The following is a 56,367-nucleotide window of genomic DNA, read 5'->3' on the forward strand; positions in this document are numbered from 1 at the left end:
ACGCCGACGTCCGCGCCACCGCCCTGCGTGAGGCGAACGAGGAGGTGGGCCTCGACCCGGCCAGCGTGACGGTGCTGGCCGAGCTGCCGAAACTGTGGATCCCGGTCAGCGACTTCGTGGTGACGCCGGTGCTGGCCTGGTGGCACGACCCGCACCCGGTGCACCCACGGGAGCCGGCCGAGGTGGCACACGTCGCCCGTCTGCCGGTGAGTGAGCTGGTCGATCCGGCCAACCGACTGCGGGTCCGCCACCCGAGCGGCTGGATCGGGCCGGCGTTCTCGGCGCGGGGGATGCTGGTCTGGGGCTTCACCGCGGGGGTGCTCGCCACTCTGCTCGAGATGGGCGGCTGGGCGCGTCCGTGGTCGCCGGGCAGGGTGCTGGAACTTCCGCCGACCGGGGCGACACCGGCCCCGTCCGCCGGCACCGAAGAGGCCGACGAGAACGCCCTGCGCTGACCGCACGGTCACCATCCGCAAGCGATGGTCATCCGCCGGGCACACTGCCCGTACGCTTGACCCGTGTCCGTCGTGGATCTCGTCCTGCTGCTGCTCATGCTCGTGTTCGCGATCAGCGGATACCGCCAGGGTTTCGTCATCGGCGTCACGTCGTTGTCCGGCTTCTTCCTGGGTCTCCTGCTGGGTCTCCAGCTGGGGCCGCTGTTCGCCAGACAGTTCGTGGACGCCGGCACCCGCGTGCTGATTTCGCTCGTGGCCATCTTCGGGCTGGCGGTGGTGGGGCAGGCGCTCGCCGGTTGGCTCGGCTCGCACCTGCGCAAGACGATCACCAGCGACGTGGGCAAACGGGCCGACGACGTCGGCGGGGCGTTGGTCTCGCTGTTCGCGGTCCTGCTACTGGCCTGGCTGGTGGCCGTGCCGCTCGGTTCGTCCTCGGTGCCCTGGCTCGCCGCCTCGGTCCGTAACAGCGCGTTGATCACGGTGGTCAACCAGGTCCTACCGGAGCAGGCCCACCGGTTGTCCACGGCGTTGGAGGACACCGTCGACACCGACGGTTTCCCGGACGTCTTCGGCGACCTGGCGCCCACCCGGGCCCGGCAGGTCGACCCGCCGGACCCGGCGCTGGCCGGATCGCAGGTGGTGGTCAGCGGTCAGCAGTCGGTCGTCAAGGTGCTCGGCTCGGCACCCAGTTGTTCACGCCGGATCGAGGGTTCCGGGTTCGTCTACGCGGACGACCGGGTGATGACCAACGCGCACGTCGTGGCCGGCACCCGCTCGGTCGCTGTGGAGCTGGGCGGCGAGCGGTACGACGGCAAGGTGGTCGTCTACGACCCGAACCGCGACCTGGCGGTGCTGCTGGTACCCGGGCTGCCCGGACCGTCCCTACGGTTCGCCGCCGGCAACGCGGGCAGCGGCGCCGACGCCATCGTGCTCGGCTTCCCGCTCGACGGCCCGTACAACGCGCAGTCGGCGCGGGTCCGGGACGTCGACCGGATCAAGGGCCCGGACATCTACTCCGCCAACGAGGTGACCCGGGAGATCTACACGATCCGGGCGCTGGTCCGCAGCGGCAACTCGGGCGGTCCGCTGCTCTCCGCCAACGGCCTGGTGCTCGGCGTGATCTTCGCGGCGGCGTCCGACGACCCGAACACCGGTTTCGCGGTGACGGCGGCCGAGGCCCGTCCGGTGGCGTTGGCGGGGGCCGAACGCAACCGGCAGGTCGGCACCGGCGAGTGCACCTGAGCCGCCGCGGGTCAGCTCAGGTCTGAGCCGGCAGAGCGCGACTCCCGGCGGTCGGCAACTTCGCCCGACCCCACCGCAGCCCCCGGTCCAGCACCGCACGGGCCATGATCGCGACGCAGGTGCCGCCGTTGACGAAGGACGCCACCACGTCGCTCGGGTGGTGCATCCCCCGGTACATCCGGGTCAGCGCCACGCCCAGCGGCACCATCAGCAGCAGCGTCCACCAGGCGACCTTCGCCCCGGTGCTCCGGGCGCGCAGCGCCATCAGCACGGCGATGCCGACGTAGAGCGCCACCGCCGCCGAGGTGTGCCCGGACGGGAAGCTCGACGTCGGTGGCGAGACGTCCATGTGTTCCACCGCCGGCCGCCGCCGGTCGATCGCGAGAGTGGTCAGCAGGAACACCAGCGCCTGGGCGGTCACCGCCGCGCACAGGAACAGCGGCTCGCGCCAGCGCTTCAGCCAGAGCCGCAGCGCCAACGCCACCAGCACTGTCACCACGACGATCATCTGGGTGCTGGCCAGCGTGCTGAACACCAGCGAGACGTTGTTCCAGTCAGCGGTGCGGTCGGCGGCCAGTTCCCGGTTCACCGTGTCCTCCACGGTGAACGGCCAGATGCGGGCGAACACCCGGGTGACCAGCACCCCGAGCAGCACCATGAGCCCGAGCAGGAGGGACACCGGCAGCAGCACCCGCCGAACGATCTGGAGCACGAGGTCGGACATGGGTGCGCCAGTACCCGGCCGGCCCCGTCGCCAGTCCTCAGGCGGCCCCGGGGTGTCGTTCGACCTCGGGAGCGACGCCGTCGCGGGTCGGTCGGACCGGCCGCAGCCCGGTGTGTGCCCGCCAACTGGTGAACGCGGCGGTGGTGGCCGCGACCACCGCCACACCGAGCAGCCATCCGCCCACCACGTCGCTGGTGAAGTGCACGCCGAGCGACACCCTGCTCAGCCCGGTCACCACGGTGAGCAGCACCGCCGCGACCCAGAGCGCCACCCGCGCCGGCCACCGCCGGGCGTACGGAAGGAGCACCAGCAGCAGCACCCCGGCGGCCAGGGTGGCGTTCAGCGCGTGCCCGGAGGGGAACGAGTAACCGGCGGCCCGGGCCACCGGGTCCAGCAGCTCCGGCCGGTCCCGGCCGACCAGCAGCTTGAGCAGCGGACCGAGCAACCCGCCGACGACCATGGTGGTGGCCGCCCAGAGGGCCAGGCGGCGGGCGCCCCGGCGCAGCAACCAGACCACCAGGAGCAGGACGACGGCGCGCAGCGGCATCGGGGCGAACACCTCGGTCCAGACCCGCATCAGCGCCACCCACGCCGGATGATCCTGGGCGTAGTCGTGCAGCGCGTCGGTGACCGTCGTGTCCAACCGGTGCAGCGGTGCCCAGGCGTCGAGCACCAGCAGTGTGAGCAGCGCGAACGGCACCAGCACCAGGAACGCCGCCGTCGCGGCGAGCGTGAGTCGCAGCCCCAGCGCGTGGTCCGGGTCGAATCGGCGGTGCCGCCACGACGGCCGGCCGGTGGGGGCGAGCATGGGCGGCCGGTGCGTCCTCATGACCTTGTTCTACCCGACCAGGCGGCCGGTCAGGCCTACCGGTTGGCTGCGATCAACGGGTCCGCTGGCGGAGCCGGCGAACCACCAGCGCCGCACCGGCGACCAGCGCGACCAGGAGCACGACGGTGGTCGCCAGTTGCGCCGGCGCGGACGTGTCCGCACCGCCCGCCGCCCGAGCCGTCCACCGGCTCTGCTGACCGGACGCGGCGAGACCCAGGGGATCGCTACCGGCACCGGACACCGGTCCGTCGTCGACCGAGCCCGGCGCTGGACCGAAACCGGTCACGCCCGGCGACGTCTGATCGTCGAGCGGGTTGACGGTCACCGGCGGCACCTGGGCGGTCAACGCGGCCACCGGGTCGACCACCCCGTACCCGAAGCGGTCGTCCCGCCCGGTCGGGCCGAGGTCCCGGGCGGTGGCCAACAACCGGTTGACCACCTCACCCGCCGGCATCTGCGGATAACGGGACCGGACCAGCGCGGCGGTCGCGGCCACCAGCGGCGCGGCGAAGCTGGTGCCCTGCACCCGCCAGTACCCGCTGGGCGGCTTGGCGCCGACCAGCCCGCTGGCGGGGGCGGTGAGCACCGTCGCCCGGCCGGTGATCGACCCGGACCACAGGTTGTCGCTGCTGCGTTCGAGACCGGCCACCGCGATCACACCCGGCTCCCGAGCCGGATACCAGACCTTGGTGCTGGTGGAGGTGGCCAGGTTGCCGGTGCAGGCAACCACGACCACGTCCCGGACGAACGCGTAGTCCAGGGCGGCGGCCAGGGCCGGGCTGTCGCCACTGCCACCCAGCGACAGATTGATCACGCGGGCGCCGTTGTCGACCGCCCAGCGCACGCCCTGGGCGACGATCAGCGCGTCGTCGTAACGGTTCTCCTCGTCCAGCACCCGGACCGGCAGGATCCGGGCGTCCGGTGCCAGGCCGACCACGCCCCGCTTGTCGTCACTGCGCCCGGCGATCAGGCCGGCGACGGTGGTGCCGTGGCCCACCGGGTCCGGGCCCGGGGCGCCGCCGGGGCCGACCAGGTCCTTGCCGGGGAGCACCTGACCGACCAGGTCGGGATGCGTGCCGTCCACTCCGGAGTCGACCACCGCCACGGTCACGCCCCGCCCGGTCGAGCTGCGCCACGCCGTCTCGGCCTGCAACTCGTCGAGCTGCCACTGCTCATCGCGGACCTGGTCGGTGCGGGCGACGGCGTCACCGGGGGCGAACGCCATCGGCGCGCCAGCGAGCTGTCCCCCGTTCGTGGGCGCGGCGACCGGCACGGCCGCCGCGGTGGGTGCCACGACGGCGAGCGCCGCGGCGACGCCGAGCAGCACTCGGCCGGTCGTTCGTCGGGCCGCTGACGGACCGCTGTGCCGCACCCCAGTCACATCCCCAGCCATTCATCCCGACGGAACCATGACGATCGGAGATTACCGGTTTCCCCACCCGTCACGGGAAGAACCGGCGAGTCAGGTCATTGCGGCGGCAGATGCGCCAGCTGAACGAGGCGTACGCCCTCCCGTCGGGTGACCAGTCGGCCACGCCCCGGCGGCAGCGGTCCGGGCCGGACCGGCCCGACGAGCGCGCCCTCCTCGGGGCTGCCCGCCATCACCAGGCCGGCGGTGGACAGCTCCCGCAGGCGCTGCACGATCGGCTCGTACTGGGCGCGGCCCGCCCCACCGGAGCGGCGGACCAGCACCAGGTGCAGCCCGATGTCCCGGGCGTGCGGCAGGTGCTCCTCCAGAGCCCGCAACGGGTTCGCCGGCCCCGCCGCCACCAGGTCGTAGTCGTCCACCAGCACGAACAGCTCCGGCCCGGACCACCAGGACCGGTCCCGCAGCTGCTGCGGGGTGACCTCCGGCCCCGGTGCCCGCCGCTCCAGGTAACCGGCGGCCGACTCGATCAGGTCGGCGGTGTGCGCGGCGGCGGTGCCGTACCCGATCAGGTGTGGTGTCTCGATCGCGCCGAGCAGGCTGCGCCGATAGTCGACGAGGATCACCCGGGCCTGCTCGGGAGTGAACCGGGTGATGATCGACGTGGCCAGCGCGCGCAGGAACGACGACTTGCCGCACTCCGAGTCCCCGAAGACCACGAAGTGCGGCTCGGCGGCGAAGTCGAGCAGCACCGGGCGCAGGTCCGCCTCCGCGATCCCGATCGGCAGCCGCAGCCCGGTCGTCGAGGTGAGGTCCAGATCGGCGTACGGCAGCGCCGGCGGGAGCAGCCGCACCCGGGGCGCCACGGGACCGGCCCACCCCTCGGCGGCCCGCTTGACCAGATCGGCGGTGTCGCCACCGGCGGTACCGAGCTGAGGCAGTGCGGTGAGGAAGTGCAGGCCCTCCGCGGTCACCCCTCGGCCGGGGCGCTCCGGCACGTTCGCGGCGGCACGCCGGGCCACCAGCGAGTCGGCCGGGTCGCCCAGGCGCAGCTCCAGTCGGGAGCCGAACAGGTCCCGGATCGCCGGGCGGAAATCCAGCCAGCGCAGCGCGGTGGCGACCACGTGGACGCCGTACGACAGGCCCCGGGTGGCCAGGTCGGTGACGAGTGGCTCCAGGTCGTCGTACTCGCCGCGGATGGTGCTCCACCCGTCGATCACCAGGAACACGTCACCGTACGGGTCGACGCCCGGCTGGCCGGCCGTCCCCACCGCCGCCCGCCGCTGCCGGTAAGCGGCCATCGACTCCACGCCCAACTCCGCGAAGCGGCGTTCCCGATCGACCAGCAGGGTGGTCATCTCGCCGACGGTGCGTCGTACCGCGGTCGGGTCGGCGCGGCCGGTCACACCGCCCACGTGCGGGAGGTCGCGCAGTGCGGCCAGCCCGCCGCCACCGAAGTCGAGGCAGTAGACCTGCACCTCGGCCGGCGTGTGGGTGAGCGCCAGCGCGCAGATCAGCGTGCGCAGGGCGGTGGACTTGCCGCTCTGCGGCGCACCGACCACCGCGACGTGCCCGGCGGCACCGTCCAGCGCCAGCCAGACCAGGTCCCGGCGCTGTTCCAAGGGTTTGTCCACGACCGCCATCGGCACGCCGAGTGCGCCGTGCAGTTCCGGGTTGCCGACGGTGAGCCCGCGCTTCGGGTGCACCTCGACCGGGCCGAGCAACTCGTCCAGGGCCGGCGGCTGACCGAGCGGCGCGAGCCACACCTGGTGCGCCGGGGGACCCTGCCCGACGAGCCGGTCCACCAGCAGGTCGAGCAGCGTGCTGCCACCCTCCTCCTCCGTCACGACCGGTGCGACCGGGGACGCCGGCTCGGCCACCGGTACGACGTGGGTGGTGAAGGTCAGCAGCCGGGCGCCCCCCTCGGCGGCGACGCCGTCCGGTGCGGCCCGTCGGCGGACGGCACCGGAGACGTACGCGGCCTTGAAGCGGGCCAGCGGGTCGGTGCCGGCGCGCAGGTAGCCGTGGCCCGGAGAGCGGGGCAGTTCGTGGGCGTCCGCGACGCCGAGCACCGTGCGGGACTCCAGCGCCGAGAAGGTGCGCAACCCGATCCGGTACGACAGGTGGGTGTCCAACCCGCGGAGCCGGCCCTCCTCCAACCGTTGGCTGGCGAGCAGCAGGTGCACGCCGAGCGAACGGCCCAGTCGGCCGATCTGCACGAACAGGTCGATGAAGTCGGGCTTGGCGGAGAGCAGTTCGGAGAACTCGTCGCAGATCAGCAGCAGTGACGGCAGCGGCGCGAGCGGGCTGCCGGCCGCCCGGGCCCGCTCGTAGTCGCGCACGCTGGCGAAGTTGCCGGCGCGCCGCAGCAACTCCTGTCGGCGGACCAGCTCCCCGTTGATCGCGTCCACCATGCGGTCGACGAGTGGCAAGGCGTCAGCCAGGTTGGTGATCACGGCTGCGGTGTGCGGCAGCCGGTCGAACGAGGCGAAGGTGGCGCCGCCCTTGAAGTCGACCAGCACGAAGTTGAGCTGCTCGGAGCTGTGCGTGACGGCGAGCCCCAGCACGAGAGTGCGGAGCAGCTCGGACTTGCCGGATCCGGTCGCCCCGATGAGCAGGCCGTGCGGGCCCATGCCGTCCTGGGCGGACTCTTTGAGGTCCAGCTCGATGGCGCCGCCGTCGGCGCCCACCCCGATCGGCACCCGCAACCGGTCTCGTGCCGAACGCGGCAACCAGCCCTGTTCCGCGGTGAAGCTCTCCGGGTCGCCGAGACCGAGCAGCTCGGGCAGACCCAGGTCGGCCTGGAACGGGGCGTCCGGCCCACGGGCCGTGCCGGCGAGGCGCAGCGGCGCCAACCGTCGGGCCACCGCCTCGGCGTCGGCCAGGTCCAACTGGTCGGCGGTGCCCACCTCGGCGTGCCCGTCGGACGACCACGAGTGCAGCCGTCGGCCGTGCAACTCCAACAGCAGCGCGTACCGGTCCAGCAGTCGGGGCGGCGGAGTGTCCAGGTCCAGCACGGTGACCGCGTCGATGCCGCCGTCGCCGGTCAGCTCACTGGCCCCGGTCAGGTCGCCGCCGTCGAGGACCACCACCACGTGCGGGCCGTCGGTGGCCGGGCCGGCCGGGCTGAACCGGGACCGGGTGGCCAGCACGTCGGCCAGCAGCGACTCCAGTTCGGCGGCGGAGCTGGTGACCAACCGTACCGGTCCGAGCGCGTCGGTGCGGGCGGGGTGGTGGGCGTGCGGAAGCCACTTCACCCACTCCCAGCAGGCGCGGCGTTCCGGCCCGGCGCAGACCGCGACGAGCAGCTCGTCGGGGGCGTGGAAGACCGCCAGTTGGGTCAGCACGGCCCGGACCAGCGCCTGCGCCGCCGGGTCCGCGCTGGGGGGCGCGCCGGTGGTCGGGGTGGTCGGGGTGCGGCCGGCGGGTCGCACGTGCACCCGGGCGAAGCTGCGCAGCGACAGCGCCACCGGCAGGTCCGGCACCACCGAGTACGCGTCCAGGAAGCGCCGTAGCGCGCCAGCGGTCATCGGCTCAAGCTCCTCCAACGGTCGGGTGACCGGTGGGACGAGTGGAGTGGCCAGGGTCTGCGGCCCCACGGCGACGCGTACCACAGCGAAATCCCGGTCGGCGGGACGCCGCTCCCAGACCCGGTGGCTGTCCACCGTCGACCAGAGCCGACCCGGGTCCGGGTGCCGGTAGTAGAGCCCGGCCCGTTGCTGGCCGGCGGTCCGCCGGACCCGCCGCCGCAGCGTGGCCAGGTGGCGCAGGTACTCCCTGCGGGCGGCCATCATCTCGGACTTCTTCGGGGTGCCGGAGGCGCTGCCCCAGGACGTCACCAGCATCGCCAACGAGGAGAGCCCGAACATCCCGCCCACCACGTACGAGTAGGCGCCGCCACCCCGGCCGAACATCATCGCCATCGCCACCGTGCCGCCGAGCATGGGCAGCAGCATGAGCATCTGCTGCCACCGTCCACCGGTCACCACGGGGATCTCCGGCGGTGCCTCCACCGACACCTCACCGGCGGGGATCTCCGGCGCTGGTCGGCGTGGTGGGCGCTTGATGACGACGGTGGACACTCGGCCTCCTGACAGCGCTGGGTAACCCGAGCCTGGCTCATGGTAGGTAAAGTCCTGTCGTCCGCGCAGCCTCCGATCCCAGTCGATATGGAGACCAGTCGATGACTACCGGGCTGGCACGCGTCACCATCAGCGCGCCGCAACGACGGGTGGACGTCGCCCTGCCGGAGCAGGTGCCCCTGGCCGAGCTGCTGCCCGACGTGCTCCGACACGCCGGTGTCGGGCTGGCCGACGACGGCGAGCAGCACGGCGGTTGGGTGCTCCGACGCACCGACGGGGCGCTACTGGTGACGGCACAGGCGCTGCTGCCGCAGGGGGTCCGCGACGGTGAGGTGCTGCACCTCGTGCCGGCCCGCGCGCACTGGCCCGAGTTGGAGTACGACGACGTCATCGAGGCGATCGCCGAGGGTGCCCGTCGCCGGGGTGGCGCCTGGTCGCCCACCGCCACCCGGGCGGCCGGTCTGGCCGGTGCCGCCGTACCGCTCGCCGTCGGACTGCTCGCGCTGCTCGCCGGTGGCCCGGCCCACCGGGCCGGTTGGCTGGCGGCCGGCGCGGTGGCCCTGGTGCTCACCGTCGCCGCCACGGTGGCCTCCCGGGCCAACGGCGACGGTGCCGCCGGGGCGACGCTCGGCGGCTACGCGCTGCCCTACGCGTTCACGGCCGGCGCCCTGGCGGTCGGCTCCGGCGACCCGGTCGGACCGTTCGGGCCGGCCCGCTGGGTGGGCGCCCCCGAACTGCTGGCCGGCTCGGTCGCGCTGCTGCTGGTGGCGCTGATCGGTTTCCTCGGGGTGGCCAGCCGGCTGCGGGTCTTCGTGGCCGGTGTCACGGTCGGGCTGATCGGTGCGGGAGCCGCGCTCGGTGCGCTGCTGATGACCACGGCCGGTACGGCGGCGGTGCTGCTCAGCGCACTGGTCTTCGCCGTCGGGGTGATCCCGCTGCTGGCCATCCGGCTGGGCAGGTTGCCGCTGCCGCCGATCACCCTGCCGGCTTCGACGCCCGTGCCGGAGCCGGAGCGGCCCCGGGACCTGCCGGACCGGGGCCGGGTGCACGCCGCGGTGATCCGCACCGAGGAGATGCTCACCGGGATGCTGATCGGCCACGCCCTGCTGGCGGCGGCCACAGCGGTCGTACTCGTGGTTTCCGGTGGCACTGCCGGTCGGGTGCTGGTGGCGGTCACCTCGGCCGTGCTGTTGCTGCGGTCGCGGCTGTTCGTGGCGCTGCGACAGCGGGTGCCGACGGTGCTCGCCGGGCTGGCCGGCTACGCGGTGCTGGGCGCGGCGCTGGTCGGTCGGGCCGACGAGACCGGGCGGTTGGTGCTGGTCCTCGGCGGGGCGGCGCTGGCCGTGGTGGCAGTCGCCAGCGGCACCGGGTACGCCCGCCGGCCGGTCTCGCCGTACGTCGGGAGGGTCGCGGACCTCACCGACACGGCACTGGTGGTGGCGGTGGTGCCGATCGCCTGCGCGGTGCTCGACCTGTACGACCGGGCCCGAGGGCTGCTCGGTTGAGCGACCCTCGGGCCCGGTGCGTCAGGGTGTGTCAGTGGATGGACTCGCCGCGTGCCTCGGCGTCCCTGGCCCGCTGGTAGGAGGCCACGATCTCGGCCTCGGCCTCGGTACGGCCGACCCAGGTCGCGCCCTCCACCGACTTGCCGGGCTCCAGGTCCTTGTACACCTCGAAGAAGTGCTGGATCTCCAGGCGGTCGAACTCGCCCAGGTGGTGGATGTCGCGCAGGTGCTCCTGGCGGGGGTCCTCGTAGGGCACGCAGAGGACCTTGTCGTCCCCGCCCTTCTCGTCGGTCATCCGGAACATGCCGATGGTGCGGCAGCGGATTAGGCAACCCGGGAAGGTCGGCTCGGGGACCAGCACGAGGGCGTCGAGCGGGTCGCCGTCCTCGCCCAGCGTGCCCTCGATGAACCCGTAGTCGGCCGGGTACTGGGTGGAGGTGAAGAGCGTGCGGTCCAACCGGATCCGGCCGGTCTTGTGGTCCACCTCGTACTTGTTCCGGTGACCTTTGGGGATCTCAACCGTCACGTCGAAATCCATCTGCACGCTCCCTCGTCTGCCCACGCTGGCTAACGGAACCACTGGCTGCCCTCCGGACAGGTGAATGCCCACCCGCCGACTCCGGCCGCCGCATAGTCTTCGGACCGAAGTAGTGTCACCCAAGCCGATTTTCGCTGGGGGAGGAGGGGGTCGTGGGGAGGGAAGATTCACACTACCGCCCGGACGGGGGCTCCGCGCACGGTACCGGACGATCCGGCTCGGGCAGTGCCAAGGGACGGGTCCCGGTGCCGGAGGCTCACCTCCCTCGGGCTCCCGAAGCACCGAACACGGCACCGGAGACGGTGCCCGAGCGGCCCCCGCCGCTGCCCTGGCGTCCGCCGGCCGGTCCGGCGTCACCGACCCCGACCCCGAACACCGGTCACTTCCCGGTAGCCGGCGGTGAGCGGCCGGGGAGTGGCCCGCCACGCGGCAGTGCCACGGTCCCGGTCAGCCCGGCGCCGGTCAGCCCGTCGTTCGGTGCCGGCCCCGGTGGGGTCCCCCCGGTGGGCCCGCCGATCTCCGCGTTGCCGGCACCGGCCGGCGCCACACCCACCCCCCAGCCTTCGCCCACCCCCCAGCCCTCGCCCGCGTCGCGCCGCCGACGGTTGCCGCTGGTGCTGGCCGCCGTGCTCGTGCTGGTGCTCGCCAGCGTCGCAGTGGTGATCACCCGTCCCGGCCCGGTCGCCGGGTGGCTGGGCGACGACGCCGCGGCCGGGCCGAACGCGGGCGGCGTGCCCCCGGACCCCGCCCCGTCGGAGGTGCTGGCCGGCCCCGATTCGAACGCCCCGGTGCCCACCCCCGACGGGGTCCGTGCCGTGCTCGACCCCCTGGTCGGCGTCGCCGCCCTGGGTGACCGGGTGAACGTCTCGGTCGCCGACGTGATCACCGGTCAGACGCTGTTCGCCAAGGGGGCGGACGACGGCACCGTCCCCGCCTCGGTGACCAAGCTGGTGACCGCGGTGACGGTGCTGGCGGCCCGGGGGCCCGGCTACCGGATCCCCACTCGTGCGGTGGCCGGCGCGAAGGCCGGCGAGGTGGTGATCGTCGGTGGCGGTGACCCGACCCTGGCGGTCGACAAGAAGGGCTACTACCCGGGAGCGGCACGGCTCGACGATCTGGCCGCCCAGGTGCGTTCGGCGCTCGGCGGGACACCGCCGACGAGCGTCACCGTCGACGGCTCGGTCTACTCCGGGCCGGTCTACGGCCCGGGCTGGGACGACGACATCCCCACCGGTGGGTCGGGCGGCGCGGTGACCGCGTTGATGACCGACGGCGCGCGTACGGACCCGGGCGTCGAACATGGGTCCGCCCAGCGCTTCGCCGAGCCGGACCTGGCCGCCGGCAAGGCGTTCGCCCGTTTGCTCGGAGTGCCGACCGACGCCGTGAAGCGTGGCTCGGCCCCGGCCCAGGCCGCGGCGGGCCCCAGCCCGGCACCGGGCACCGAGTTGGGAGTGGTGCAGTCTCCGCCGCTGATCCGGCTCGTCGACGTGATGATCAGCGAGAGCGACAACCTGGTCGCCGAGGCGCTCGCCCGTCAGGTCGCGTTGGCCCGCAACCAGCCGGCCTCGTTCGACGGGGGCGCCGCCGCCATGGACGCCGAGGTGGCGGAGTTGGGCCTGCCCGCCGACGAGATCAGCGTCTCCGACGGCAGTGGCCTGTCCCGTCGCAACCGGATCAGCCCGTCGCTGCTGACCGATCTGATCCGGTTGGCCGCCAGCCCGGACCACCCGGAGTTGGCAGGCGTCTTCGGTGGTCTGCCGGTGGGCGGTTGGTCCGGGACGCTGAACGAGCGTTACCGCAACACCGCGGGCACCGCCGCCGGCGCGGGCAGCGTCCGGGCCAAGACCGGCACGCTGACCCAGGTGCATTCCATCGCGGGCCTGGTCACCACCGCCGACGGTCGGCTGTTGACCTTCGCGGTGCTCACCGACAAGGTGCCGGGGGGCAGGGAGACCGCCCAGCCGGCGCTGGACCGGATCACCGCCGCGCTGGCCGGCTGCGGCTGCGGCTGACCTGCGCCGCCCCGGCGGGACGGGGTCGCCATCGGTGTCGATCGAGGGCGCGAGCCCGGGCCGGGGTGTCGCGGCGCGGGTACGGTGGGTCCATGGCGCAGTTCGTGGACTGGGATCTGGCCGCCGCCACGGCGGGGGCGTTGAGCAAGTCTGGCCCCCGCGTGTCGTACGCCGAAGCCACCGACGTGGTCGGCGACCTGCGCCGGCTGACCGACGAGGCGGCCGGGCACGTGGCCGACTACACGGGGCTGCGGGCGCAGGTGTCGCATCCGCCGGTCCGGGTGGTCGACCGCCGCGACTGGGCGGCGACCAACATCGCCGGGCTCCGCGAGGTGATCACCCCGCTGGTGAGTCGGCTCTCCGGCGACAAGCAACCGGGCGCGTTGACCGAGGCGATCGGGTCCCGGCTGACCGGGGTGCAGGCCGGCACGGTGCTGGCCTACCTCTCCGGCCGGGTGCTCGGCCAGTACGAGGTCTTCTCGGCCGAACCGGGCCAGTTGCTGCTCGTCGCACCGAACATCGTCGAGGTGGAGCGCAAGCTCGGCGCCGACCCCCGGGACTTCCGCCTCTGGGTGTGTCTGCACGAGGTCACCCACCGCACCCAGTTCACGGCCGTGCCGTGGATGCGGGCCTACTTCCTCAGCGAGGTGCAGGCGTTCGTGGACGCCTCGTCCAGCGGGAGCGAGCACCTGGTCGAGCGGTTGCGGCGCGGGGTGGCCACGTTGTCCGAGGCGGTCCGCGACCCGGAGAGCCGCACCAGCGTGCTGGACATCGTGCAGACCCCGGCGCAGCGGGCCGTACTGGACCGGCTCACCGCGTTGATGACCCTGCTGGAGGGGCACGCCGAGTTCGTGATGGACGGCGTCGGCCCGCAGGTGATCCCGAGCGTCGAGCGGATCCGGGCGTCGTTCAACCGACGCCGGGAGGCGGGCAACCCGCTGGAGAAGGCGATTCGCCGGCTGCTCGGGGTGGACGTCAAGATGCGCCAGTACGCCGAGGGGCGCAAGTTCGTGCACGGCGTGGTGGAGCGCGTCGGCATGGACGGCTTCAATTCGATCTTCAACTCGCCGCTGACCCTGCCCCGACTGTCGGAGCTGGGCGACCCGGACGCCTGGGTCGCGCGGGTGCACGGCCCGGCCGGCACCGTCCCGGCCGCCGGCTGACCACCCGCCGGTGGCCGCGCTCGCCCCGCCGGTGGCCGCGATCCGGGTGGCGGTACGCCGCGCCCTGACCGGTCTGCCGTCCGGCGGTGTGCTGGTCGCCTGCTCCGGTGGGGCCGACTCGTTGGCGCTCGCCGCGGCCACCGTGTTCGTGGCACCTCGGCTGGGCCGCACCGCGACGCTCGTCACCGTCGACCACGGGTTGCAGGACGGCTCCGGGGCCCGCGCGGAGGCGGTGGCCGCCTGGGGTCGGGAGGTCGGGTTCGCGTCGGCGACGGTGGTCCGGGTGCAGGTGGCCGGGCGTCCCGGCGGGCCGGAGGCGGCTGCCCGTGAGGCCCGCTACCAGGCGCTGACCGAAATGGCCCGGCAGCAGAACGCGGTAGCGGTGCTCACCGGGCACACCCGCGACGACCAGGCGGAGACGGTGCTGCTCGCGCTCGCCCGGGGCTCCGGTCCGCGCGGGCTGGCCGGGATGCCCGCCCGGCGGGATCTGGGTGGGGTGCCGCTGCTGCGCCCGCTGCTGGAGGTGGGTCGGGACCAGACCCGGGCCGCCTGCGCCGTGCTCGGGCTGAGTCCGTGGCAGGACCCGCACAACACCGACCCGTCGTACGCCCGGTCGAGAGTGCGGGCCGACCTGCTGCCGGCGCTGGTGCGGGCGCTCGGTCCCGGTGTGGTGGACAACCTCGCGCGTACCGCCCGGCTGGTGGCGGCCGACAACGCCGCGCTCGACGAGTTGGCGGGGACGGCGCTGGCGGCGGCCCGGTGTCCCGACGGAGGGCTGTCCGTTCCGGCGCTGCTGGGCCTGGTGCCCGCCGTACGTGGTCGGCTGCTGCACGCCTGGGCGCGTGAGTTGGGCGCGCCTCCGGGCGCGCTGTCGCACCGGCACGTCGCCGCGCTGGAGGCCCTGGTCACCGATTGGCACGGTCAGGGCCCGGCCGACCTGCCCGGGGGTGTCCGGGTGCTGCGTCGCGACGGCCGACTGACGCCGGGCTGAGCTGTCCGGTCAGCCGCTGTGTGCCCGGTCCCGGAAGGTGGTCCGGTAGCTGTGCGGGGTGGCGCCGACCCGGCGGCTGAAGTGGTGGCGCAGCGCGGCGGCGTCGCCGAAGCCGGACTGGTCGGCGACCGCCTCCACGCTCAACGGGGTCTCCTCCAACAGCCGGCGGGCGAGCAGCACCCGCTGGTTGGTGAGCCAGTCGTGCGGGGTGGTGCCGGTTTCGGCGCGGAACCGGCGGGCGAACGTGCGGGGTGCCATGCCGGCGCGGGCGGCCAGCTCCTCCACGGTGATCGTCCGGTCCAGGTGGCCCATCATCCACTCCAGCACCGGTTCGAGGGTGGGCGCCTCGGGCGCCTTCGGGATGGGCGCCTCGACGTACTGGGACTGGCCGCCGTCGCGGTGCGGCGGGACCACCATCCGCCGGGCCAGCCGGGTCGCGGTGGCCGAGCCGTGTTCCTGGCGGATCAGGTGCAGGCACGCGTCGATGCCGGCCGCGGTGCCGGCGCTGGTGAGGAGCCGGCCGTCCTGGACGTAGAGCGAGTTGCAGCGCACCCGGGCGCGGGGGTGGCGGCGTTGCAGCTCGTCCACGTGCCGCCAGTGGGTGGTGCACTCGCGGTCGTCGAGCAGGCCGGCCGCGCCGAGCAGGAACGCTCCGGAGCAGACGCTGAACAGGTGCGCTCCGCGGGCGTCGGCCCGGCGTAGCGCGTCGAGCACCGGGCCGGGGACGGTGGTGCCCTGGCTGTGCGCGGGGATGGCCACCAGGTCGGCCTCGTCGACCGGGCCGAGGTCCGCGTGCGGGGTCAGGTGGAAGCCGGACGAGGTCCGCACGGGATCGCCGTCGGGGCTGCACACCTGGAAGCGGTAGGCGGGGAAACCGTCGGCCGTCCGGTCGGTGCCGAACACCTCGGCGAGTACGCCGAGCTCGAAGGGAGCGACCTGGTCGAGGGCGAGGACGGCAACTGACCGCAGCATGTGACGAGGGTAACCCGACAGGTGGCAGTAAATCGATGACCGATGGCATTCCTGCCACTGTCCGGTTGCTCCGGCAGGTCGCAGACTGGTCTCAGTCCGGTGCGCACCGGCGGCGAAACCGATAGCAATCATGCGAAAGCGAGCGCCGCCATGGAGTTCCTGCTCTTCCTCCTGTTCCTCGTCCTGCTCGTCGCCGCCTCGGCGGCCGGCCTCACCGTCGACAGCCACGACTCGGCCGACTGGAAGCCCAGCGACGACGGCCGCCGCTGGCGGTCACGTACCAACTGATGTGATTAGCGTTGTTTGCCCAGAAAATCCTCGGCGGGACCGCGCCAAAAGGTGCGGCCCCGCCGACGGAGGCCAGCAGACGTACGGCAGGCTAGGAGTCATGGCTGACGGCTCCTGGTACGACGCCGACATCGACCACGTGATCATCTCTGAGGCGCAGATCCGCGAGAAGACGGCGGAGCTGGCCAAGCAGGTCTCCGCCGACTACGCCCACGTGGGCGACGGGCTGCTGCTGGTGTGCGTCCTCAAGGGTGCGGTGATGTTCATGGCGGACTTCGCCCGGGCGCTGGGCCGCAACGGCCCGCCGGCGGAGCTCGACTTCATGGCCATCTCGTCCTACGGCCAGGGCACCACCTCCTCCGGGGTCGTCCGCATCCTCAAGGACCTGGACCGCGACATCGCCGGTCGGCACGTGGTCGTCGTCGAGGACATCGTCGACTCCGGCCTCACGCTCTCCTGGCTGCTGCGCTACCTCGAGTCGCGGTCGGCGGCGAGCGTCGAGGTGGTCGCGCTCTTCCGCAAGCCGGACGCGGTGAAGGTGCCGGTCCCGGTGAAGTACGTCGGCTTCGACATCCCCACCGAGTTCGTGGTCGGGTACGGCCTCGACTTCGGTGAGCGCTACCGGGAGTTGCCCTACGTCGGGGTGCTCAAGCCCGAGGTCTACGCCCGTTCCTGACGACGGGCCCGACCCCGTCGGGGTGGCTCCTCGGGCGGAATGAGCCCAACTCGCATCGGCATCCATCAAGCCGACGTTCAGCGCGCTCTCAGCTGATGCGGTTACCGTGTAGCACGGTGGCCCGGAGGTTACTCCGCGCTCGACCCTCTCGATCGCGTGACCGGGCGTTCGGGTGGCCGAGCCGGACTCCCCGCCACGCCGGCTCCACCCGGACTCGCCGTACGTTGGCTGCGGGGCTGGTGGGCCTGCCCACGGTGTGTGTCGTCGATGTCGAAGGCGCGCCGGGTGCGGAGGCTCGCAGGCTCGCTGTCGGCGTCCTCGGTCTTTTGATGGTGCACGACTGCGGGGCTCGCAAGCTCACTCCTCGCGCACACCACTGTGATTGTGTACGACTGCGGGGCTCGCAAGCTCACTCCTCGCGTACACGGTGTACCGTCGAATGACCGCGGCGCGGCAGTTTTCGCGTCTCGGGGTCGAGCCGGCCCGCACGGCGGCTCCGGCCGCCGCTCAGCGCGGCGACACCATCAGACGGTCAGGACGTCGATCAGGAGGATGCGGGCGCTCCGGCGCTCGACAACAGTATGGAACGTACGCGTTTCTTCCGCCGACCGGTGGTCTGGATCATCCTGGTCATCCTCGGCGCCGTTGTGCTCAGTCAGCTGTTCACCGCTGGTCCCAGCTACCACCGCGTGGACACTTCCGTTGCGCTCGATCAACTGCACACCGCCAAGATCAATAAGGTTGTCTTCCAGGACAAGGAGCAGACGCTCCAGCTGGATCTGGCCCAGAAGACGAAGTTCGGCAAGACCGAGACCGACCGGATCGAGGCCCAGTTCCCGTACCAGGCTGGTGACCAGATCTGGAACGAGGTGCTGGACGCCAAGGCGAACAACCGGGTCACCGGCCCCGCCGACGCCAAGGTCTCCTCGGACAGCATCTGGGTGAGCCTGCTGGTCAACCTGCTGCCGATCGCGCTGCTCGTCCTCCTGCTGCTGTTCTTCATGTCGCAGATGCAGGGCGGCGGCTCCCGGGTGCTCAACTTCGGCAAGTCCAAGGCCAAGATGATCACCAAGGACACTCCGAAGACGACCTTCGCGGACGTCGCGGGTGCCGAGGAGGCCGTCGAGGAGCTGCACGAGATCAAGGACTTCCTGCAGAACCCGGCGAAGTACCAGGCCCTGGGCGCCAAGATCCCGAAGGGCGTGCTGCTGTTCGGCCCGCCCGGCACCGGCAAGACGCTGCTGGCCCGCGCGGTCGCCGGCGAGGCCGGGGTGCCCTTCTACTCCATCTCCGGCTCCGACTTCGTCGAGATGTTCGTCGGTGTCGGCGCGAGCCGGGTCCGTGACCTGTTCGAGCAGGCCAAGACGAACGCCCCGGCGATCGTCTTCGTCGACGAGATCGACGCCGTCGGCCGGCACCGCGGCGCCGGCATGGGCGGCGGCCACGACGAGCGGGAGCAGACGCTCAACCAGCTGCTCGTCGAGATGGACGGCTTCGACACGAAGGGCGGCGTCATCCTGATCGCCGCCACCAACCGGCCGGACATCCTCGACCCGGCGCTGCTGCGCCCGGGCCGGTTCGACCGGCAGATCCCGGTCGACGCCCCCGACATGGAGGGCCGCAAGGCCATCCTGCGGGTGCACGCCAAGGGCAAGCCGTTCACCCCCGACGTCGACCTCGACTCGGTGGCCCGGCGCACCCCGGGCTTCAGCGGCGCCGACCTGGCCAACGTGATCAACGAGTCGGCCCTGCTCACCGCCCGTAAGGACCAGCGCGCGATCACCAACGACTCGCTCGAGGAGTCGATCGACCGGGTGATCGCCGGTCCGCAGCGACGGACCCGCGTGATGAGCGACCAGGAAAAGAAGATCACCGCGTACCACGAGGGTGGCCACGCGCTGGTCGCCTGGGCGCTGCCGCACGCCGCGCCGGTGCACAAGGTGACGATCCTGTCCCGTGGCCGCTCGCTGGGCCACACCCTGGTGCTCCCGACCGAAGACAAGTACACCCAGACCCGCGCCGAAATGATCGACACCCTGGCGTACGCGCTGGGCGGCCGGGCCGCTGAGGAGCTGGTCTTCCACGAGCCCACCACCGGTGCCGGCAACGACATCGAGAAGGCCACCCAACTGGCCCGCGCGATGATCACCCAGTACGGCATGAGCTCCAAGCTCGGCGCCATCAAGTACGGCACCAGCGGGGACGAGCCGTTCCTCGGCCGCAACATGGGCCACGAGCGGGACTACTCGGACTCGGTGGCCGCCGAGATCGACGGCGAGATGCGGGCACTCGTCGAGCTGGCGCACGACGAGGCCTGGGAGATCCTGGTGGAATACCGGGACGTCCTGGACAACATCGTGCTCGAGCTGATGGAGAAGGAAACCCTCTCCACCGCCGACATGGCGCGCATCTGCTCCCGGGTGGTCAAGCGCCCGCCGCTGGCGCCGTACAACGGCTTCGGCAAGCGTCAGCCCTCCACCGAGCCGCCCGTGCTCACCCCTGCGGAGAAGGACAAGCTCAAGGCGCAGGCCCAGGCCGACGGCGCGCAGGCGTCGGTCGGCGGCGTGGCGCCGTCCAACAACTCGGACGGCACGCACTGAGCAACGACCCGACGGCCAGCTCCCCTCACCGGGAGCTGGCCGTTTCCGCGACCGAACCCGACGGCGACGACGAGCTTGACTACGTCGCCGCGCGGCTGATCAGCGGCAAGCTGACCGGCCGTCCCGTCGAGGACGCTGTCGACCTCGGCCGGATCGAGAAGGCCGTCCGCGAGATCCTGATCGCGGTCGGCGAGGACCCGGACCGCGACGGACTCCAACAGACCCCGGCCCGGGTCGCCCGCGCGTACGCCGAACTCTTCGCCGGCCTGCGGGTCGACCCGGCCCAGGTGCTCAGCACCACCTTCGAGGCCAACCACGAAGAGCTGGTCATCGTCCGGGACATCGACGTGATGAGCCTCTGCGAACACCACCTGCTGCCCTTCCGGGGCAGCGCGCACATCGGCTACATCCCCGGCCCCGACGGGCGGATCACCGGCCTGTCCAAGCTGGCCCGGCTCGTCGAGGTCTTCGCCCGTCGCCCGCAGGTGCAGGAGCGGCTCACCTCGCAGGTCGCCGACCTGCTGATGAGCAAACTCGCACCCCGCGGCGTCGTCGTCGTGCTCGAATGCGAACACATGTGCATGGCGATGCGAGGCATCCAGAAATCCGGTGCCAAGACCATCACGTCGGCCGTACGCGGCATCCTGCAGACGGACTCCAAGTCGCGGGCCGAGGCGATGGCGCTGATCATCCCCCGCTGACAACCCGACGCACCACGGCCGGCCGACCCCCCGGGGGACGGCCGGCCGTTGCATTCCCCAGGGGTGCCCGTCAGCCGGCGAGCAGGGCCAGCAGCAGCCCGGCCGTGGCCAGCACCGCCGGCACCAGGCACACCAACGCGCCGAAACGCGCCGTACGGTCCAACCGCTCGGTGGGATCGACCCGGTACAGCCGCCCGATGCCGATCCAACCCGCGACGAACGCGACCGCCGGCATCGGCAGCCCGCAGATCAACGCCGCCACGGTCGCCGGTCCCACCCCCGTCGCCGCCAGCACCACGACCTGGATCAACGGCACCAGCAGCGCAAACGGCCCGTACACCAGGAGGTTGCGCGCTCGCGCGGGCCAGGACCCCGGCCGGATCCGGCGGCGCGCGGCCAACGCCGCGTCCGCCGCCTCGGCCCACCCCCGCGCGGACCGCAACGCCGCCAGCACGGCCGCCGGACCACCCGCCATCGACCGCGCCGCCTCCGACACCTCCGGCGGCGACGGCACCAGAGAGATCGCCGGTACGCCCAACTCACGCAGCCGTTCCTGTTGGCTCGCCAGCCCGGTACGGACCACCGTCAACTCCTCCCGCGCGGCCTCCGCCGACCGGGCCTGCTCACCGGCAGCCGCAGCAGCGCTACGGCGTACCCCGTCCAACTGGCGGGAGGCCGCAAGATACCCCGCCCAGGCCGTGCTGGGTTCGACCGCCGGCAGCGAGGCGTCCCCGGTCGCCGCAGCGGTCCGCTGTCGACCCGGCCCGGTCACCGTCGCGTTCGAATTCACCTCGGCACCCCCCACCCGCGCCACCCGATCAGCCGGCCGCGTCGGCGAACGGCACCAGGACGGTGCCCCGCTCGTCCGGGCCGTCCCAGAGCACCGCCCGGTCGGGGCGCGCCTGCCACTCGACCGGCCGGCCGAAGACCGCGGTGAGCTGCGCGACCGGCACGTCCAGCACTGCGACCGCGGCCAGCTTGTCGACCTCGCCCGCCGGCTCGAACAACGCCGCGAACGGCGGCACCGCACGCCACCAGCCCAGCAGATGCCTGCCCGCCGGAGGCCCGTCCCGCAGCAGCGACCGCAGCCGGTCCACCGGCAACTCCCGAGGACCCGGCCGGTCCAGCCCGAACACCACAAGGTACGTCGGCAGGTCGTCGGCCCCGTCGTCCGTGAGCAGCGTCGGCAGATCCACCAACTCGGCCGAATGCCGGGCCGCCAACTCGGCCGTCAACGCCTGCGCCAACGCCCGGGAGCCCGGGTCCGGTGCCGCCACCAGGAAACGGGCGCCACCCGGTGCGTGGTGAGCCGCTGTGCTCCGCGCCGCCGTCGCCAACAGCCCGCCCGCCGCGGTGCCCGACCCCAGCACCGCGAGGTTGCGCCCGGCCGCCGGCCCCAACGGCACCGCAACCGTCGAACGGGCCACGTCCACCGCCCGGCCCAACAGGGCGGCCGGCCCGTGCGCCTGCCCCGCCAGGGCCGCCCGATGGCGCGGATCGTTGCCGAGCAGGGGCCGGGCGTAACCAGCGAAGACCACCGGCGGCACCGACCCGGTCGGACGCGCCGCCCACAACTCGTGCCGCAACGCCTCCACGACCTCCGGATGATCCTGTGGATCCGGGTGGCGGATCAACCGCTCGTGACCCCGGATCGCACCCCGCGGACCGCCGAGCCCACCGGCCGTGTTCACCACCGCACTGCCCACCGGCAGACCGGCTGCCGAGTCGTTCGTCGGCTCCAACACCGGACTGCCACCCGGCAGCGCCACCCGAACCGGAAACTGCCCGAGCACCGAATCCCGATGACCGGCGTCGGTGCGCGCACTCAACCCCAACTCACCCGCACCGGCCAACACCAGGTGCACGCCGTACGCCCGACCGGCCCGGGCCAGCCCGTCCAACTGGGCGGCCACCTCGGCGGCCAGCCGATCCCGCCCGGCGAACAGCAGCGGCACATTGTCCACCACGCACACGATCCGCGGCAGCGGCTGATGCTGACGCAACTCCGCGAAGCGTTGCCCCCCGGCCCGGGCACCCGCCTCCGTGCGACGCTGGACCTCGGCCGTCAACTCCTCAAGCAGATCCCTGACGTACTCCCGGTCGGCGGCCATCGCCGCCGCCCGCACCTGCGGAACCCACGACCGGTCCCGCTCGGTCTGCAAAAACTCCACGAAGGACTCGCCGTCGCCGAGATCCGCCAGGTAGAACGCCAGGTCATCCGGGCCGTACCGGGCAGCCAGGCCGAGCAGCGCGGTGGTCAGGAACGCCGCACGGGCCGCCGCGGACCGGCCGCTCACCAGCCAGTGCGGGGTCAACTCGGTGAAACCCAGCGACACCGACCGGCCCCCGGCATCGCCGACCGTCGTGGTCAAACCGTCGGCCGAGTCCGACTCCCACAGCCGCTCACCCGTCGGTGGCAGCAGGGCCCCCAACGCCAACCGGGAACCCGCCTCCACCTGCTCGGCGAGCCGCCGACAGACCGCGTCGACCAACTCGGCCGGTGGGTCCGACTCCACGAAGACCGGAGAGTTCAAACCACCCGGCGGATCCGCGCCCGGCCCGGCGAACGACGCCCCCGGCGGGTCACCGAGCAGCGCGTACGCATTACGCAACGCCAGCGCAGTGCTGAGCGGCAGCGGTGCCCGGGCCGAGTACGGGCCGGCGGGAGGCCAACCCGCAACAACCAGGTGCAGCCCGGCGGCCGGCCCCTGCTCGGCCAACGTCTCGATGCGCGCCAGATCGGTCGGACCGGTCGACTCCGGCAACGCGGCCACCACCAGCAACAGCGTCCGGTCGTGACGACGACGCCCACTCGCCCCCGGCGTGACCCACTGCTCGGCCTCGGTCAGCACCGCACGCAGACCCGCCACATCCACCGCCGGCGGCGGCAGCAGACCGGCATCCGCGAGCGCCCCGAACGGCGTCAACACCGCTCCGGTGGCATCCACCGCGCGAATCAACAGGGCACCCGCCGGCGCCGCACCCAACAACCGCAGGAGTACGGCCCGGAGCCACCCCGCCACCCGCGGCTCACGCGCGTCAACGTCCACGCTGAGATGACCGGTGCCGACAAGTGGCACCAACGCGGGGAAACGAGCGTCGTCCAACGGCGCCGCGGTGCCGACCCGCACGAACGGCGGCGGACCATCACCAGCCGGCGAGTCCACGGAAAGTGAATCCAGCGCCGCGCCCGCCCAACCCGGAGCCAACAACGCCGCAGCCGACCGTAGCCGGTCAGCCACCTCGTACTGACGGCGCTGATCCGCCGGAGCCGGCCGCGTCTCGTCCAGGATCCCGGCAGCCGCGGTCGCGACAGCCGCCGCCCGACGGTGCAGGGCTGCGGCGCGGTTCGTGCGAGCCTTCGGACCGGCCACCGCGTCCACCCCCTCTACCCGAGGTTGGCAACCCCTCCCCAAGCAGAGACGGTATCCCAGCCGCGGGCACACCTCCGGGAGGTGCCTCGGCGCTGCGCCGGTGTTGTCGCGGATCTCACCGGTGGGGAGGGGTCCGTCACGATCCGCTGGATCTGAGGCATTGGCTCCGGAGCGTCCAGCCGATAACTTCAGGAGGTGGAATCAGTGCAGCCCCCCGCCGGTTCCCAGGTCTCCCGCGTACCGGCCCAGCGGACACCGTCCGAGCAGCTGCCGCCCGCCCCGGCAGCGCCGGCACCGCAGCCCCCACGCCGCCGGATGCGGACGGTGCTCACTGTCGCCGCTGGCGTGCTCGCGCTGCTGTGTCTCGGCGGAATCGCCACCGCCTACGTCTGGTACGACCGCGCCTCCACGCCCGACCGCAGCACGCCAGACGTTACGGTGATCAACTACCTTCAGGCGACGCTAGTCTCCCGCGATTCGAACCGAGCGAAGCTGTTCACCTGCGACGGCGCAGTTTCTTCGGTCGATGAATTCGCAGTGGACGTAGCCCGACGAGAGCAGGAATTGGGCGTCTCTTTTTCGATCAACATCGAAGACGTTGCTGTTGTTGAAGCTGCTGCCGCCGAAGCATCTGTGATCGCTGTCATTCGACGGAGCGCCGCGATCGACGGAATACATCAGAGCTTGACCGACACTTGGCGGTTCGATCTGCAAGACAGGGAAGGGTGGCGCGTCTGCGCTGGCTCCAGAGTCAGTTGACCCTCATTCAATCCACAACAAATGAACCGGAACCTCCAGCGTGGTGGGTGACTGGCCGCGCCAGGCCCAGCGGTACCACTCCACCTCGGGTGTGATCCGCACGCAGATGTCCCCTTCGGCGCCCGAGTAGGTCTCGGTGACCGCTCGAAGGTCACGGTGCTCCAGGCCGTTCTCGACGTGCACCACCCGCCGCCCGGTGACCGCGTCGGCTTCGAAGACCGGTGTGGGAGCCCGGTGCGCCGGGCCGTCCAGCGAGACCAACCGGATGCCGGTGTCCCGGGCACCATCCACCACCGGTCGGCTGCCGACGGTCTCCACCCAGACCCGCTCCACCGGCACCAGCGGAGCGAACACCTCGACCTGCTCGGCTTCGGCCCGGTACCACTCGTGCTCGGGGATCACCGGCACGTAGGTCCGGGCGTTCTGCACCACCCGGTCGTCCGCGCGCAGATCGCCACGCCAACCCAGCCCGGGCAACCCGACCAGCACCCGCCGCCCGCGTAGGTCGACCCGCTCCGTCGCGGGGACGATGGCCAGCGGCCGAGGTGGTTGCGGTGCCCAGTCGGGCTGGTCGGCGAACGGGTCGGGCAATGGACCGGTCATCCCCGCGGTGACCTCACTCAGCGGCGCGCAGCGGGGCGCCCCGCTCGCGCATGAACGGGACAGGGTTCACCGCGCCGGAGGCGCTGCGGTTGTTGCGCAGGTGTACCTCGAAATGCAGGTGCGGGCCGGAGGAGTTGCCACTGCTGCCGACCTTGCCGATCACCTGACCGGCCGTGACGATCTGGTCCTTCTTGACGAAGGGCTGGACCACCATGTGGCAGTACCGGGTGATGTAGCCACCGGCGTGCAGCAGGTCGACGAACCAGCCGCAACCCCCCTTGCCGGGGAATCCGTCCACGTTGCAGTCCTGGCGGCCGCGGTGGTCCTCGTCGCAGGTCGAGACCAGCACCCGACCGGTCGCTGCCGCGCGGATCTCGGTGCCCTTGGCCGCGCCGATGTCGACGCCGTTGTGGCTGGGTCGGCTGGCGGTGCGGAAACCGGAGCCCACTCTGCCGGGTATCGGCGCGGTCCAGCCGGAGGCGGCGATCTGGCCGCGCTCCGCCGCGTCGCACACCGCCTTGCCATTGATCTCGACGGTACGGGCCGCACCGCCGGCCAGCGCGTCCACGATCCGGCTGGCCACCTCTTCGTGTTTGGCGTACGCGTCCGGGTACGCGCTGACCTGCACCCGCTGCGCGACAACTGTCAGTGGTCGGCCTTGCCAGCCCTGAACCTTGACGAGCTTCTCGTAGAACTTGCGGGCCGCGTACGCCGGATTCAACCGCTCGGCGACGGAGCCCCACCCCGGACGCTGCTGGAACAGGCCCAGCGAGTCGTGGTCCGCGCCAACGCCCTCGTGGGGCAGGGCCAGGGACTCGGGTACGCCGCTGTTCGCCAGGTTGCGAAGGGCGGATTCCTGCATCGCGGTGGCGAGGGCGATCACCCAGCCGCGCGACGGCACGCCCATGTCCTGACCAACCTTGATGATGATCGCGGCATTGCGGACCTGGCTGTCGCCGTACTCGGCAAACCGCGGCAGCTTGCCCGCGACGTTCACCGCTCGGATCGGTCCGCATTCCATGCCCGCGAGGGCGTCCCCGTTCTCGGCGTCGTCGCCGCCGAGCCCGGTGAGGAAGAACGCCGCGGTGCCGCCCGTGCAGCAGAGCAGGAGCAGCATCCCGGTGAGCACCGCGGCGATCAGGCCGAGCCGGGGCCGGCGGCGGGTGGGGCTATCAACGTCGCTCACGGCCGCTCCCAGTCCAGAACGTCGACCAGCCAACCATTGTCGGAAGTGACCAGCTCCAGCCGGAGCCGGCCGCTATCGAGGGGGAGCAGCAGCTCGACGAACGTCTCGGTCCGCTCCCGCATGGTCGGCGGACCGGTGACCTTCTCGGCCGGCACGCTCTCGGGCTCGGCGCCGGTCAACTTTTCCCTCAGCGCCGGTGTGGAGAGCGGCCGCAGGCCAGCCTGCCAGTCTTCGGTGGTCATCCCGGGGCGACCCAGCCAGGCCGCGGCGAAGCGGTCGGCGGTCTGTTCGGGGGTGCGGGCACCGGGCGACGTCACGGGTGACGGCGGAGCCGCGCTGTTGAGCAGGCCGTCGTCACCGGCTGTCGGGTCCACAGTGATGATCGGTCCATCCGGACGGTTGCTCAACCCATCCGTCGAATCGACCGGGTTGCCGACCAGCCGGGCCGCCCCGAGCACACCGACAACCACCACCCCGATCAACAGGGCAATGCCCAGCCGGGACCGCAGCGCCCGGGTGAAGAGGAACTCCAACGCCCGTCGCATGGCTGTCACCTCGCCTCTGAGCGCACCCGAGGTCCGGTGCGATCCGGCGCTCGTTCGGAGGAGCCCGGGCGGTAGACCACGAACGACGGGTTCTCAGCCGGTACATCGGGTTCGGTCCAGGTCGCCGGCTGTCGGCGTCGGGGCTGCGGGGCCACCGGGCGGCTCCGACCGCGACCCTCCTCGGCGGGCGCCTCATCGGGCCGCTCTCGACCGTCCGGACGCACCGTCTCGGTGCGCCGGCCCTCGGCCGCGGCGGCCGGCACCAGGGCCGGGTCCTCCCGTCGCGCCTCCGGTCGTAGCCGGGTCTGCTCCGCGTCGGGTGACCGTCGACGCCCGCCCACCGGCTCGGCGGTGCCGCCCGGCTCCGCCACGTCCAGCCGCGCTGCGGTCCGCATGTCGCGGAAGAACCGGCGGTGCCAGGAGCCGGCCGAGCTCACCGCTTCGCTGCTGTCCTTGCCGCCGAGTTGGGTGATCCGTCGGTACGGCCGCAGCAGCAGCCATCCGACCACCCCACAGAGCCACACCAGCACCACCTGAAGCCAACCCGGCATTGTGGGGGTGCTCATGATCAGATCGACGGCGAACAGGTAGATCGCAGCCCCGGTGCCGAAGATGGCAATGTTGAACAGCGCGGCGACCACGGCGTTCGCTAGTCGCCGCAGCCCGGCGCTGGCCGGCCGGAGCAGCCCGATGGTGCCCAGGATGGGTGCCGCGATCACCGCCCACCGGAAGATCAGGAAACCTAGCAGGACCAGCAACGACGCGGTGAGGTCGAACATTGCGAAGAGCGCGGCCGCGAGCACAGCAATAAACCCTGCGCCGACCCGGTCCATATCGCGTACGCCCTGAAGGTACTCGTATGCCTCTGGATCCTCGTCCTTGATCTGCTGCGCCACCCGCGCCCACTGCTGCTGCTTGGCTTTGATCGTCGCTTCCCGGGCGGCCGAGCTGGCGCGCATGGACTTGGCCTCACCCCAGGTGAGAGATTTCGCATCGTAAAGTGCGGGGCCGTATTTTAGCGCCGTCTCGCTATCTGCTGAACCTAATACGCCCCGAAGCCAGTTCCGGTAGAGCATTGTCTCGGTAGCGGTGTCGCTGGCTCGGACAGCAGGGGCGCGAAGATCCTTGCAGCGGTCGGGCTCGATGCACCGCCCCGGGTCCGGTTCCTTCGCCTGCGGCCCAACGGCGTCATGCACGACTCCGAGGCTGGTGACAAGTGCACCGTCGGCGATGTTTGCCGACTTGACCGGCCAGGCGGCCAGCGCTGTGACCGCGACCATCACCAGCAAAGCCCAGCCTGCGGTGGTCATCGCGTTGCTCATGTCCGATTGCCGGGAGCGCCAGAGTAGGTAGAGGCCAACCACGCAGAGGGTAATGATTCCGAAGACGCTGAACACCTTCTGGTAGACGGCCTTGGTCGCTTGTTCGACAAGCGGGTCCGCCCATCCCCACATTGAACCGGGATCCCAGGCGCGCTCTCTGAGCGCATTTGACGCGCCGATGATTGCCGTGGCGGCCATGAACTCGCCATTGGCGATCGTCGTGGTGAACTGGTAGTCCGGATGAAGCACGCTCGAGGCGCAGCCACCACCGATGTCATAGGTGTTGTAGCTGTAGCCACCGTAGCCATAGAGGCTGTACCGGCCAGCTACGCCATTCGCGGTCTCCGTTGGCGGCGCGGCGGCGAACCAGCCTGCAAGCCCGGAATCCGGCGCACCCGGGGTTGGTGCGTTCCGGCAAGTGACCTGGTCTTCGCTGACCGCTTGCAGCTTGCCAACGCAGGCGCGGAAGTCGGCTTGCCATTCAGCGGTCGTGCAGAGGTCGGCTCGGGCCTGGGCGGCTGGTGGTGCGGCGGCGGCGGCCTCCGCGCCGATCAGCGGCCAGGTGAGGCTGGCCCCGGCCAGTACGCCGAGGGCGAGCAGGAACGACGTGAGCCTTGCCCAGGCTCCCGGGCCTCGGTCACGGCCCTCCGCCTCGGCTCGACCGAGGACCTTGACCCAGGCCCTAGCCATGTCACGCCTCCAGATCCGGCAGGGGGATGCTCGGCAGCACTCCGGCCGCTGCGGCGATCGCGGCGGGCGTCGTGTCGAGGTGGTCCAGCAGCCCTTCGACGTACGAGACGTCGACTCGGACCTTCTGCACCCGGCCGTCCACGTCACGCATCACGAATTCGCGGAAGCCGAGGCGGGCGGCCGAGTTGGCGTCGGCGGCGGAGAGGGAGGCGAGGGTGGCCTCGTATCCGTCGTTGACTGGCACCCGCAGCAGCCGCAGGGCCTCGGAGGCGATCTCGGCGTCCTCGGCGATGCGGCCGACGAAGACGGTGGAGACGAGGTTCTGCACGTCGAGGCCGAGGATGTCGCGGGGGTTCTGGGAGGCGACCAGCGCGGCCAGGTTCCACTTGCGGGAGTCGCGGGCGAGCCGGACCAGGAAGGAGCGCCCGGAGCGCCAGCCCTCCATGAAGTGCGCCTCGTCCAGGCCGACGAGCTTGCGGGACGACATCGAGCCGCCGTAGCAGCGCCGGACGGCGAGCCGGTGCGCGGTGTGCAGCATCGGCAGGGCCAGGGCTTCCTCGGCTGACCAGTACTCACGTTCGATCTTGAGGTCGGGCAACCGTAGCCCGGCCATGGTGATGACGGTGAGTGCCGCGTCGGCGCCGAGCAGCCCTTCCGGCGGTCGGCCGAAGAAGAGCATGGCCAACGGCATCTCGGCGGTGTCCAGCAGGAGGTTCGCCAGTTCCTTCCCGGCGTCGTCGTCGAGCCGCCCGAGGCAGCTCACCACGTCGTCCAGGGTGGAGGTTTCCTCGGCGGGGACCTGCCGGACGGCGTGCCGGAACAGGGTGGCTGTCGACGCCTCCCTGGCCACCTGCGGTGGGACGAGCATCATGCAGATGTCCTGGACCAGCATCCGCCGTTCGGCCCGGGCGTTGGAGACGGCGATCTCGAACTCCCGGTCACCGGCGGCCCCGGGGCCGAACTCGGAGCGCAGCGGCGTCGGGATGAGTGAGTAGGGCGCCAGGGTGCCGTGCTCCGAACCGGTCAGGTTCAACACCCGGGAGTACGGCCGCAGTTCGGGCATCGCGCAGAGGCGGGCCAGCGGGCCGGACGGGTCGAGCAGGGTCACCTGGACACCTCGGCGGGCGGCCAGGTAGCCCAGCGCGCCGAGCAGTGTCGACTTGCCACCGCCCGGTTCGGCGACGAAGACCGCGAGCCCGGAGCGTTCCCGGACCTCCATGGGGAAGTGCAGGTCGAGGAAGACCGGGCGGCGGCAGGTGCCGGCGGTCCGGCCGATGAGGTCGCCCCGCCGGTCGCCCACGTTCGATGCTGCCTGGGGGAGCGCGGCGGCGAGCAACGGCACCGGCATGCGCCGGACGTAGCCGGTGTTGGCGATCGGCTCCCCGGGGATGAATTCGCGCGCCAGCCAGTCCTGGTTCTTCGGGTGCTGCAACGAGATGCGCAGTTCCCGGGAGTAGAGCTGGATGAGCCGGCGGGCCCGCTCCAGGCACTCCTCCCTCGTCCGGCCGCCGACAGCGATCCGGTGCCAGCCGTGTGCTCGGGCCGAGTCGACCGGCAGACCGGTGGTCATCTCGTCGCCGATCACCAACGCGCGCTTGGCGAGCCGCTCCAGCTCCGGGGGTGCGTCGATGCCGTGCTCGGCGTAGTCGAGCTGTTGCGAGCGGATCATCCGCAGCCGGTGCTCGAGGTTACGGAAGGAGTCACCGGAGCCGAGGATGTCGACGCGGGTGGAGATCTCCATCGGCCAGGGCAGCCGCTCGTGGAAGTGCAGCCAGGGCTCGTGCCGTTCCGGGATCTCCAGCGGCTCCATCCGACCGACCGCGAGCACGGCCACGTGCCGTTCCTCGCCGGTCATCCGGTTGACCAGCTTGACCGTCGAGCCGTACGGGGTGCGGTAGCGCTCCACCTGCTCGGTCATGGCGAGCAGGTCACCGCGCTCCCAGCGCCCGTCGGTGACGGGGGAGAGGGTGCTCGGCGGTGACATGCACAGCGCCACCGAGCGGTAGAGCAGCCATTCCAGCTCCTGGGCGGTGACCCGCCGGCCGCGCATGCCGAACGCGCCGAGCACCTCGTCGAACTGCTCGACGGTGCGGCCCAGCTTGCGGCGTTCGCCGTCGGCGGTGCCCCGGCCGAAGGTGCGCAGCAGCCGCTCGGTGAGCGAGTCGCCGAGCGAGCGGCGGGCGAAGGTGACCCCCAGGTAGGTCTGCCCCTCGGCGTGGTTGACCGCCATCAGGTGGCGTTGGGCGGCGACCAGGTGATCGGCCCAACCGGTGGTGCCGGGGACGTCGGGCAGCGGTGCCGAGGTGTGCGTGTCGATCGTGCGGGCCCACTCGTCGGCGGGGAACGGCCGGGTGGTGCGGCGCAGGTGCAGTCGGAAGCCGGCCAGGCCGGCGTACTGCTCGGAGATCGCCGACAGCAGCGCCTCACGTTCGGCGTCCGGCCGGAACGCCCAGCGGACCTCGGGCAGCCAGTACCAGGCCGTGACGGTGTTCGGCGTGAAGGTCAGGTGGCCGGCGATCTCGGTGATGGCCAACTCGACCGACGGATCCCGGTCTCCGAACTTGATCTTTGGGGCCCGTACCCGGGTCGGCTTGATCGGTCGGTCCGGTCGGCTCGCGGCACGTTGGCGGGGTGCGGCGACCTCCTTGCCGGTGCTCCTGGGGCGATCCGGGTCGGCGGCCCGCCGCGCCGTGCGTTCCAGGGCTGGGCGGTCAGTGCCGGCGATGCTGGCCGGCTGCGGGGCCGGTGCGGTGGGCCGGGCCGCCTGAGCCGCGGGTCGGCTCGGCGGGGCGCCGGCTGTCCGGCCGGCGGGGTCGGTGGCCGCCGCCGGTGACCCGGGGCCGGCGGCCGGGGCGGGCTCGTCCGGCGGGCGCCGCATCGGCCGCCGATCGCCGGCCTGGTGCGGCACCCGGGACTCGGTCGGGTGGCCGCCTCCGTGGCGTGCCTCGACGGTTCGGGCACCGCTGCCGGGCTGGTCGGCGGGCGTCCACGGCGGCTCCGCCTCGGGAACCGCACGGGCTGGTGCCGGGCTGGCGGTGGGTGGCGGCTGGTGCGGGATCGCCGGTTGCTCGCGGGTGCTCGGGCCGGCCGTGACGGCTCGGGTCGTGCCGGGTCGGGCCCCGCCGCCGAAGAGGTCCAGGAAGGGGGAGTCGATGTCGGCGTTCTCACCGGCCGACACGGTGCTGGGTTCGGCCGGTGGGGTCCGACGGGGGACCGGCCGGGGGGCCTGGAACACGCCGACGGCACCGTGGCCGGGCGATGTCACCAGCGCGGGGTCGAGGGCGACCTCGTCCTCGCCTTCGGTGTAGTCGAATGAGTGCGCACGGTGACCGGCCGGCGCGCCTGGGCGGCCGGCCGGGGAACCCGGCGTGGAGGAGCGGCTCATGCCACCGCCTCAGCGACTGTCGGCAGACCCGTGCCCGCGTCCGGTGACGGACCGTTCGCCGTGCTTCCGGTCATGCCAGCTCCTCCCGAATCCTGATCCGGCTGCCGACCAGACGCGGATCACGCTGCTCGACGGCCGGCTCCCGGGTGCGTCGCCAGTCGGTCAGCGCGGTGCGGATGACCACCCGCGCCGGCCGATCGGGGTCGACGTGCCGGAAGATGAACGACGTGGTCACGATGGCGAGCGCGATCTCCCAGGCCGGGAAGAGCTCGACCGTCAACGTGAACAGCCAGTGGATGAACATGTAGAGGGGGACCAGCAGGATGAAGAGCCCGTACTGGGCGTAGGGCAGGTGGACCGGAAGGGTGTAACCGGGCGGCCCGAGGTAGACCAGGCGGGCCCGGTAGATGTCGTCGTCGGTGCGCAGCCGCATCTGGTGAACGCGCCTATTCGAAGATCAGGTCGATCAGGTAATCGCCGACGAAGAAGAGTGTTGCCGCGCCGGCGATGAAGGCGAGCCCGACGATGGCGATCGCGGAGCTGGTCAGCACCTTGGAGATCTCGCCTCGGCTGGCACGCCCGATGAAGATGACGCCCAGGACGGCGAGCAGGATCGGCGCGATCTTGCTGGCGAAGAAGGTGACGACACTGTTGGTGTCGATCCCCTTCGGTGCCGGCTCCGCGAGTGGAGTCGACGCCAGGGTGGAGAGCGCGTGGGCGACGCCGGACGACGCCGTCTCCATGAGCTCGAAGGCGATCACTGGAACCTCCCCATAGCGCGGCCGGCGGTGCCGCGGCGGTGCAATAGGCAAGCCTTGCGGGAAAAGTGCTCCACAGGGCATGGCGTTCTTGACCCTGTGTTCGTTACTCACCACGGAGGGTGGCGAGGTTTGGGCGGATTTCCCCCGCTTCGGCCCTCCCTCCAAGCTTCGCCATCTCGATGCTGGCCAATTCCAAAGCGTACGGGCCGCCCCGGATTGCGACAAGCCGCGAAGGGCCTGCCCGATGCTGCCCGGATGACCGATAGTACACCTGTTCTAATTGGCACGTCAGGGCCAGTGCCATAGGGTCGACCCGGGTCGCTGGGCGCCGCTGCCGCGACCGGTACCGTCTAGTCGTGACCGATCTGGTGCGGGCCTCGGGCCCGGTGGTGATGGGCGTCCTCAACGTCACGCCGGACTCCTTCTCCGACGGCGGACGGTACGCCGACCTGGACGCTGCCGTCGGACACGGCGTCCGTCTGCGCGACGCCGGCGCGCACCTGGTCGACATCGGCGGCGAGTCGACCCGTCCGGGCGCTGAGCGGATCGACGCCGCGACCGAGGCCGAGCGGGTGTTGCCGGTGATCCGTGAGCTGACCGCCGCCGGTGTGACGGTGAGCGTCGACACCAGCCGCGCCCGGGTGGCGGAGGCCGCGCTGGCCGCAGGCGCGGCCGTGGTCAACGACGTCTCCGGTGGCCTGGCCGACCCGGACATGGCCCGCGTGGTCCGCGACGCGGGCTGCCCGTGGGTGCTGATGCACTGGCGTGGCCACTCCCGGGCGATGCGCGAGCTGGCCACCTACACCGACGTGGTGGCCGACGTGCGGACCGAGTTGGCCCAACGGATCGACGCGGCGCTGGCCGCCGGGGTGGCCGCCGACCGTCTCGTCGTCGACCCCGGGCTCGGCTTCGCCAAGACGGCCGCCCACAACTGGGAGCTCAGCGCCCGCCTGCCGGAGTTGCTGGACCTCGGCTACCCGCTGCTCTTCGGGGCCAGCCGGAAGTCGTATCTCGGCGGCCTGCTCGCCGCCCCGGACGGCACGCCGCGACCGACCGCCCAGCGGGAGGCGGCCACCGTGGCCACCAGCGTGCTGGCGGTCGCCGCGGGCGCCTGGGGCGTACGCGTGCACGACGTGCGGGCCACCACCGACGCGCTCGCCGTCTGGGCCGCCACCGGCAGTCCCCGTCTCGCCGCCGCGTCCCGCGACCACTGGCGAGCGCAACACGATCACGAACACGAGGTACGGCGATGACGACGGACCGGATCCAGCTGACCGGCCTGCGGGCGCACGGCCGGCACGGGGTGTACGACTTCGAACGCGCACAGGGGCAGGACTTCGTTGTCGACGCCGTCCTGGAGCTGGACCTCGGCCCGGCCGCGGCCAGCGACGACGTCACCGCCACCGTGCACTACGGCGAGCTGGCCGAACGCCTGGTCGCGGTGGTGACCGGCGAGCCGGTCAACCTGATCGAGACCCTCGCGGACCGGCTCCTCACGGTCTGCCTGGCAGACGTTCGGGTCGACTCCGCGACGGTCACGGTGCACAAGCCGGAGGCTCCGGTGCCGCACACCTTCACCGACGTGGCCGTCACCATGACCCGGGCGCGTGCCCGGTGACCCGGGCGGTTCTCTCGCTCGGCAGCAATCTGGGCGATCGCCTGGAGCACCTGCGTACGGCCGTCGCCACCCTCGGCGACGCGGTGCTCGTACTCTCCGGGGTGTACGAGACTCCACCGTGGGGTGACACCGACCAGCCCGCGTACCTCAACGCGGTGGTGCTCGCCCAGGACGACAGCGCGACCCCGCGCGACTGGCTGGAGCGGGCCCGCGACGCGGAGCGTGCGGCCGGTCGGGTCCGGGACCCGCAGCGGCGGTTCGGGCCGCGCACCCTCGACGTGGACGTGATCGCGGTCTGGGGCGACGACGGCGAGCCGGTGCTCAGCGACGACGCGGAGCTGACCCTGCCGCACCCCCGGGCCCACCTGCGCGCCTTCGTGCTGCGCCCGTGGATCGACATCCAGCCGTACGGTCGGCTGCCCGGTCACGGCTGGCTGACCGACCTGCTGACCACCGGCCCGGCGGCGGACGAGGCGTTGGAACTGCGTCCCCGGCCGGAGTTGGCGTTAGAGTCGACGGCATGACCGAGCGGAACCGGCCGGCATGACGCAGGCGAAGCCCCCACCCCGCGGGTCGGGCCCGGACGGGTCCCGGATGGGCCCCACCCGGATCTCGACCCTGGTCGTGGCCGGGCTGGCCGCGGCGGCGGTGGCCTGGCTGCTGATCAGCACCCTCTACTACAGCGGCATTCCCCGGTTGCCCTGGCTGCCGGTGGTGACGCTGGCCGGGCTCGCCGTGCTGGAGGCGTACGCGGCGATCAACACGCGGGGTCGGATCGAGCGCAAGCCGGGCCGGGACCCGGTCAACCCGCTGATGGTCGCCCGCTTCGTGGTGCTGGCCAAGGCGTCGGCACTGGCCGCGGCGATCTTCGCGGGCTTCTACGCGGGGCTCACCGGTTGGCTCTTCGTGGAGACCACCCGGGCCGCCCTGGACGATCGACCGGCCGCTGGTGGGGGCCTGCTCGCCTCACTGGCCCTGGTCGGTGCCGCGCTCTGGCTGGAGCGCTCCTGCCGGGTGCCGGAACGCCCGGACGACGAGCGCGAGCAGGACCCACGCGAGAGCCGCCCCGGCCAGCGCTGAGCAGGGGGTTACGCCCGGCTGCGGGCGCGGGTACGGTGCCTGCGATCAGAGAGCGAGGCCGCCCAGGGTCCGTCCGTGCGCCGGACCGGGGGCGGTCGGCCACCGGGGAGGCGGCGTCATGGGGTACGAAGAAGCGGGCCGGGACCGGTCGGCCGAGCCCTCGTCGGGCGTGCCGGCCGCGGTGCTGGAGAACGTCTTCGACGACCCCACCCACGGTGAACCCGGCCGGGACCGGATCGGCGTACACCTGGGGTGGGAGCTGGTGCTGCTGGCCGGTCTGGCGGCCGTGAGCTGGCTGCTCTGGCAGGAGGACCCGGCCGCGGTGCGCGACGGCAACCTGCGCACCCTGCTGATCGACGCGGTCGGGTTGGGGTTGCTCGCGCTGGCCGCTGGGCTGAGTCTGCGGACGGCCGCGCCCAACCTGGCCATCGGCCCGGTCGCGGTGGCGGCGGCTCTGCACTACGCCGAGCAGGGTGACCGGGGCCTGCCGGCGTCGATCGGCGCGGCGGTGGCGGTCGCGGCGGTGGGCGGCCTCGCGCTGGCGCTGGCCGTGGTGGTGCTGCACGTGCCGGGTTGGGCCGCCAGCCTGGCCGGTGCCGCCGCCGTGGTGGTGTACATCGAACGCCGGTCGGCGCCCGTGCTGGTGCAGGGTGACTACGAACCGACCAGAAGCGCCGGGTACCTCTTCGCCGGCTTCGCCGCGGTGGCTGTCCTCGGTGGGCTGTTCGGCGCGATCCGGGCGATCCGCCGGCTCGTCGGCCGGTACCGGCCGGTCGGCGACGCGGCCCGCCGCCGGGGTGCGGTGGCCGCCGTGGTGACCGCTGTCGCGCTGGTCGTCTCCACGGTGCTGGCCGCTCTCGCCGGTGTGCTGCTCGCCGCGAACGACCCCGGCCCGGTGGCGCCGACCTCGGGGTTGGACTGGACGGTGCTGGCAGTCGGCGTGGCCCTGCTCGCCGGCACCAGCGCGTACGGCCGCCGGGGCGGGGTGTTCGGCACGCTGCTGGCGGTCGGTCTGGTCGCCGTCTTCCAGGTGTACGCCTCAGAGCGCGACTGGACGTTGAGCAACTGGGTGGTCGGCGGGGCCGCGCTCGGCGTCGGGCTGCTGGCGACCCGGCTGGTCGAGACGCTCGGGCGACCCCGGGCGGGCGGCCCCGAGCAGCCCGAGCCGGTCAGCGACGGCACGATCAGCTCGGGTTGGACGATGCCGCAGCAGCAGTCGGTCGACAACTGGCCGCCCACCCTGCCGACCCAGGCCGCGCCCCCACCCGCCGACCCGTGGCGGGATCCGCGCTGGGAGGACGGCCCGCGGCGGTGGGACACGGACGGGCGGTGAGCCGCGTCGCGTCCGCCAAGCCGGAGCTGATCTCGACCGTTAGGCTCGGCGACATGACCGACACACCTGCCGCCACCCCCGGCGGAACCTCGTTCGAGGAGCTTGACGCGTTGTCCACCGAGGAGCTGCGGGAGCGGGCGTTCGCCCGGGCCCGGGAGCGCCGGGACGTGGGGTTCTACTGGTCGGTGCTGCGCCACCTGCCGAACGCCGATGAGGCCACCGTGCTGGACGGCGCCCCGAACTCGATCGGCCCGACGATCGACGAGGCCAACGCGTTGTGGCGGGAGCTGACCGGTCACGGGTACGAGGAGTCGGCGCCGCTGCTGCGGGCCGCCTTCATCGACTACCTGATGAAGCACTGAGCCGCTCGGGGCAGCCCAGGTCCGCCCGATCCAACGGTGCGGGGGCTGGGCGGATGGCGTCGTTCCTGCACCGTTCCGGCCCGGTCAGCCGCTACGGCACGGCCGCCGGCACCGGCGCGCTGGCCGTGTTGCTGCTGGTCGGCATCTGCGGCAGTCCGGCGTACACCGGTTGGGCCGCCACCTTGACCGACCCGGAGTCGGGCGGTGCCTTCTACGCGCGCCTGCTCGCCTGGCCGGCCTGGCGGCTGGACGCGGACGGTCAGGCCGGCGGGTTGTTCGCCGCCGACGTGCGGGCCGTGCTGCTGGTGGTCCTGGCGGTGGCCCTGCTCTACCTGCTGCCCGCCGCCCAGGTCGCCCGGGTGCCCGGCCCGGTCAGCCAGTTCTTCTCCGGCTGGGCCGCGTACGTGCTGGCCGGTGGGCTGGCCGCCGTGCTGGCGGTGCTGCTCGGCCCGGCACCGTCGCTGCTGGGGGCACTGCAGGGTGCCAGCACCGGTGCCGGTTACGGCTTCCTCACCGGCTGGATCATCGGGGTCGCCAGCCTGGGCGGTCGCGCCTGACCGACCCGACCGAGGCGGGGTCACCCTCGGGGTCGCGGGTCAGGTGGTGGGGCGGCTGAGGTCGAGGAGGCGCTGTCGGCTGAGCGTGCCGACCGGCCGGCCGGCGTCGGTCACCAGGAGCCGGTCCCGGCCCGAGGTGAGCAGGACCGCCAGCGCGTCGTACGCGGAGCCGTCCACCGCCACGGTGGGCAGGTCCGCGCCGGTGCCCTCGGGCACCGGCTCCAGCGCGTCGCGGTCCAGTGGGGTCACCGCCAGTCGGCGGATGCCCCGGTCGGCGCCGACGAACTCGCGTACGAATTCGGTGGCGGGTGCGCCGAGCAGCGCGGCCGGGGTGTCGTACTGCTCCAGGTGCCCGCCCGCGGAGAGCACCGCGATCCGGTCGCCGAGTCGGACCGCCTCGTCGAGGTCGTGGGTGACCAGCACGATCGTCTTACGCACCTCGGCCTGAAGGCGCAGGAACTCCTCCTGGAGGCGGGCCCGGACGATCGGGTCGACGGCCGAGAACGGCTCGTCCATCAACAGCACCACCGGGTCGGCGGCGAGTGCGCGGGCCACCCCGACGCGCTGGCGCTGGCCACCGGAGAGCTCGTGCGGGTAGCGACCACCGAACTCGGCCGGGTCCAGCCCGACCAGGTCGAGCAGCTCGTCCACCCGGGCCCGGGTCTGGCTCTTGGGCCAGCGGAGCAGGCCCGGCACTGTGGCCACGTTGGCCCGCACCGTCTGGTGTGGAAAGAGGCCGACGTTCTGGATCACGTACCCGATCCGACGGCGTAGGCGCACCGGGTCGACGTCGGTGACGTCCTCGTCGCCGAGCGTGATGCGTCCGGCGGTCGGCTCGATCAGGCGATTGATCATCCGCAGCACTGTCGACTTGCCGCAGCCGGACGGGCCGATCAGCACCACCAGTTCGCCGGCCCGGACGTCCAGGCTGAGGTCCCGGACAGCTTCGGTGCCGTTCGGGTAGCGCTTCTGGATGCCGTGCAGGGAGATCGACGCCGCGCGAGGTGATTGGGCCACGCTGGCAGCCTCCGGGGTAACGTCCACGTATGTCCTTCCGCCTGAGCTACCTGGCCGACCCGGGTAACCCCTGGTTCTCCTGGCAGTACGTGCGGGACAACTCTGACACGATCCTCGCCGCGGTGCGCGAACACGCCTCCCTCACCGGGCGGGCGGTGGTGATCGCGGTGCTGATCGCCCTGCCGTTGTCGGTGCTGGCGTACTGGTTCCGTCCGCTCGCCGGCCCGATCCTCGCTGTCAGCGGGGTGGTCTACACCATCCCGTCCCTGGCGCTCTTCGCGTTCATCGCCCCGTACCTGGGCACCGGTGCGACAACGGTGCTGGTCGGGCTGGTCCTCTACGCGCTGCTGCTGATCGTGCGCAACGTGGTGGCCGGTCTCAACCAGGTGCCGCCGGAGGTTCGGGAGGCCGCCGAGGGCATGGGTTACGGCAGGTGGAGGCGGCTGTTCCGGATCGATCTGCCGCTGGCGCTGCCGGGCATCGTGACCGGCGTACGGCTGGCGACCGTCTCGACGGTGGCGCTGGTCACGGTCGGGGTGCTGGTCGGGCACGGCGGGCTCGGGCAGTTGATCTTCGCGGGCTTCCAGAACAACCTCTACAAGGCCGAGATCATGACCGCCGCGCTGCTCTGCGTGGCGCTCGCGGTGGTGCTCGACCTGCTGCTCATCCTGGTCGCCCGGCTGGTGACCCCCTGGTCCCCCCGGAGGGCGCGGTGACAGTGGCGGCGAACCCGATCGGGCAGGCGATCACCTGGATCAACGACCCGCTGAACTGGACCAACCCTGGCGGCATGCTGGACCGGCTCGGCGAGCACCTGACGATCTCCGCCCTGGCGGTGGCGCTCGGGTGCCTGGTGGCCTGGCCGCTCGGGCTCTGGCTGGGGCACCTCGGCCGAGGTGGCGGTCTGGTGGTGTTGATCTCCAACGCGACCCTGGCCATCCCCACCCTGGCGTTGCTGACCATCCTGCCGGTGGTCTTCGCCAGCGGCTTCGGGAAGACGCCGGTAGTGGTGGCGCTGGCCGTCTTCGCCGTGCCGCCGTTGCTGGCCAACGCGTACACCGGGGTGCGGCAGGCGGACCCGGAAGCCCGTGACGCGGCCCGGGGGATGGGTCTGTCCAGCGCACAGTTGCTGCGCCGGGTGGAGTTGCCGCTGGCCGTGCCCTATCTGGCGGCCGGCTTCCGGACCGCCGCGGTTCAGGTGATCGCGACCGCCGCGCTGGCGTCCTTCGTCAACGGCGGTGGCCTGGGCCAGATCATCCGCACCGGCTTCGGGATCGGTATCGCGGCCGGCGGCGGGCAGATCGTCGCGGGCGGTGTGCTGGTGGCCGGGCTCGCGCTGCTCGCCGAGGTGGTCCTCGGCGGTGTCGAACGGCTGGTCACCCCCAAGCCACTGCGACGCGGGCGGCAGCGCCTGGGACGGCCCCGGGCCGCCGACGCCACCGGGAGCGCGTGACCCGTCCGGGTGGGCGGGCGTCGAACTGACCACACGGCCCGGTTCCTTCGGTGACGATGGGGTGACGAAGTCCATCCCAAGTTGTCGGTCGGTTGCGGAGCATGTTGGGTGGATATTCGCGGGCGACCGACAGTCAGGATCGCCCGTCGGACACGCGGCCGGCCCGGGACGGGCCGCGCCGGGACACGGAAGGCGGGCACATGCGCGCACGTACACGTCTGGCGATCGGGGCGGTCAGCGCCGTCGCCGGGGCAGCGCTCCTCACCGGCTGCGGTGACGCCGGCTCGTCCGGCACCGACGCACCGCAGCCGAGCGCCTCCGGCGCCGGATGCGCCCCGGTCGCCGGTCAGCAGCTCATCGCTCTGCAGGACGACAAGAAGCTCCAGAACTCCGACAACGTCATTCCGGCGGTCAACAGCAAGGCGGCCAACCCGCAGTTGATCGCGGCGCTGGACAAGGTCTCCGCCACGCTCGACACCCCGAAGTTGATCCAGCTCAACAAGGCGGTGAACGAGGACCGCAAGACCCCCAAGGTGGCGGCCGAGGAGTTCGCGTCCGCCAACAACCTCACCGCGGGCATCGCCAAGGGCCCGGGCGGCGACATCACCGTCGGCGCCGGCAACTTCGCCGAGAGTCAGATCCTCGGCGAGCTGTACCGGATCGCGCTCACCGCCGCCGGTTACCAGGTCAAGGTGCAGCAGATCGGCAACCGGGAGCTCTACGCGCCGGCTCTGGAGAAGGGCGAGATCCAGGTCGTCCCGGAGTACGCGGCGACCATGGCCGAGTTCCTCAACACCAAGGCCAATGGCCAGAACGCCCAGCCGATCTCCTCGCCGGACATCAACACCACGGTGACCGCGCTCAAGGCCGAGGGCGACAAGGCCGGCCTCACCTTCGGCACCCCGGCCGCCGCGCAGGACCAGAACGCCTTCGCGGTGACCCAGGCCTTCGCCGACAAGTACGGCGTGCGGACCCTCTCCGAGCTGGCGGCGAAGTGCTCCGGCAGCGCGACGGTGCTGGGTGGGCCGCCGGAGTGCGAGCAGCGTCCGTTCTGCAAGCCGGGCCTGGAGAAGACGTACGGGCTGTCGGTCGGCAAGTTCTCCTCACTGGACCAGGGCGGGCCGCTGACCAAGAGCGGGCTGCGCGACGGTTCGATCAGCGTGGGCCTGATCTTCTCCTCGGATGGTGCCTTCGCCACCAGCTGAGCCCTCCCCGCACGCGCTGTGGACGCCCCCGCCCCCGACCGGGTGGGGGCGTCCACGCGTCCCGGGGACCCGTTCCCTCCGCCGGACATCGTGGGTAGGCTGCACATCCATGCCAGCCCCGGCCACCCCCGACGCCCGGCGTCAACCACCGCTGCTGACCATGCTCTTCTGGGCGGGCGTCGCTCTCGCACCGGTGGCGGCGCTGATCCTGCTGGTGGCCGACGGCAACGGCCCGCTGCGCTTCGCCGCGGTGCTCGCCATCCTCGCGGTGGTGTTGATCGGTCTGTCCATCGCGCTGCGGCCCGAGGGCGAGGTCGACTCGGTGCGGACCGACGAGCTGCTGGACGAAATCGAGGGGCTGCGTCGGGAGCTGCGCAGCGAGATCGTGGCCGCCGCGCAGCGCGGCAATCAGGCGCTCGACCAGGCGCAACGGGCCCAGGAGGCGATCGCCGCGGTGCGCCGCCGACTCGACGTCAGCGGTGCCGCGCTCGCCGGTGCCGCCCCCGCTGTCGAGCCGGCAGGCGCCGGGCGGGCGCGGGTGGCTGCTGCCGTCGAGCCGCCGGTGGACGACACGCCGGCGGCCCGTAGCCGGGTCCCGGGTGACGCGTCGGCCGGCCGGGCCCGGGTGTCGAGCCCCGACGACGCGCCCCGGTGGGGGCGCTCCGAGCACGCGGACGACGACGAGCCGGGGTACGCGCGGGCAGCCCCCGAGCCACCGGCCACCGCCGGGACGTACGGCGGGGAACGACCGGCGGCCACCGCGTACGGCTCAGCCCGACCCCGGGAGCACGACCGCCCCGAACCGGCCCACCGGCCGGGTGGCGTGGTCAGGCACACCGAGACCGTGCACGTCACCACCCGGCACACGGTGGTGGACGGCGGCGCGGCCGAACCCGCCGGGCGCTACGGCGGCGGGTACGCCGGCCAGTGGACCCCGCCCGCGCAGGAGTGGACCCGGGGCGGCGACGCGGACGAGCGCCCCCGCCCGGCCGGCCGGGCGAGGAGCGAGCCGGACGAGCGCCCCCGAGCCGGGTACGGCGACGAGCCGGGCTGGACGGGTCGCCGCGACGAACCAGAGTGGACCGACCGGCGCGACGGGTACGCCCCGCCCGACGAGCCCACCCCGCCTTCCCGGTCGCACCGCACCCCGGAGCGGCCGGCGGCCGCCTCCTGGGACAGCCCGGACGATCGGGGCTGGTCGGAGCAGCGTGACCGAGCGGCTGCCGCGCCGCAGCCCGGGCCGCCCCTGCGGGCTGACGACACCGGCGAGTACTGGTCGCAGCTGCGGACCGGTGACCGGTGGGCCGCCGTCCGCGACGACGAGGACGGCCGCGAGTTGCGGGTCGGCGAACGCCGGGCCGAGGTGCACGCCGACGCCACCGGCACCGAGTACCGGATGGCCGACCGCTGGGCCGCCGTCCGCCACGAGGAGCCGCGCCGCTACGAGGACGCGGGCGGTTACGAGGAGCCGCGCCGCTACGAGGACGCGGGCGGTTACGAGGAGCCGCGCCGCCACGACCGCGACGGTGGCTGGCGGGACGAGCCGGGCCGGCCCGCGTTGCCGGCGGGCGGTGTGCCGGTGCCCGACGAGTGGCGTCCACCGCGCCAACGCGGCCACCAGGCGGAACCCGCGCCGGAACGGACCGGCCGGCGGCGGGTCGACGAGCACTACGGCTACCCGCCCCAGGACGACGTGCCGCGCGCCGGGGGCGCGCCACCCGCCGACCGCTGGCGCTGACCGGTCAGCCGGCTCGGGTCACTTGTCGATGTCGCCGACCACGAAGAACATCGAGCCGAGGATCGCGATCAGGTCCGGGACCAGGCAACCGGGTAGCAAAGTGGCCAACGCCTGCACGTTCGCGTACGAGGCGGTGCGCAGCTTCAACCGCCACGGCGTCTTCTCGCCCCGCGACACCAGGTAGTAGCCGTTGATGCCGAGCGGGTTCTCCGTCCAGGCGTACGTGTGTCCCTCCGGCGCCTTGAGCACCTTCGGCAGCCGGGTGTTGATCGGCCCGGTCAGCCGGTCCACCCGGTCCAGGCACTGCTCGGCGAGATCCAGCGACGCGTACACCTGGTCGAGCAGCACCTCGAACCGCGCGTGACAGTCCCCGGCCGTCCGGGTGACCACCGGCACGTCCAGCTCGTCGTAGGCCAGGTAGGGGTCGTCGCGGCGCAGGTCCAGGTCGAGCCCGGAGGCTCGGGCCACCGGGCCGGACGCACCGAACGCGGCGGCGTCCGCGGCGGACAGCACACCCACGCCGACGGTGCGGGCCAGGAAGATGTCGTTGCGGCGGATCAGGTGGTCCAGGTCGGGCAACCGGCGGCGTACCTCACCGATCGCCGCGCGGGCCCGCCCGGTCCACCCGTACGGCACCTCCTCCTTGAGGCCACCCACCCGGTTGAACATGTAGTGGATCCGGCCGCCGGAGACCTCCTCCATCACCGCCTGGATGGTTTCGCGTTCCCGGAAGGCGTAGAAGATCGGCGTGATCGCCCCGATCTCCAACGGGTACGAGCCGAGGAACATCAGGTGGTTGAGCACCCGGTTCAGCTCCGCGAGGGCCATCCGCAGCCAGGTGGCCCGCTCCGGCACCTCCATGCCCATCAGGCGTTCCACAGCGAGCACCACACCCAGCTCGTTGGAGAACGCCGACAGCCAGTCGTGCCGGTTGGCCAAGACGATGATCTGCCGGTAGTCACGCACCTCGAAAAGCTTCTCCGCGCCCCGGTGCATGTAGCCGACGATCGGTTCGCAGGCGACCACCCGCTCGCCGTCGAGCACCAGCTTCAACCGCAGCACACCGTGCGTGGAGGGGTGCTGCGGGCCGATGTTCAGCACCATGTCGGTGCCGAGTTGCTGATCACCGGTGCCGGCGACCAGACCGGCCCCGGTGCCGACGGTCAGTTCACGAAGGTCCCCGGCGTCGGTGGTCATGTCCGTCATCGTGCCACGACCGACCCGAGCGGGATGCCGACCGGCTGGCGCAACCACAGGTGCCCGCCGAGCCCGGCCGGGTCGGTCAGCTCGGCCACCGCCGACGCGGCGGCCAGCGCCCGCACGTAGCCGGCCGGGTCGGTGCCGGCCAGGCCGAGCGGCGGTCGCCCACCGTCGGCCCCGAGCGCCCGCAGCGCCTCCCGCTGGAGAACCATTGAGTACGCGCACCGGGCGACCGCCGCACCGGCGGAGGCGACCGAGTCCATGGCCACGTGGGCTGTCACATCACTCGACCCGTCCGGCACCGGAGGCACCTGCCGCCCACCCCGGTACCCGGTCAACGTCCCGTCCACCGGTCGGTCGCCGCTCAGGTGCCCGTAGTCGACCGCCACCGCGAGGCCGCGTTCCATCTTCCGGACGACGCTCGCCCAGGCTTCGTCGCGCGTTCGTCCGATCTCGGCTCGTCGGTGGTCACCGCTGGGGGTTTCCGACCCCGGTCTACCGATCTCTGGGCGGTCATCGCTGTGGGGGGTTTCCGGGCAGCCCTGGATCCGGATCACTGGTCGCACTCGGAGAGCCGGTGGGGTCGGGCCACCAGGTGGTCAGCCAGTCGAGGTCGTCGGGGGTGACCGGCTCGCCGATGGTCTCCACGCCGCTGTCGGGGTCGACGAGCACGTATCGCCAGCCGTCGGCGGTGTGCACTGCCACGTCCAACGGGACGTTGTCCAGCCACTCGGTGGCGATCAACAGTCCGGTGATCCCGTCGGGAATCTCAGCGGTCCAGTTGATCTCTTCGGGCAGGTTCTCGGGGCGCTCGGCGTACTCGACTGCTGTGAAGCGGACGCGTTCCGCGAGCGACTGACGAACGGTGACCGACGACGGCTCCTCGCCCAACGGACGGGCTGAGGCTGTGGGAGTCAGGGTTTCCGGGGAGCCCGACCACGCAGGGATCAAGCCTGACCGCCCGGAGTGGGCGGGCTCCCCGGAAACCCCCACCGCGCCCCCGGCGAGGGCCGAGGATGCGACGAGCCCATTCAAGGCGTGTAACAGCTCCCCCCGCCCAGCACCCACGTCGACCACGTCGAGCCGTGGCGGGTGGCCCAGAGCGGCGTCCACCTGCGTGAGCAGGCGCAGCAGGGCGGTGGTGAACGCCGGGGACGCGTGCACGCTGGTCCGGAAGTGGGCGGCCGGCCCGCCGCCGGCCACGAAGAAGCCGTCCGGCCCGTAGAGGGCCTGGTTCATGGCATCCCGCCAGCGGATCGGCATCAGGTCACCTTCGGTTCAGGGTGCGTCACCGTGCCGACCCTACGGTCACCGGTTGTGGGCCGACCCGTGATCCCCCCGGGGTCGTGCCGTTCATGCCGTCCGGAAGTAGTGCCCTTCGTGCAGGTCGGCGATCAGGTCGGGGTGGGTCGGGGTCCAGCCCAGCAGGTCGCGGGTGAGGGCGGACGACGTCGGGTTGTCGATCTGCACGAACGAGCCGAGGAAGCCGAAGTGCTCGTCGGCCTCGGCGGGGCTGATGCTCCGGACCGGGAGGCCGAGGTTGTCGCCGATGGCCGTCGCGATCTGTCGGAAGGGGACGCCTTCGTCGGCGGCTCCGTGCAGGCGCGTGCCGGCCGGGGCCTTTTCGAGGGCGAGTCGGTAGAGCACTGCCGCGTCGATCCGGTAGCCGCCGCCCGGGAAGGTGTCGTGTTCGGTGCCGGGGCGGCCGACGATGCCGCCCATCACCAGCATGGCCGTCCCGCCGGTGCCGACCAGGGGTTTGCCGGAGCCGGCCAGGCCGTCGGCGAGTGCGGTGAGTGCGTCCAGGTCGGTCCTGGCGGCGCCGGCCAGGTCGCCGTTGACCATGAGGTCGTGGCGGAACGCCAGGTGGATGACGCCGTCGGCGGCGGCAGCCTCTTCCCGAAGCACGTCGAGGTCGGCCAGGTCGCCGCGGTGTGCCTGGGCGCCGAGCTTCTCGATGGCGGCGGCGGACGTGTCGGAGCGGGCGAGGCCGACGACCTCGTGCCCGGCGGAGAGCAGTTCCGGGACGACTGCGGAGCCGAGGTGGCCGGAGGCGCCTGTGATGAATACGCGCATGGTGGTTCCTTCGTGAGTGCCGATGTCACCTTGCGACATAACCGTAGCCCGGATGATGTCACATCGCGACATGCGGACGAGCTTAATGTCGCAGTGTGACGTCGGATACCATCGCCGCATGGCCCGCTGGCAACCGGACGCGCGCGGCCGCCTGGAGGCGGCCGCCTTCGAGCTGTTCCGCGAGCGCGGCTTCGAACAGACCACGGTCGCCGACATCGCCGCCCGTGCCGGCCTCGACAAACGCACCTTCTACCGGCTCTTCGGGGACAAGCGCGAGGCGCTCTTCAGCGGCAGCGGGCGCGTCGAGGAGGTCCTGGTCCAGGCGGTGACCGAGACCGACGCCGGCCCCTTCGAGGCGGTCGTCGCCGCCTTCCGCCGGGTGGCGGAGGAGCTTTTCGCGGACCGTCTCGAGCTGGTCCGGGCGCGGCAGGCGATCATCGAGAGCAGCCCGGAGCTGCAGGAGCGTGAACTGCGCAAGACCGGCTCACTCGCCGCCGCCGTCACCGCCGCCCTGCGCGCCAGGGGCCTCGACGAGACCACTGCCACCCTGGCCACCGAGTCGGGCGCGACGGTCTTCCGGGTCGCGTACGCCCGCTGGGTCGCGCCCGGCAGCGACGCCCCGCTCAGCGACCTGATCGCCGAGGTGGCCGCCGAGCTACGCGCCATCACGTCAACCCCGACCGAAACGCCCTGACGAGCCGTCTCGTCGGTGGTGAAGGTTTTCACACATCCTTGTCCCGGTTCGGCGGGCCGGGCGCATACTTGCGATCGACCGGTACCCCTTCTCGAGGACTGGATCATCGACATGAGCGCACCGATGCGCCCGCGTCCGGCCGCCCCACCCGGGCCTGCCGCGTCGTGGGACAGCGCCGTTCCCGGCGCCCGCGCCACCTCCCGTCTGCTCACCGTCGGTGTCGTCGGAGCGGGCCGCGTCGGTGCCGTGCTGGGTGCCGCGCTCGCCGCCGCCGGGCACCGGGTGGCTGCCGTCTCCGGCAGCTCCGGAGCCAGCCGCGCCCGCCTCGCCCTGCTGCTGCCCGAGGTGCCCCGCCGCCCGGCCGCCGCGGTGGCCCACGCCGCCACTGACCTGCTGCTCATCGCGGTACCGGACGACCGGCTGGCCGCTGTGGTGGCCGATCTCGCCCAGCGGGGTGCGCTGCACCAGGGCCAGATCGTCGCGCACACCTCGGGAGCGCACGGGCTGGCCGTGCTAGGGGCGGCCGTCTCGGCCGGAGCCCGCCCGCTCGCCCTGCACCCCGCGATGACCTTCACCGGTACGCCGGACGACCTGCCCCGCCTCGACGGCATCTCGTACGGGGTGACCGCCCCGGCGGAGTTGCGCCCGCTGGCCGCCCGGCTGGTCGCCGACCTCGGCGGCGTGCCCGAGTGGGTGGCCGAGTCGGACCGCCCGCTCTACCACGCCGCGTTGGCCCACGGCGCGAACCACCTGGTGACCCTGGTCAACGAGGCGACCGACCGGTTGCGCGACGCCGGGGTGTCCCGGCCGGAGAAGGTGCTCGCCCCGCTGCTGCGGGCCGCCCTGGAGAACGCGCTGCGGCTCGGCGACGACGCGTTGACCGGCCCGGTCTCCCGTGGCGACGCGGGCACCGTACGGCGGCACCTGGACCGGTTGGCGGCCACCGCGCCGGAGTCCGTCCCCGCGTACCTGGCGTTGGCCCGTCGTACCGCCGACCGGGCGATCGCCGCCGGCCGCCTCCGGCCGGTGGACGCACAGTCGCTGCTCGGTGTGCTGGCCGACAGCGGTCGGGAGGTGGCGGCATGACCCAGGTGGTTCACACGCGGGCCGAGTTGGCCGAGGCCCGGGCCGGGCTGAAGGGCACGGTCGGGGTGGTGATGACCATGGGTGCGCTGCACTCCGGGCACGAGACGCTGCTGCGCGCGGCCCGGGAACAGGCCGACCACGTGCTGGTGACGATCTTCGTGAACCCGTTGCAGTTCGGCCCGAACGAGGACTTCGACCGCTACCCGCGCACCCTCGACGCCGACCTGGAGGTGTGCCGGCGGGCGGGCGCCGATCTGGTCTTCGCCCCGTCGGTGGCGGACATGTACCCGGACGGGCAGCCCCGGGTCCGCCTCGACCCGGGTCCGCTCGGCGCTGAGCTGGAGGGGGCTAGCCGTCCCGGCTTCTTCCACGGCGTGCTCACCGTGGTGCTGAAGTTGCTCCAGCTCACCCGGCCGGACCTGGCGTTCTTCGGCGAGAAGGACTACCAGCAGCTGACCCTGGTCCGGCGGATGGCCCGCGACCTGGACGTGCCGGTCGAGGTGGTCGGCGTGCCGACCGTCCGCGAGCCGGACGGGCTGGCCCTGTCCAGCCGCAACCGCTACCTGAGCGAGTCGGAGCGGGCCGCCGCGCTGAGCCTGTCCGCCGCGTTGCGGGCCGGTGCGCGGGCCGCCGACGACGGTCGGGACGCGGGGGCGGTGCTGACCGCGGCGCACGCCGCGTTCGGTGCCGGTGCGCCCGGTGCCCGCCTCGACTACCTGGTGCTCACCGACCCCGACCTGGAACCGGGACCGGTGTCCGGGCCGGCCCGGTTGGTGATCGCCGCCTGGGTGGGTGCCACCCGGTTGATCGACAATGCGGCGATCCACCTCGCCCCGCGCCCCTGACCCGGCCGCACCACCCTCCACCAATCCCGCGAAAGGCCACCTCGATGTTGCGGACCATGCTCAAGTCGAAGATCCACCGAGCCACGGTGACCCAGGCCGACCTGCACTACGTCGGTTCGGTGACGGTGGACGAGGACCTGCTCGACGCCGCCGACCTGCTCCCCGGCGAGCAGGTCGCAATCGTGGACATCACCAATGGCGCCCGGCTGGAGACGTACGTGATCCCGGGCGAGCGGGGCAGCGGCGTGATCGGCATCAACGGTGCCGCCGCGCACCTGGTGCACCCCGGTGACCTGGTCATCCTGATCTCGTACGGGCAGATGGACGACGCCGAGGCCCGGTCGTACCGGCCCCGGGTGGTGCACGTCGACGCCGACAACCGGGTGATCGAGTTGGGTGCCGACCCGGCTGCGGCGGCAGCCGGCACGGCCGGGAACCCGGTGCCCAGCCCGTTGGCCGTGTCCGGAGTCTGATCCCGGGTACCACGATTCCGGTCTGTCACCGGACTGTCATTTCCGGTTACCCTGGGCGCGCTGGCGGAAGCCGGTCGGTGGCTGGGGGAGGCCGCGATGCGCCGTGCCATGACGACCCTGTTCGCCGCTGTTGCCGCGGCGGCGCTGCTGGTGGGCTGTGCCGGGTCCGACGGCCTGGACGGTGATCTGACCGACGACTGGGCGGCCCTGCCGGCGCCGTCGGCGTTCACCCCGGCAGCCGGCGTGTGTCACGCCGCCGACTTCACCGACCTGGTCAGCCTGGCCAGCTACCAGCCGGTGGACTGCACCGGCCCGCACCGGCTGGAGACCGTGCACGTGGGGGCTTTCCCGGTCGAGCGGACGACCGCCCCGGCGGGTGGTTCGACGGAGTTGCGCGGCGCGTTCGCCGAGTGCGACACCCGGGCGGCCGGCTACCTGGGTGACGACTGGCGGTCGGGTCGGCTGCGGCTGTCAGTGGCGCTGCCCAACGGGCAGGGCTGGGCGGCGGGTTCCCGGTGGTTCCGCTGTGACGTCACCGAGCTGACCACTGTCGAGGCGGCGGCCACCGTGGTGGTCCGGTCGGGCAGTCTGCGGGACGCCTTGAAGGGGCCCACCGCGCTGCGCCTGGGTTGCCAGCGGACCCGCGCGGGCGCCGGCCGGGGGGTGCAGACGTTGATCCCGGTGGAGTGCGGCGCACAGCACGACGCGGAGTTCGTCGGGGTGTGGCGCGCACCGGATCGGGCGTACCCGACCCGGGACGCCGACTGGCTGCCGCTCTACACGGGTTGCCGCAGCGTCCTCGCCCGGTACGCGGCTGTACCGGACAACGCCGAGCTGCGTTTCCGCAGCGGTGTGGTGGTCCGACCGCCGGGGGCGGGGCGCTGGAAGGTCGGTGATCGGGGGGTCCGCTGCTATCTGTGGCTCAGCGACCGTACGGTGACCGCCTCCCTCAAGGGCGCGGGCCCGGCGGGTCTGCCGGTGCGGACGAAGTGACAGTGGCCTGACGGTCGGCGCGGGGCGGCGGGCGCCGGACGGCGTCGCCCAAACCACTCGTCCCGCCCCCGCCGCCCCGGGCGAGGACGGTTCGGGTTGACTGGGGGAATGCGTTTCCCGACCGTCGACCTGCCTGCCCTGCCCACGCTGCTGGCCGCGCCCGCGCCCGGCTGGGTGGAGACCACCGACGTGATCGTGGTGGGTTCCGGCGTGGCCGGGTTGACCGCGGCGCTGCACCTGCGCGAGGCGGGTCTGCACGTCACGGTGGTCACCAAGGTCAACATCGACGATGGCTCGACCCGCTGGGCGCAGGGCGGCATCGCCGCCGTGCTCGACCCGGCCGACTCCCCGGCGGCGCATGCCCGGGACACCGAGGTCGCCGGGGTCGGGCTGTGCGACCCGGCGGCGGTCCGGGTGCTGGTCGAGGAGGGCCCGACCCGGCTGCGTGAGCTGATGCGGATCGGCGCCGAGTTCGACAGACACCCGGACGGCTCGTTGATGTTGACCCGCGAGGGCGGGCACCGGGCGGACCGGATCGTGCACGCCGGCGGGGACGCCACCGGCGCGGAGGTGCAGCGTGCCCTGCACGCCGCCGTGCAGCGCGACCCGTGGATACGGCTGGTCGAGCACGCCCTCGTGCTGGACCTGCTGCGCGCGCCCGGCGACGGCCCGGACGGGCTCGGCCCGGCGTGCGGGATCACCCTGCACGTGTTGGGCGAGGGCAGCGAGGACGGCGTCGGCGCGCTGCTGGCCCGCGCGGTGGTGCTCGCCACCGGCGGAATGGGGCAGGTCTTCTCGGCCACCACCAACCCGGCGGTCTCCACGGGTGACGGGGTGGCGCTGGCGCTGCGGGCCGGCGCGGCGGTGACCGACGTGGAGTTCGTCCAGTTCCACCCGACCGCCCTGATCACCCCGGCCGGTGCGGGGGTGCCCGGGGCCGGGCACGCGCAGCAGCCGCTGGTCTCCGAGGCGTTGCGCGGCGAGGGCGCGTACCTGGTGGACGCGGACGGCAAGCGGTTCATGGTGGGCCAGCACGAGTTGGCCGAGCTGGCCCCCCGGGACGTGGTGGCCAAGGGCATCCACCGGGTGTTGGTGGCCACCGGGGCGGACCACGTCTTCCTCGACGCGCGGCACCTGGGCGGCGACTTCCTGGCCGGTCGGTTCCCCACCATCGTGGCGTCCTGCCTGGCGATCGGCGTGGACCCGGCGACCGACCTGATCCCGGTGGCGCCGGCCGCCCACTACGCCTCCGGTGGGGTCCGGACCGACCTGCGCGGCCGTACCTCCATCCCCGGCCTGTACGCCTGCGGCGAGGTGGCCTGCACCGGCGTGCACGGCGCGAACCGGCTGGCCAGCAACTCGCTGCTGGAGGGGCTGGTCTTCTCCCGACGGATCGCCGAGGACATCGCGGCCGGCCTGCCCGAGCAGGCCCAGCCGGCGGACGTCGGCGCCTGGCGTGGCGGTACGGGCTGGGTGCTGCCGGCGGAGGTGACGCCGACCCTGCAACGGGCGATGACCCGGGGGGCCGGGGTGCTCCGATCCGCGGCGACGCTGGAAGAGACGGCCGGGACGTTGACCGAGCTGGGTGTCGCCCGGGGTCGCCCGCGCACCGCCGACTGGGAGGCGACGAACCTGCTGACCGTGGCGTCGACGCTGGTCGCCGCCGCGTACGCCCGTGGTGAGACCCGGGGCTGCCACTGGCGGGAGGACTTTCCGACGGCCGACGAACGGTGGCTGGGCCATCTCGTCGGGGCGGTCGGGGCGCAGGGCCGGGTGACGCAGCAGTGGGAGGGGAGTTCACAGTGAGCGCGACGGAGATGGCGTTGACGGGGCCGACGGTGGTGGCGTTGCAGGCGGCCGGGCTGGACCCGGCACAGGTGCGGCAGGTGATCGAGGGCGCGCTGGTCGAGGATCTGGGCCCGGACTTCCTGGACGTCACCAGCGTGGCCACCATTCCGGCGGAGCAGACCGACACGGCCGATCTGGTGGCCCGCGCGGACGGGGTGTTGGCCGGGATGGCGGTGGCCGCCGCCGTGTTCGAGCTGGTGGGTGACGTGACGGGCTTCGGTCGTACCGTCGAGGTGTCGGTGCTGGCCCGCGACGGTGAGCGGGTGGCCCGCGGTGACGTGCTGGCGACAGTGACCGGCCCGACCCGGTTGCTGCTGACGGCCGAGCGGACGGCGCTCAACCTGCTCTGCCGGATGTCCGGGGTGGCCACCCACACCCGGGCCTGGGCGGACGCGCTGGCCGGCACGAAGGCGATGGTGTTGGACACCCGCAAGACGACGCCGGGCCTGCGGGCTCTGGAGAAGTACGCGGTGCGGGCGGGCGGTGGCACCAACAAGCGGATGGGCCTCTACGACGTCGCCATGATCAAGGACAACCACAAGCTGGCGGCCGGGGGCATCACGGCGGCCTACCGGCGGGTCCGGGAGGCGTTCCCGGAGGTGCCGGTGCAGGTCGAGGTGACCAGTGTCGACGAGGCGGTGGAGGCGGTGGAGGCCGGGGCGAACTTCCTGCTCTGCGACAACATGACGCCGGAGGCGCTGGCCGAGGCGGTGGCCGCGGTGGGTGACCGGGCGGAGCTGGAGGCGACCGGTGGGCTGACCCTGGAGGTGGCCGGCCGGTACGCGGCCACCGGCGTGGACTTCCTCTCGGTGGGCGCGTTGACACACTCGTCGCCGATCCTGGACATCGCGATGGACCTGCGTACCGACTAGTTGTCTAGGCTGCGTGCGTGCTGCTCTGCATCGACATCGGAAACACCAACACCGTGCTGGCGACCTTCGAGGGCGACAAGCTGGTGCACTCCTGGCGGATCAAGACCGACGCCCGCTCGACGGCGGACGAGCTGGGTCTGATGTTCCGAGGGCTGCTCGCCGGGGACAACGTCGAGATCACCGGCGTGGCCGCCTGCTCCACCGTGCCGGCCGCGTTGCGGTCGCTGCGGACCATGCTCGGCCGCTACTACGCCGACCTGCCGAGCGTCATCGTCGAGCCGGGCGTGCGGACCGGCGTGCAGTTGGCGATCGACAACCCGAAGGAGGTGGGCGCCGACCGGGTGGTGAACACCCTGGCGGCGTACACCCTCTACGGCGGCCCGTCGATCGTCGTGGACTTCGGCACCACCACCAACTTCGACGTGATCAGCGAGCGCGGTGAGTTCCTGGGCGGCGCGTTCGCCCCGGGTATCGAGATCTCCTTCGACGCGCTGGCCGCCCGGGCTGCGCAGTTGCGCAAGGTGGAGGCCACCAAGCCCCGCTCGGTGATCGGCAAGAACACCGTGGAGTGCCTCCAGGCCGGCCTGTACTTCGGCTTCGCCGGGCAGGTGGACCGGATCGTCGAGCGGATGACCGAGGAGTTGGGCGAGGTGCGGGCGGTGATCGCCACCGGCGGCCTCGCCTCCCTGGTGATCAACGAGTGTCGCAGCATCACCCACCACGAGCCGATGATCACGCTGATCGGCCTGCGGATGGTCTACGAGCGCAACCGGTGACCCCGGCCGCCGTCGGGGGCGGCCGTCGGGTGGGCCTCAGCGGCGTCGGGCGCGAAGCACCAGCGTCCGGTACGGCAGCTCGATGGTGTCCCGGCCAGCGAGGGCGGGGTGGGTGTTCAGGAGTTCGGTCAGTTCCCGCTCGACCCGCCGTTGATCGTCAGCGGTGGCGGTGAGCCAGTACGAACGGGTGCGGACCACGCCGCGCAGCTCGTCCGGCGTGAGCGTGCTGTGGTGCCGGAACTCGCGCCGCTCGATGGGGTCGAAGGCGGGGCCGAAGTCGGGGTGGTCGTTGCCCCCCAGGCTGGCTGAGTTGTCGCCGAAGTGGGCGATACGACCCAGCTCGGCCACCCAGTCGACGCTGTCGTCCCGGATGTTCCACATGGGGGCGAAGGTGCCACCGCCACGGAGCACCCGTGCGATCTCGGCGTGCGCGGGCTCCCGGTCGAACCAGTGGTACGCCGTGCCCACCAGCACCGCGTCCGCGGCCGAGTCGGGCAGCGGCAGGGCCTCGGCGGTGCCCGCCAGCGCCGTCGTGCCCGGGGTGCTGACGGCGAGTTGCGCCCGCATCCCCGGATCGGGCTCGACCGGTACGACCTGGTGGCCCAGGGCCAGCGCGGCGCGGGTCAGGATGCCGGTGCCGGCCGCGAGATCCACCACCTGGCCCGCCCGCAGCCCGCCGAGGGCCCAGCGGACCGCAGCTTCGGGATAACGTGGCCGAAAGCGGTCATAGTCACTCGCTGCGACGCCGAAGGACAGGGCGTGAGTGTGATCCGCCATGACGGGCAGGTTATCCGGTAACAGCCACCTGAGCGCTTGAGTACGCTCGGGCCTGACCCCCCGTAGTCATCGTGACGAGGAAGCGTGCCGTGAGCGAGCAGAACCCCGTGCCAGTGGACCCCGCCGACGACCTTCCCGAGCAGATGAAGGTCCGCCGGGAGAAGCGGGACCGGATGCTCGCCGAGGGTGTCGAGCCCTACCCGGTCGGCTTCCCCCGCACCACCACCCTGGCGCAGGTCCGGGCGGCCTACGCCGACCTGCCGACCGACACCGCGACCGGCGACCAGGTCGCTGTCACCGGCCGGGTGATCTTCGTACGCAACACCGGCAAGCTCTGCTTCGCGACCCTGCGGGACGGCGACGGCACCGAGTTGCAGGCGATGCTCTCGCTGGACCGGGTCGGGCCGGAGCGGCTGGAGGCGTGGAAGCGCCTGGTCGACCTCGGCGACCACGTCGGCGTCACCGGTGAGGTGATCACCAGCCGCCGGGGTGAGCTGTCGGTGTTGGCCCAGCACTGGGAGATGACGGCGAAGGCGCTGCGACCGTTGCCGGTGGCCCACAAGCCGCTGTCCGAGGAGGCGCGCGTCCGGCAGCGTTACGTCGACCTGATTGTCCGGCCGCAGGCACGGGAGATGGTGCGTACCCGGGCCGCCGCCGTACGCAGTCTGCGCGATTCACTGCACGGGCAGGGCTTCATCGAGGTGGAAACGCCGATGTTGCAACTGCTGCATGGCGGCGCGACGGCTCGACCGTTCGTGACCCACAGCAATGCGTTGAACACCGATCTGTATCTGCGAATCGCTCCCGAACTGTTTCTCAAGCGCGCTGTGGTCGGCGGCGTCGACCGCGTCTTCGAGATCAACCGCAACTTCCGTAATGAGGGTGTCGACTCTTCGCACTCGCCGGAGTTCGCGATGCTGGAGACGTACCAGGCGTACGGCGACTACGACACGATCGGCGAGTTGACCCGTAATCTCGTGCAACAGGCGGCGATCGCGGTGAGCGGCTCGACGGTGGTGACCCACGCCGACGGTCGAGAGTTCGACCTGGGCGGCGAGTGGCGGTCCGTGACGTTGTTCGGTGTGCTTTCCGAAGCGCTGGGCGAGGAGGTCACCGTCCGCACCGAACGCTCCCGCCTGGTGGAGTACGCGGACAAGGTCGGATTGGCCGTGGACCCGAAGTGGGGCCCGGGCAAGCTGGCCGAGGAGTTGTTCGAGGAGCTCGTCGTTCCCGGCCTGGAGGCGCCCACCTTCGTCCGGGACTACCCGGAGGAGACCAGCCCGCTCACCCGGGGCCACCGCAGCGAGCCGGGGTTGGCCGAGAAGTGGGACCTCTACGTGCTCGGCTTCGAGTTGGGCACCGGGTACTCCGAGCTGGTCGACCCGATCGTGCAGCGGGAGCGGCTGGTCGCCCAGGCGCAGTTGGCCGCCCGTGGCGACGACGAGGCGATGCGTCTCGATGAGGACTTTCTTCGGGCGATGGAGTATGGAATGCCGCCGGCCGGCGGTATGGGAATGGGAATCGACCGGCTGTTGATGGCGCTGACCGGCCTCGGAATTCGGGAAACGATCCTCTTCCCCTTGGTCCGCCAGGAG

50 protein-coding genes and 1 pseudogene (2 of these 51 cut by a window edge) are annotated in these 56,367 nt (G+C 72.5%); 31 read left to right on the forward strand and 20 right to left on the reverse strand.

Features of this window, described 5'->3' with window-relative positions; genetic code table 11:
- Positions 1-455: the 3' portion of a CoA pyrophosphatase gene (locus QCZ28_RS04685; RefSeq protein WP_279515383.1), read on the forward strand. 238 nt of this gene lie to the left of the window's left edge; 455 of the gene's 693 nt are visible here — the last part of the coding sequence; its start codon lies off the left edge, out of view; it ends in the stop codon at positions 453-455.
- 63 nt (positions 456-518) lie between these two features.
- Complete coding sequence (locus tag QCZ28_RS04690; protein WP_030328027.1) at positions 519-1,697, forward strand: MarP family serine protease; 1,179 nt, start codon at positions 519-521, stop codon at positions 1,695-1,697.
- Between the two features lie 16 nt (positions 1,698-1,713).
- Here the strand turns inward: QCZ28_RS04690 and QCZ28_RS04695 are convergent, their stop codons facing one another.
- From QCZ28_RS04695 to eccCa, 4 genes are all read right to left on the reverse strand, one after another.
- Complete coding sequence (locus QCZ28_RS04695) at positions 1,714-2,421, reverse strand: phosphatase PAP2 family protein (RefSeq protein ID WP_279515384.1); 708 nt, start codon at positions 2,419-2,421, stop codon at positions 1,714-1,716.
- Between the two features lie 37 nt (positions 2,422-2,458).
- Complete coding sequence (locus QCZ28_RS04700; RefSeq protein WP_279515385.1) at positions 2,459-3,250, reverse strand: phosphatase PAP2 family protein; 792 nt, start codon at positions 3,248-3,250, stop codon at positions 2,459-2,461.
- A 52-nt stretch (positions 3,251-3,302) separates the two neighbouring features.
- Complete coding sequence (gene mycP / locus QCZ28_RS04705) at positions 3,303-4,643, reverse strand: type VII secretion-associated serine protease mycosin (RefSeq protein ID WP_279515386.1); 1,341 nt, start codon at positions 4,641-4,643, stop codon at positions 3,303-3,305.
- Between the two features lie 74 nt (positions 4,644-4,717).
- A complete protein-coding gene (eccCa, locus tag QCZ28_RS04710; RefSeq protein WP_279515387.1) occupies positions 4,718-8,698 on the reverse strand; it encodes a type VII secretion protein EccCa in 3,981 nt (1,326 codons plus the stop codon).
- A 101-nt stretch (positions 8,699-8,799) separates the two neighbouring features.
- Here eccCa and eccD point away from each other — a divergent pair, with 101 nt between their 5' ends.
- Positions 8,800-10,203, forward strand: a complete 1,404-nt coding sequence (gene eccD, locus QCZ28_RS04715; RefSeq protein WP_279515388.1) for a type VII secretion integral membrane protein EccD — start codon at positions 8,800-8,802, stop codon at positions 10,201-10,203.
- Between the two features lie 31 nt (positions 10,204-10,234).
- Here the strand turns inward: eccD and QCZ28_RS04720 are convergent, their stop codons facing one another.
- Positions 10,235-10,741 (reverse strand): inorganic diphosphatase, encoded by a 507-nt coding sequence (locus QCZ28_RS04720; protein ID WP_279515389.1) that lies wholly within the window; start codon positions 10,739-10,741, stop codon positions 10,235-10,237.
- A gap of 524 nt (positions 10,742-11,265) precedes the next feature.
- On the opposite strand from QCZ28_RS04720, the gene dacB reads away from it, so the two are divergent.
- The 3 genes from dacB to tilS all read left to right on the forward strand — a co-directional run bounded on the left by dacB (position 11,266) and on the right by tilS (position 14,907).
- Positions 11,266-12,753 carry a D-alanyl-D-alanine carboxypeptidase/D-alanyl-D-alanine-endopeptidase gene (dacB, locus tag QCZ28_RS04725; RefSeq protein WP_347815088.1) on the forward strand — a complete coding sequence of 496 codons (1,488 nt, stop codon included), beginning with the start codon at positions 11,266-11,268 and terminating at the stop codon, positions 12,751-12,753.
- A gap of 92 nt (positions 12,754-12,845) precedes the next feature.
- Positions 12,846-13,916, forward strand: coding sequence for a zinc-dependent metalloprotease (locus QCZ28_RS04730; RefSeq protein WP_030328010.1), 1,071 nt, complete (start codon positions 12,846-12,848; stop codon positions 13,914-13,916).
- A gap of 10 nt (positions 13,917-13,926) precedes the next feature.
- On the forward strand, positions 13,927-14,907 hold the full coding sequence (gene tilS / locus QCZ28_RS04735; protein WP_279515391.1) for a tRNA lysidine(34) synthetase TilS: 981 nt from the start codon (positions 13,927-13,929) through the stop codon (positions 14,905-14,907).
- Positions 14,908-14,916: 9 nt separating this feature from the next.
- On the opposite strand, the gene QCZ28_RS04740 is transcribed toward tilS, so the two are convergent.
- Positions 14,917-15,879, reverse strand: coding sequence for a helix-turn-helix domain-containing protein (locus QCZ28_RS04740; protein WP_279515392.1), 963 nt, complete (start codon positions 15,877-15,879; stop codon positions 14,917-14,919).
- A gap of 150 nt (positions 15,880-16,029) precedes the next feature.
- On the opposite strand from QCZ28_RS04740, the gene QCZ28_RS04745 reads away from it, so the two are divergent.
- The 4 genes from QCZ28_RS04745 to folE all read left to right on the forward strand — a co-directional run bounded on the left by QCZ28_RS04745 (position 16,030) and on the right by folE (position 20,144).
- Positions 16,030-16,167, forward strand: coding sequence for a hypothetical protein (locus tag QCZ28_RS04745; RefSeq protein WP_238659545.1), 138 nt, complete (start codon positions 16,030-16,032; stop codon positions 16,165-16,167).
- Positions 16,168-16,267: 100 nt separating this feature from the next.
- Complete coding sequence (hpt, locus tag QCZ28_RS04750; RefSeq protein WP_030328005.1) at positions 16,268-16,843, forward strand: hypoxanthine phosphoribosyltransferase; 576 nt, start codon at positions 16,268-16,270, stop codon at positions 16,841-16,843.
- A gap of 581 nt (positions 16,844-17,424) precedes the next feature.
- Positions 17,425-19,443 carry an ATP-dependent zinc metalloprotease FtsH gene (gene ftsH, locus QCZ28_RS04755; RefSeq protein ID WP_279515393.1) on the forward strand — a complete coding sequence of 673 codons (2,019 nt, stop codon included), beginning with the start codon at positions 17,425-17,427 and terminating at the stop codon, positions 19,441-19,443.
- Between the two features lie 35 nt (positions 19,444-19,478).
- Positions 19,479-20,144 carry a GTP cyclohydrolase I FolE gene (gene folE / locus QCZ28_RS04760; protein WP_030328001.1) on the forward strand — a complete coding sequence of 222 codons (666 nt, stop codon included), beginning with the start codon at positions 19,479-19,481 and terminating at the stop codon, positions 20,142-20,144.
- Between the two features lie 70 nt (positions 20,145-20,214).
- Here folE and QCZ28_RS04765 read toward each other — a convergent pair whose 3' ends face one another.
- Positions 20,215-20,865: a hypothetical protein gene (locus tag QCZ28_RS04765; protein ID WP_279515572.1), complete on the reverse strand. Its 651-nt coding sequence runs from the start codon at positions 20,863-20,865 to the stop codon at positions 20,215-20,217.
- Between the two features lie 97 nt (positions 20,866-20,962).
- Positions 20,963-23,527, reverse strand: coding sequence for an FtsK/SpoIIIE domain-containing protein (locus QCZ28_RS04770; protein WP_279515394.1), 2,565 nt, complete (start codon positions 23,525-23,527; stop codon positions 20,963-20,965).
- 315 nt (positions 23,528-23,842) lie between these two features.
- Between QCZ28_RS04770 and QCZ28_RS04775 the strand changes: the two genes are divergently transcribed.
- Positions 23,843-24,277 (forward strand): hypothetical protein, encoded by a 435-nt coding sequence (locus tag QCZ28_RS04775; RefSeq protein WP_347815085.1) that lies wholly within the window; start codon positions 23,843-23,845, stop codon positions 24,275-24,277.
- A gap of 3 nt (positions 24,278-24,280) precedes the next feature.
- Here the strand turns inward: QCZ28_RS04775 and QCZ28_RS04780 are convergent, their stop codons facing one another.
- The 7 genes from QCZ28_RS04780 to QCZ28_RS04810 form a co-directional block, all read right to left on the reverse strand.
- On the reverse strand, positions 24,281-24,880 hold the full coding sequence (locus QCZ28_RS04780; RefSeq protein ID WP_210862880.1) for a hypothetical protein: 600 nt from the start codon (positions 24,878-24,880) through the stop codon (positions 24,281-24,283).
- Between the two features lie 13 nt (positions 24,881-24,893).
- A complete protein-coding gene (locus QCZ28_RS04785) occupies positions 24,894-25,997 on the reverse strand; it encodes a M23 family metallopeptidase (RefSeq protein ID WP_279515573.1) in 1,104 nt (367 codons plus the stop codon).
- 65 nt (positions 25,998-26,062) lie between these two features.
- Entirely contained in the window at positions 26,063-26,620 is a 558-nt protein-coding gene (locus tag QCZ28_RS04790) for a hypothetical protein (protein WP_279515396.1), read from the reverse strand.
- Positions 26,617-28,623, reverse strand: a complete 2,007-nt coding sequence (locus QCZ28_RS04795; protein WP_279515397.1) for an MFS transporter — start codon at positions 28,621-28,623, stop codon at positions 26,617-26,619. Before QCZ28_RS04795 ends, QCZ28_RS04790 begins: the two co-directional genes overlap by 4 nt.
- 1 nt (position 28,624) lies before the next feature.
- Entirely contained in the window at positions 28,625-32,008 is a 3,384-nt protein-coding gene (locus QCZ28_RS04800; protein WP_279515398.1) for an ATP-binding protein, read from the reverse strand.
- Positions 32,009-32,078: 70 nt separating this feature from the next.
- Positions 32,079-32,441: a hypothetical protein gene (locus QCZ28_RS04805; protein WP_030327985.1), complete on the reverse strand. Its 363-nt coding sequence runs from the start codon at positions 32,439-32,441 to the stop codon at positions 32,079-32,081.
- A 13-nt stretch (positions 32,442-32,454) separates the two neighbouring features.
- Positions 32,455-32,769, reverse strand: a complete 315-nt coding sequence (locus QCZ28_RS04810) for a hypothetical protein (RefSeq protein ID WP_074315118.1) — start codon at positions 32,767-32,769, stop codon at positions 32,455-32,457.
- Positions 32,770-33,125: 356 nt separating this feature from the next.
- On the opposite strand from QCZ28_RS04810, the gene folP reads away from it, so the two are divergent.
- The 7 genes from folP to QCZ28_RS04845 all read left to right on the forward strand — a co-directional run bounded on the left by folP (position 33,126) and on the right by QCZ28_RS04845 (position 37,719).
- On the forward strand, positions 33,126-34,022 hold the full coding sequence (gene folP / locus QCZ28_RS04815; RefSeq protein WP_279515399.1) for a dihydropteroate synthase: 897 nt from the start codon (positions 33,126-33,128) through the stop codon (positions 34,020-34,022).
- Complete coding sequence (gene folB, locus QCZ28_RS04820; protein ID WP_279515400.1) at positions 34,019-34,387, forward strand: dihydroneopterin aldolase; 369 nt, start codon at positions 34,019-34,021, stop codon at positions 34,385-34,387. Before folP ends, folB begins: the two co-directional genes overlap by 4 nt.
- Positions 34,384-34,911: a 2-amino-4-hydroxy-6-hydroxymethyldihydropteridine diphosphokinase gene (gene folK / locus QCZ28_RS04825; protein WP_279515401.1), complete on the forward strand. Its 528-nt coding sequence runs from the start codon at positions 34,384-34,386 to the stop codon at positions 34,909-34,911. The genes folB and folK overlap by 4 nt, the downstream gene beginning before the upstream one ends.
- 19 nt (positions 34,912-34,930) lie before the next feature.
- The gene (locus QCZ28_RS04830) at positions 34,931-35,467 is read left to right on the forward strand and encodes a DUF3180 domain-containing protein (RefSeq protein WP_124775478.1); all 537 of its coding nucleotides are present in this window, start codon (positions 34,931-34,933) and stop codon (positions 35,465-35,467) included.
- 118 nt (positions 35,468-35,585) lie between these two features.
- Complete coding sequence (locus QCZ28_RS04835; protein ID WP_279515402.1) at positions 35,586-36,800, forward strand: ABC transporter permease; 1,215 nt, start codon at positions 35,586-35,588, stop codon at positions 36,798-36,800.
- Between the two features lie 53 nt (positions 36,801-36,853).
- Entirely contained in the window at positions 36,854-37,162 is a 309-nt protein-coding gene (locus tag QCZ28_RS04840; RefSeq protein WP_279515403.1) for a hypothetical protein, read from the forward strand.
- Between the two features lie 53 nt (positions 37,163-37,215).
- On the forward strand, positions 37,216-37,719 hold the full coding sequence (locus QCZ28_RS04845; protein WP_279515404.1) for a hypothetical protein: 504 nt from the start codon (positions 37,216-37,218) through the stop codon (positions 37,717-37,719).
- A 39-nt stretch (positions 37,720-37,758) separates the two neighbouring features.
- Here the strand turns inward: QCZ28_RS04845 and QCZ28_RS04850 are convergent, their stop codons facing one another.
- Positions 37,759-38,763, reverse strand: coding sequence for an ABC transporter ATP-binding protein (locus tag QCZ28_RS04850; RefSeq protein WP_279515405.1), 1,005 nt, complete (start codon positions 38,761-38,763; stop codon positions 37,759-37,761).
- 2 nt (positions 38,764-38,765) lie between these two features.
- Here QCZ28_RS04850 and QCZ28_RS04855 point away from each other — a divergent pair, with 2 nt between their 5' ends.
- From QCZ28_RS04855 to QCZ28_RS04870, 4 genes are all read left to right on the forward strand, one after another.
- On the forward strand, positions 38,766-39,452 hold the full coding sequence (locus QCZ28_RS04855) for an ABC transporter permease (protein WP_030327965.1): 687 nt from the start codon (positions 38,766-38,768) through the stop codon (positions 39,450-39,452).
- Entirely contained in the window at positions 39,449-40,189 is a 741-nt protein-coding gene (locus QCZ28_RS04860) for an ABC transporter permease (RefSeq protein ID WP_279515406.1), read from the forward strand. The genes QCZ28_RS04855 and QCZ28_RS04860 overlap by 4 nt, the downstream gene beginning before the upstream one ends.
- A gap of 200 nt (positions 40,190-40,389) precedes the next feature.
- Positions 40,390-41,394 (forward strand): glycine betaine ABC transporter substrate-binding protein, encoded by a 1,005-nt coding sequence (locus QCZ28_RS04865; RefSeq protein WP_279515407.1) that lies wholly within the window; start codon positions 40,390-40,392, stop codon positions 41,392-41,394.
- A 109-nt stretch (positions 41,395-41,503) separates the two neighbouring features.
- The gene (locus QCZ28_RS04870; protein ID WP_279515408.1) at positions 41,504-43,132 is read left to right on the forward strand and encodes a hypothetical protein; all 1,629 of its coding nucleotides are present in this window, start codon (positions 41,504-41,506) and stop codon (positions 43,130-43,132) included.
- A gap of 18 nt (positions 43,133-43,150) precedes the next feature.
- On the opposite strand, the gene QCZ28_RS04875 is transcribed toward QCZ28_RS04870, so the two are convergent.
- The 3 genes and pseudogenes from QCZ28_RS04875 to QCZ28_RS04885 all read right to left on the reverse strand — a co-directional run bounded on the left by QCZ28_RS04875 (position 43,151) and on the right by QCZ28_RS04885 (position 46,408).
- The gene (locus QCZ28_RS04875; protein WP_279515409.1) at positions 43,151-44,338 is read right to left on the reverse strand and encodes an NADH-quinone oxidoreductase subunit D; all 1,188 of its coding nucleotides are present in this window, start codon (positions 44,336-44,338) and stop codon (positions 43,151-43,153) included.
- Positions 44,335-45,595, reverse strand: a pseudogene (locus QCZ28_RS04880) (SAM-dependent methyltransferase). Before QCZ28_RS04880 ends, QCZ28_RS04875 begins: the two are co-directional and overlap by 4 nt.
- A gap of 90 nt (positions 45,596-45,685) precedes the next feature.
- Positions 45,686-46,408, reverse strand: coding sequence for an NAD-dependent epimerase/dehydratase family protein (locus tag QCZ28_RS04885; protein WP_279515410.1), 723 nt, complete (start codon positions 46,406-46,408; stop codon positions 45,686-45,688).
- A gap of 118 nt (positions 46,409-46,526) precedes the next feature.
- Here QCZ28_RS04885 and QCZ28_RS04890 point away from each other — a divergent pair, with 118 nt between their 5' ends.
- From QCZ28_RS04890 to QCZ28_RS04925, 8 genes are all read left to right on the forward strand, one after another.
- Positions 46,527-47,102: a TetR family transcriptional regulator gene (locus QCZ28_RS04890; RefSeq protein WP_279515411.1), complete on the forward strand. Its 576-nt coding sequence runs from the start codon at positions 46,527-46,529 to the stop codon at positions 47,100-47,102.
- A gap of 111 nt (positions 47,103-47,213) precedes the next feature.
- Complete coding sequence (locus QCZ28_RS04895) at positions 47,214-48,188, forward strand: DUF2520 domain-containing protein (RefSeq protein ID WP_279515412.1); 975 nt, start codon at positions 47,214-47,216, stop codon at positions 48,186-48,188.
- A complete protein-coding gene (gene panC / locus QCZ28_RS04900; protein WP_279515413.1) occupies positions 48,185-49,033 on the forward strand; it encodes a pantoate--beta-alanine ligase in 849 nt (282 codons plus the stop codon). The genes QCZ28_RS04895 and panC overlap by 4 nt, the downstream gene beginning before the upstream one ends.
- A 44-nt stretch (positions 49,034-49,077) precedes the next feature.
- On the forward strand, positions 49,078-49,506 hold the full coding sequence (gene panD, locus QCZ28_RS04905; RefSeq protein WP_279515414.1) for an aspartate 1-decarboxylase: 429 nt from the start codon (positions 49,078-49,080) through the stop codon (positions 49,504-49,506).
- 96 nt (positions 49,507-49,602) lie between these two features.
- Positions 49,603-50,499 carry a septum formation family protein gene (locus tag QCZ28_RS04910; RefSeq protein ID WP_279515415.1) on the forward strand — a complete coding sequence of 299 codons (897 nt, stop codon included), beginning with the start codon at positions 49,603-49,605 and terminating at the stop codon, positions 50,497-50,499.
- A 108-nt stretch (positions 50,500-50,607) separates the two neighbouring features.
- The gene (locus tag QCZ28_RS04915) at positions 50,608-52,305 is read left to right on the forward strand and encodes an L-aspartate oxidase (RefSeq protein ID WP_279515416.1); all 1,698 of its coding nucleotides are present in this window, start codon (positions 50,608-50,610) and stop codon (positions 52,303-52,305) included.
- Between the two features lie 11 nt (positions 52,306-52,316).
- A complete protein-coding gene (nadC, locus tag QCZ28_RS04920; protein WP_279515574.1) occupies positions 52,317-53,219 on the forward strand; it encodes a carboxylating nicotinate-nucleotide diphosphorylase in 903 nt (300 codons plus the stop codon).
- Positions 53,220-53,236: 17 nt separating this feature from the next.
- Positions 53,237-53,995, forward strand: coding sequence for a type III pantothenate kinase (locus QCZ28_RS04925; protein WP_279515417.1), 759 nt, complete (start codon positions 53,237-53,239; stop codon positions 53,993-53,995).
- Positions 53,996-54,031: 36 nt separating this feature from the next.
- Here the strand turns inward: QCZ28_RS04925 and QCZ28_RS04930 are convergent, their stop codons facing one another.
- Positions 54,032-54,772 carry a class I SAM-dependent methyltransferase gene (locus QCZ28_RS04930; RefSeq protein WP_279515418.1) on the reverse strand — a complete coding sequence of 247 codons (741 nt, stop codon included), beginning with the start codon at positions 54,770-54,772 and terminating at the stop codon, positions 54,032-54,034.
- An 89-nt stretch (positions 54,773-54,861) separates the two neighbouring features.
- Between QCZ28_RS04930 and lysS the strand changes: the two genes are divergently transcribed.
- Positions 54,862-56,367, forward strand: partial view of a lysine--tRNA ligase gene (gene lysS / locus QCZ28_RS04935; protein ID WP_030327934.1) — the 5' portion only. Its footprint extends 3 nt past the window's final position; the window shows 1,506 of its 1,509 coding nt (coding positions 1-1,506); the start codon lies at positions 54,862-54,864; its stop codon lies off the right edge, out of view.

The organism is Micromonospora sp. DH14 (genome assembly GCF_029809455.1).
Classification (GTDB): Bacteria; Actinomycetota; Actinomycetes; order Mycobacteriales; family Micromonosporaceae; genus Micromonospora; species Micromonospora parva.

What these genes read in the sequence shown, in the direction of transcription:
- panC (WP_279515413.1), top strand. Translation starts at nt 48,185, where the DNA reads ATGACCCAGGTGGTTCACACGCGGGCCGAGTTGGCCGAGGCCCGGGCC.
- QCZ28_RS04830 (WP_124775478.1), top strand. Translation starts at nt 34,931, where the DNA reads ATGACGCAGGCGAAGCCCCCACCCCGCGGGTCGGGCCCGGACGGGTCC.
- QCZ28_RS04740 (WP_279515392.1), bottom strand. Translation starts at nt 15,879, where the DNA reads ATGCTGCGGTCAGTTGCCGTCCTCGCCCTCGACCAGGTCGCTCCCTTC.
- QCZ28_RS04910 (WP_279515415.1), top strand. Translation starts at nt 49,603, where the DNA reads ATGCGCCGTGCCATGACGACCCTGTTCGCCGCTGTTGCCGCGGCGGCG.
- QCZ28_RS04800 (WP_279515398.1), bottom strand. Translation starts at nt 32,008, where the DNA reads ATGAGCCGCTCCTCCACGCCGGGTTCCCCGGCCGGCCGCCCAGGCGCG.
- QCZ28_RS04845 (WP_279515404.1), top strand. Translation starts at nt 37,216, where the DNA reads ATGGCGTCGTTCCTGCACCGTTCCGGCCCGGTCAGCCGCTACGGCACG.
- mycP (WP_279515386.1), bottom strand. Translation starts at nt 4,643, where the DNA reads ATGGCTGGGGATGTGACTGGGGTGCGGCACAGCGGTCCGTCAGCGGCC.
- QCZ28_RS04785 (WP_279515573.1), bottom strand. Translation starts at nt 25,997, where the DNA reads ATGCTGCTCCTGCTCTGCTGCACGGGCGGCACCGCGGCGTTCTTCCTC.
- QCZ28_RS04835 (WP_279515402.1), top strand. Translation starts at nt 35,586, where the DNA reads ATGGGGTACGAAGAAGCGGGCCGGGACCGGTCGGCCGAGCCCTCGTCG.
- nadC (WP_279515574.1), top strand. Translation starts at nt 52,317, where the DNA reads ATGGCGTTGACGGGGCCGACGGTGGTGGCGTTGCAGGCGGCCGGGCTG.
- eccD (WP_279515388.1), top strand. Translation starts at nt 8,800, where the DNA reads ATGACTACCGGGCTGGCACGCGTCACCATCAGCGCGCCGCAACGACGG.
- QCZ28_RS04695 (WP_279515384.1), bottom strand. Translation starts at nt 2,421, where the DNA reads ATGTCCGACCTCGTGCTCCAGATCGTTCGGCGGGTGCTGCTGCCGGTG.
- QCZ28_RS04700 (WP_279515385.1), bottom strand. Translation starts at nt 3,250, where the DNA reads ATGAGGACGCACCGGCCGCCCATGCTCGCCCCCACCGGCCGGCCGTCG.
- QCZ28_RS04865 (WP_279515407.1), top strand. Translation starts at nt 40,390, where the DNA reads ATGCGCGCACGTACACGTCTGGCGATCGGGGCGGTCAGCGCCGTCGCC.
- hpt (WP_030328005.1), top strand. Translation starts at nt 16,268, where the DNA reads ATGGCTGACGGCTCCTGGTACGACGCCGACATCGACCACGTGATCATC.
- QCZ28_RS04895 (WP_279515412.1), top strand. Translation starts at nt 47,214, where the DNA reads ATGAGCGCACCGATGCGCCCGCGTCCGGCCGCCCCACCCGGGCCTGCC.
- QCZ28_RS04795 (WP_279515397.1), bottom strand. Translation starts at nt 28,623, where the DNA reads ATGGCTAGGGCCTGGGTCAAGGTCCTCGGTCGAGCCGAGGCGGAGGGC.
- QCZ28_RS04875 (WP_279515409.1), bottom strand. Translation starts at nt 44,338, where the DNA reads ATGACGGACATGACCACCGACGCCGGGGACCTTCGTGAACTGACCGTC.
- QCZ28_RS04745 (WP_238659545.1), top strand. Translation starts at nt 16,030, where the DNA reads ATGGAGTTCCTGCTCTTCCTCCTGTTCCTCGTCCTGCTCGTCGCCGCC.
- ftsH (WP_279515393.1), top strand. Translation starts at nt 17,425, where the DNA reads ATGGAACGTACGCGTTTCTTCCGCCGACCGGTGGTCTGGATCATCCTG.
- QCZ28_RS04840 (WP_279515403.1), top strand. Translation starts at nt 36,854, where the DNA reads ATGACCGACACACCTGCCGCCACCCCCGGCGGAACCTCGTTCGAGGAG.
- panD (WP_279515414.1), top strand. Translation starts at nt 49,078, where the DNA reads ATGTTGCGGACCATGCTCAAGTCGAAGATCCACCGAGCCACGGTGACC.
- QCZ28_RS04890 (WP_279515411.1), top strand. Translation starts at nt 46,527, where the DNA reads ATGGCCCGCTGGCAACCGGACGCGCGCGGCCGCCTGGAGGCGGCCGCC.
- QCZ28_RS04780 (WP_210862880.1), bottom strand. Translation starts at nt 24,880, where the DNA reads ATGACCGGTCCATTGCCCGACCCGTTCGCCGACCAGCCCGACTGGGCA.
- QCZ28_RS04720 (WP_279515389.1), bottom strand. Translation starts at nt 10,741, where the DNA reads ATGGATTTCGACGTGACGGTTGAGATCCCCAAAGGTCACCGGAACAAG.
- QCZ28_RS04870 (WP_279515408.1), top strand. Translation starts at nt 41,504, where the DNA reads ATGCCAGCCCCGGCCACCCCCGACGCCCGGCGTCAACCACCGCTGCTG.
- QCZ28_RS04885 (WP_279515410.1), bottom strand. Translation starts at nt 46,408, where the DNA reads ATGCGCGTATTCATCACAGGCGCCTCCGGCCACCTCGGCTCCGCAGTC.
- QCZ28_RS04855 (WP_030327965.1), top strand. Translation starts at nt 38,766, where the DNA reads ATGTCCTTCCGCCTGAGCTACCTGGCCGACCCGGGTAACCCCTGGTTC.
- QCZ28_RS04730 (WP_030328010.1), top strand. Translation starts at nt 12,846, where the DNA reads ATGGCGCAGTTCGTGGACTGGGATCTGGCCGCCGCCACGGCGGGGGCG.
- folB (WP_279515400.1), top strand. Translation starts at nt 34,019, where the DNA reads ATGACGACGGACCGGATCCAGCTGACCGGCCTGCGGGCGCACGGCCGG.
- QCZ28_RS04915 (WP_279515416.1), top strand. Translation starts at nt 50,608, where the DNA reads ATGCGTTTCCCGACCGTCGACCTGCCTGCCCTGCCCACGCTGCTGGCC.
- QCZ28_RS04805 (WP_030327985.1), bottom strand. Translation starts at nt 32,441, where the DNA reads ATGCGGCTGCGCACCGACGACGACATCTACCGGGCCCGCCTGGTCTAC.
- QCZ28_RS04930 (WP_279515418.1), bottom strand. Translation starts at nt 54,772, where the DNA reads ATGGCGGATCACACTCACGCCCTGTCCTTCGGCGTCGCAGCGAGTGAC.